The sequence below is a fragment of the Myxococcus sp. MxC21-1 genome (assembly GCF_032612255.1).
In the GTDB taxonomy this organism is placed as follows: Bacteria; Myxococcota; Myxococcia; order Myxococcales; family Myxococcaceae; genus Myxococcus; species Myxococcus virescens.
The window spans coordinates 1,826,131-1,883,801 of record NZ_CP123278.1 but is presented as its reverse complement, the minus strand read 5'-3'; the positions used below and the strand labels follow the sequence as shown (position 1 = coordinate 1,883,801).

Annotated in this window: 42 protein-coding genes and 5 pseudogenes (2 of these 47 only partly in view); 30 read left to right on the top strand and 17 right to left on the bottom strand. The window is 70.6% G+C overall.

The genetic code is table 11. The annotated features are described in order from the left end of the window. The 5 genes and pseudogenes from QEG98_RS08905 to QEG98_RS08885 all read left to right on the top strand — a co-directional run. Positions 1 to 4,945, top strand: the 3' portion of a protein-coding gene (locus QEG98_RS08905) for a non-ribosomal peptide synthetase (RefSeq protein WP_316567854.1). 3,839 nt of this gene lie to the left of the window's left edge; the window shows 4,945 of its 8,784 coding nt (coding positions 3,840-8,784); its start codon lies beyond the left edge, outside the window; the stop codon is at positions 4,943 to 4,945. After that, a pseudogene (locus tag QEG98_RS08900) lies at positions 4,864 to 5,544 on the top strand (condensation domain-containing protein); the annotation flags it as partial. The gene QEG98_RS08905 and the pseudogene QEG98_RS08900, both read left to right, overlap by 82 nt. 122 nt (positions 5,545 to 5,666) lie before the next feature. Next, complete coding sequence (locus tag QEG98_RS08895; RefSeq protein WP_316566398.1) at positions 5,667 to 8,918, top strand: amino acid adenylation domain-containing protein; 3,252 nt, start codon at positions 5,667 to 5,669, stop codon at positions 8,916 to 8,918. 8 nt (positions 8,919 to 8,926) lie between these two features. Then, positions 8,927 to 10,141: a condensation domain-containing protein gene (locus QEG98_RS08890; protein ID WP_316566397.1), complete on the top strand. Its 1,215-nt coding sequence runs from the start codon at positions 8,927 to 8,929 to the stop codon at positions 10,139 to 10,141. Continuing rightward, positions 10,030 to 12,246 carry an AMP-binding protein gene (locus QEG98_RS08885; RefSeq protein WP_316567853.1) on the top strand — a complete coding sequence of 739 codons (2,217 nt, stop codon included), beginning with the start codon at positions 10,030 to 10,032 and terminating at the stop codon, positions 12,244 to 12,246. Before QEG98_RS08890 ends, QEG98_RS08885 begins: the two co-directional genes overlap by 112 nt. Here the strand turns inward: QEG98_RS08885 and QEG98_RS08880 are convergent, their stop codons facing one another. From QEG98_RS08880 to QEG98_RS08855, 6 genes are all read right to left on the bottom strand, one after another. After that, positions 12,247 to 13,026 (bottom strand): outer membrane lipoprotein-sorting protein, encoded by a 780-nt coding sequence (locus tag QEG98_RS08880; RefSeq protein ID WP_316566396.1) that lies wholly within the window; start codon positions 13,024 to 13,026, stop codon positions 12,247 to 12,249. Next, on the bottom strand, positions 13,026 to 14,033 hold the full coding sequence (locus QEG98_RS08875) for an ABC transporter permease (RefSeq protein WP_316566395.1): 1,008 nt from the start codon (positions 14,031 to 14,033) through the stop codon (positions 13,026 to 13,028). Before QEG98_RS08875 ends, QEG98_RS08880 begins: the two co-directional genes overlap by 1 nt. Further along, positions 13,967 to 14,317 carry a hypothetical protein gene (locus QEG98_RS08870; protein ID WP_316566394.1) on the bottom strand — a complete coding sequence of 117 codons (351 nt, stop codon included), beginning with the start codon at positions 14,315 to 14,317 and terminating at the stop codon, positions 13,967 to 13,969. Before QEG98_RS08870 ends, QEG98_RS08875 begins: the two co-directional genes overlap by 67 nt. 93 nt (positions 14,318 to 14,410) lie before the next feature. Then, positions 14,411 to 16,369, bottom strand: a complete 1,959-nt coding sequence (locus QEG98_RS08865; RefSeq protein ID WP_316566393.1) for an FtsX-like permease family protein — start codon at positions 16,367 to 16,369, stop codon at positions 14,411 to 14,413. 93 nt (positions 16,370 to 16,462) lie between these two features. Then, positions 16,463 to 19,636, bottom strand: a complete 3,174-nt coding sequence (locus tag QEG98_RS08860) for an SDR family NAD(P)-dependent oxidoreductase (RefSeq protein WP_316566392.1) — start codon at positions 19,634 to 19,636, stop codon at positions 16,463 to 16,465. Continuing rightward, complete coding sequence (locus QEG98_RS08855) at positions 19,564 to 20,574, bottom strand: AMP-binding protein (RefSeq protein WP_316566391.1); 1,011 nt, start codon at positions 20,572 to 20,574, stop codon at positions 19,564 to 19,566. The genes QEG98_RS08860 and QEG98_RS08855 overlap by 73 nt, the downstream gene beginning before the upstream one ends. An 87-nt stretch (positions 20,575 to 20,661) precedes the next feature. Here QEG98_RS08855 and QEG98_RS08850 point away from each other — a divergent pair, with 87 nt between their 5' ends. Together QEG98_RS08850 and QEG98_RS08845 are read left to right on the top strand one after the other, a co-directional pair. Next, positions 20,662 to 22,164 carry a class I SAM-dependent methyltransferase gene (locus QEG98_RS08850; RefSeq protein ID WP_316566390.1) on the top strand — a complete coding sequence of 501 codons (1,503 nt, stop codon included), beginning with the start codon at positions 20,662 to 20,664 and terminating at the stop codon, positions 22,162 to 22,164. Positions 22,165 to 22,278: 114 nt separating this feature from the next. Further along, positions 22,279 to 23,256 (top strand): fatty acid desaturase, encoded by a 978-nt coding sequence (locus QEG98_RS08845; RefSeq protein WP_316566389.1) that lies wholly within the window; start codon positions 22,279 to 22,281, stop codon positions 23,254 to 23,256. A gap of 9 nt (positions 23,257 to 23,265) precedes the next feature. Here the strand turns inward: QEG98_RS08845 and QEG98_RS08840 are convergent, their stop codons facing one another. Both QEG98_RS08840 and QEG98_RS08835 read right to left on the bottom strand, forming a co-directional pair. Further along, a complete protein-coding gene (locus QEG98_RS08840) occupies positions 23,266 to 24,432 on the bottom strand; it encodes a pyridoxal phosphate-dependent aminotransferase (RefSeq protein ID WP_316566388.1) in 1,167 nt (388 codons plus the stop codon). An 18-nt stretch (positions 24,433 to 24,450) separates the two neighbouring features. Beyond that, positions 24,451 to 25,722 (bottom strand): class I SAM-dependent methyltransferase, encoded by a 1,272-nt coding sequence (locus QEG98_RS08835; protein ID WP_316566387.1) that lies wholly within the window; start codon positions 25,720 to 25,722, stop codon positions 24,451 to 24,453. Between QEG98_RS08835 and QEG98_RS08830 the strand changes: the two genes are divergently transcribed. Beyond that, positions 25,708 to 25,911 (top strand): hypothetical protein, encoded by a 204-nt coding sequence (locus tag QEG98_RS08830; RefSeq protein ID WP_316566386.1) that lies wholly within the window; start codon positions 25,708 to 25,710, stop codon positions 25,909 to 25,911. The two genes, QEG98_RS08835 and QEG98_RS08830, sit on opposite strands and share 15 nt — an antisense overlap. A gap of 52 nt (positions 25,912 to 25,963) precedes the next feature. Here QEG98_RS08830 and QEG98_RS08825 read toward each other — a convergent pair whose 3' ends face one another. After that, positions 25,964 to 26,989, bottom strand: coding sequence for an ABC transporter permease (locus QEG98_RS08825; RefSeq protein WP_316566385.1), 1,026 nt, complete (start codon positions 26,987 to 26,989; stop codon positions 25,964 to 25,966). Positions 26,990 to 27,049: 60 nt separating this feature from the next. Beyond that, the gene (locus QEG98_RS08820) at positions 27,050 to 27,937 is read right to left on the bottom strand and encodes an ABC transporter ATP-binding protein (protein WP_316566384.1); all 888 of its coding nucleotides are present in this window, start codon (positions 27,935 to 27,937) and stop codon (positions 27,050 to 27,052) included. Positions 27,938 to 28,051: 114 nt separating this feature from the next. Between QEG98_RS08820 and QEG98_RS08815 the strand changes: the two genes are divergently transcribed. The 10 genes and pseudogenes from QEG98_RS08815 to QEG98_RS08770 all read left to right on the top strand — a co-directional run bounded on the left by QEG98_RS08815 (position 28,052) and on the right by QEG98_RS08770 (position 40,331). Further along, positions 28,052 to 28,873: a 1-acyl-sn-glycerol-3-phosphate acyltransferase gene (locus QEG98_RS08815; protein WP_316566383.1), complete on the top strand. Its 822-nt coding sequence runs from the start codon at positions 28,052 to 28,054 to the stop codon at positions 28,871 to 28,873. Then, on the top strand, positions 28,870 to 29,817 hold the full coding sequence (locus tag QEG98_RS08810; RefSeq protein WP_090484221.1) for an SDR family oxidoreductase: 948 nt from the start codon (positions 28,870 to 28,872) through the stop codon (positions 29,815 to 29,817). The genes QEG98_RS08815 and QEG98_RS08810 overlap by 4 nt, the downstream gene beginning before the upstream one ends. 39 nt (positions 29,818 to 29,856) lie before the next feature. Further along, a pseudogene (locus tag QEG98_RS08805) lies at positions 29,857 to 30,015 on the top strand (FAD-dependent monooxygenase); the annotation flags it as partial. Between the two features lie 125 nt (positions 30,016 to 30,140). Beyond that, a complete protein-coding gene (locus tag QEG98_RS08800; RefSeq protein WP_316566382.1) occupies positions 30,141 to 31,433 on the top strand; it encodes an FAD-dependent monooxygenase in 1,293 nt (430 codons plus the stop codon). Between the two features lie 203 nt (positions 31,434 to 31,636). After that, on the top strand, positions 31,637 to 32,848 hold the full coding sequence (locus tag QEG98_RS08795) for an endonuclease domain-containing protein (protein ID WP_410477987.1): 1,212 nt from the start codon (positions 31,637 to 31,639) through the stop codon (positions 32,846 to 32,848). Beyond that, a pseudogene (locus QEG98_RS08790) lies at positions 32,835 to 33,834 on the top strand (hypothetical protein). The gene QEG98_RS08795 and the pseudogene QEG98_RS08790 overlap by 14 nt, the downstream one beginning before the upstream one ends. Positions 33,835 to 33,854: 20 nt before the next feature. Beyond that, positions 33,855 to 37,376, top strand: coding sequence for a helicase HerA domain-containing protein (locus QEG98_RS08785; RefSeq protein ID WP_316566380.1), 3,522 nt, complete (start codon positions 33,855 to 33,857; stop codon positions 37,374 to 37,376). A gap of 93 nt (positions 37,377 to 37,469) precedes the next feature. Next, positions 37,470 to 38,924: an anthranilate synthase component I family protein gene (locus QEG98_RS08780; RefSeq protein ID WP_316566379.1), complete on the top strand. Its 1,455-nt coding sequence runs from the start codon at positions 37,470 to 37,472 to the stop codon at positions 38,922 to 38,924. Next, positions 38,921 to 39,490 (top strand): aminodeoxychorismate/anthranilate synthase component II, encoded by a 570-nt coding sequence (locus QEG98_RS08775; RefSeq protein ID WP_316566378.1) that lies wholly within the window; start codon positions 38,921 to 38,923, stop codon positions 39,488 to 39,490. The genes QEG98_RS08780 and QEG98_RS08775 overlap by 4 nt, the downstream gene beginning before the upstream one ends. 55 nt (positions 39,491 to 39,545) lie before the next feature. Continuing rightward, entirely contained in the window at positions 39,546 to 40,331 is a 786-nt protein-coding gene (locus QEG98_RS08770) for an aminotransferase class IV (protein WP_316567852.1), read from the top strand. A gap of 22 nt (positions 40,332 to 40,353) precedes the next feature. Here the strand turns inward: QEG98_RS08770 and QEG98_RS08765 are convergent, their stop codons facing one another. Beyond that, the gene (locus tag QEG98_RS08765) at positions 40,354 to 41,154 is read right to left on the bottom strand and encodes a pseudouridine synthase (protein ID WP_316566377.1); all 801 of its coding nucleotides are present in this window, start codon (positions 41,152 to 41,154) and stop codon (positions 40,354 to 40,356) included. A 184-nt stretch (positions 41,155 to 41,338) separates the two neighbouring features. Between QEG98_RS08765 and QEG98_RS08760 the strand changes: the two genes are divergently transcribed. From QEG98_RS08760 to QEG98_RS08745, 4 genes are all read left to right on the top strand, one after another. Further along, a complete protein-coding gene (locus QEG98_RS08760) occupies positions 41,339 to 41,776 on the top strand; it encodes a hypothetical protein (RefSeq protein ID WP_316566376.1) in 438 nt (145 codons plus the stop codon). 14 nt (positions 41,777 to 41,790) lie between these two features. After that, positions 41,791 to 42,219 (top strand): phage holin family protein, encoded by a 429-nt coding sequence (locus tag QEG98_RS08755; protein WP_316566375.1) that lies wholly within the window; start codon positions 41,791 to 41,793, stop codon positions 42,217 to 42,219. Then, the gene (locus tag QEG98_RS08750) at positions 42,216 to 43,142 is read left to right on the top strand and encodes a hypothetical protein (protein WP_316566374.1); all 927 of its coding nucleotides are present in this window, start codon (positions 42,216 to 42,218) and stop codon (positions 43,140 to 43,142) included. The genes QEG98_RS08755 and QEG98_RS08750 overlap by 4 nt, the downstream gene beginning before the upstream one ends. 138 nt (positions 43,143 to 43,280) lie before the next feature. Next, on the top strand, positions 43,281 to 44,540 hold the full coding sequence (locus QEG98_RS08745; protein WP_316566373.1) for a threonine/serine exporter ThrE family protein: 1,260 nt from the start codon (positions 43,281 to 43,283) through the stop codon (positions 44,538 to 44,540). Position 44,541: 1 nt separating this feature from the next. Here the strand turns inward: QEG98_RS08745 and QEG98_RS08740 are convergent, their stop codons facing one another. Further along, positions 44,542 to 44,958, bottom strand: coding sequence for a DoxX family protein (locus QEG98_RS08740; protein WP_090484245.1), 417 nt, complete (start codon positions 44,956 to 44,958; stop codon positions 44,542 to 44,544). A 121-nt stretch (positions 44,959 to 45,079) separates the two neighbouring features. Here QEG98_RS08740 and QEG98_RS08735 point away from each other — a divergent pair. Both QEG98_RS08735 and QEG98_RS08730 read left to right on the top strand, forming a co-directional pair. Further along, positions 45,080 to 45,604, top strand: a pseudogene (locus QEG98_RS08735) (AI-2E family transporter); the annotation flags it as partial. 29 nt (positions 45,605 to 45,633) lie between these two features. Beyond that, positions 45,634 to 46,050: pseudogene (locus QEG98_RS08730) on the top strand (AI-2E family transporter); the annotation flags it as partial. Between the two features lie 68 nt (positions 46,051 to 46,118). Here the strand turns inward: QEG98_RS08730 and QEG98_RS08725 are convergent. Together QEG98_RS08725 and QEG98_RS08720 are read right to left on the bottom strand one after the other, a co-directional pair. Beyond that, complete coding sequence (locus QEG98_RS08725; RefSeq protein WP_316566372.1) at positions 46,119 to 48,074, bottom strand: lamin tail domain-containing protein; 1,956 nt, start codon at positions 48,072 to 48,074, stop codon at positions 46,119 to 46,121. A gap of 160 nt (positions 48,075 to 48,234) precedes the next feature. Continuing rightward, positions 48,235 to 48,705: a YqaA family protein gene (locus tag QEG98_RS08720; RefSeq protein WP_316567851.1), complete on the bottom strand. Its 471-nt coding sequence runs from the start codon at positions 48,703 to 48,705 to the stop codon at positions 48,235 to 48,237. A 219-nt stretch (positions 48,706 to 48,924) separates the two neighbouring features. Here QEG98_RS08720 and QEG98_RS08715 point away from each other — a divergent pair, with 219 nt between their 5' ends. Both QEG98_RS08715 and QEG98_RS08710 read left to right on the top strand, forming a co-directional pair. Beyond that, positions 48,925 to 50,082: a hypothetical protein gene (locus QEG98_RS08715; RefSeq protein ID WP_090484253.1), complete on the top strand. Its 1,158-nt coding sequence runs from the start codon at positions 48,925 to 48,927 to the stop codon at positions 50,080 to 50,082. 196 nt (positions 50,083 to 50,278) lie between these two features. Beyond that, positions 50,279 to 51,397 (top strand): serine/threonine-protein kinase, encoded by a 1,119-nt coding sequence (locus QEG98_RS08710; RefSeq protein ID WP_316566371.1) that lies wholly within the window; start codon positions 50,279 to 50,281, stop codon positions 51,395 to 51,397. Here QEG98_RS08710 and QEG98_RS08705 read toward each other — a convergent pair. Next, complete coding sequence (locus QEG98_RS08705) at positions 51,324 to 51,650, bottom strand: hypothetical protein (protein ID WP_316566370.1); 327 nt, start codon at positions 51,648 to 51,650, stop codon at positions 51,324 to 51,326. The two genes, QEG98_RS08710 and QEG98_RS08705, sit on opposite strands and share 74 nt — an antisense overlap. After that, a complete protein-coding gene (locus QEG98_RS08700) occupies positions 51,602 to 52,666 on the bottom strand; it encodes an MFS transporter (RefSeq protein WP_316566369.1) in 1,065 nt (354 codons plus the stop codon). Before QEG98_RS08700 ends, QEG98_RS08705 begins: the two co-directional genes overlap by 49 nt. Before the next feature lie 100 nt (positions 52,667 to 52,766). Between QEG98_RS08700 and QEG98_RS08695 the strand changes: the two genes are divergently transcribed. Further along, a complete protein-coding gene (locus tag QEG98_RS08695) occupies positions 52,767 to 53,702 on the top strand; it encodes a LysR family transcriptional regulator (RefSeq protein ID WP_316566368.1) in 936 nt (311 codons plus the stop codon). A gap of 62 nt (positions 53,703 to 53,764) precedes the next feature. Continuing rightward, positions 53,765 to 54,166: a TfoX/Sxy family protein gene (locus QEG98_RS08690; RefSeq protein WP_316566367.1), complete on the top strand. Its 402-nt coding sequence runs from the start codon at positions 53,765 to 53,767 to the stop codon at positions 54,164 to 54,166. Here the strand turns inward: QEG98_RS08690 and QEG98_RS08685 are convergent. Beyond that, the gene (locus QEG98_RS08685; RefSeq protein WP_316566366.1) at positions 54,153 to 55,802 is read right to left on the bottom strand and encodes an AMP-binding protein; all 1,650 of its coding nucleotides are present in this window, start codon (positions 55,800 to 55,802) and stop codon (positions 54,153 to 54,155) included. The genes QEG98_RS08690 and QEG98_RS08685 overlap by 14 nt on opposite strands. A gap of 210 nt (positions 55,803 to 56,012) precedes the next feature. Between QEG98_RS08685 and epsC the strand changes: the two genes are divergently transcribed. Together epsC and cysK are read left to right on the top strand one after the other, a co-directional pair. Next, on the top strand, positions 56,013 to 56,858 hold the full coding sequence (gene epsC, locus QEG98_RS08680) for a serine O-acetyltransferase EpsC (RefSeq protein WP_011551683.1): 846 nt from the start codon (positions 56,013 to 56,015) through the stop codon (positions 56,856 to 56,858). 22 nt (positions 56,859 to 56,880) lie between these two features. Continuing rightward, a protein-coding gene (cysK, locus tag QEG98_RS08675; RefSeq protein ID WP_141594364.1) for a cysteine synthase A crosses the window boundary here: on the top strand, positions 56,881 to 57,671 show its 5' portion. It continues 130 nt past the right edge of the window; the window shows 791 of its 921 coding nt (coding positions 1-791); it begins with the start codon at positions 56,881 to 56,883; its stop codon lies beyond the right edge, outside the window.

Sequence of the window (57,671 nt, the reverse complement as noted above, 5' to 3'; positions counted from 1 at the left end):
GGAGCACTATCAGCGTCTGCTCACCCAGGCGCTGGCCGAACCGAACCTGCCGCTGTCGCGGCTGTCCTTGCTGTCGTCCGACGAGCAGGCGCTGGTGCTTCGCCACGCCCGTCCCGCGCCGCTGGCTTTCGACCTGGACACCTGCCTGCCTGAGCGCATCAGCGCCCATGCGCGCAACACACCCGAACGGCTGGCGCTTGCCTCCGCCGACGCACAGTGGACCTACGCGCAACTGGAGGCCCTGAGTCTTCGCGCCGCGCGCACGCTTCGCGCCCAGGGCGTTGGGCACGAGTCCGTGGTGGCCCTCCTCGGCCGCCGATCCGAGGCCACCGTTCGCGCGCTGCTGTCGCTGCACAAAGCCGGTGCCGCCTACCTCCCGCTGGACGCTCAACTGCCCGCGGCGCGCCTCGCACGGCTGCTGCTGGAGAGCCGCGCGCCCTTCGTCCTTCCCTTGGGCCCTGTCGAGGCGCTGCTCACCGAGGTGCTCGCGGAGATACCGCCCGAGCATCGGCCGCGCGTGCTGTCGATCCAGAACCTGGAGGCCGAATCTGACGCGCCGCTGCCTTCCTTCGCGACGCCGGACTCGCTGGCCTACGTCCTCTTCACCTCCGGCTCCACTGGCACACCCAAGGGCGTCATGGTGGACCACCGCGGCATGCTCAACCACCTGCTGGGCATGCAGCACTCGCTGCAACTTGGCGCGTCCGACGTGCTCGCGCAGACGGCGCCTCTCTCCTTTGACATCTCCATCTGGCAGATGCTGGGAGCGCTGGCCGCCGGAGGGACGACCTCCGTCGTGGATGACGACGTGGTGCGTGAGCCCGCCCGGCTCATCGCGGCCTTGCAGCAAGCGGGTGCCACCACCGTGGAGCTGGTGCCCTCGCTGCTCCAGGCCCTGCTCGAGGAGCCCGGAGAGGCGCCGCTGCCCGCCCTTCGCCAGATGCTCACCATTGGCGAGGCCCTGCCGCCTTCGACCTGCCGTGCGTGGTTCGAACGCCACCCCGGCCTGCCACTGGTCAACGCCTACGGCCCCGCCGAGTGCGCGGACACCGCCACCCTCTGGCGCATGCACGCTCCGCCCGCGAGCGCCAGCACGCCCATCGGCACGCCCAAGGCCAACATGGAGGTGTACGTCCTGGACGACGCGCTCCAGCCGCTGCCTCCGGGTGTCCCGGGTGAGCTCTACATCGGCGGCACGGGCGTCGGTCGTGGCTACGTGGGACGCGCGGACCTCACCGCCGAGCGCTTCATCCCGCATCCCTTCAGCACCACGCCGGGCTCGCGCCTCTACCGGACGGGAGACCGGGGCCGCTGGAATGCCGACGGAACCCTGGGCTTCCTGGGCCGCGTCGACTTCCAGGTGAAGGTGCGCGGCATGCGCATCGAGCTGGGCGAAGTCGAAGCCGCCCTCGCCTCGCTCCCCGGCGTTCGCTCCGCCGCCGTCACCGTCCAGCGACGCGGGCCCTCCGACTCATGGCTCGTCGCCTGGGTCGTCCCCGCTTCTCCCGACGCCGACGTCCACTCCCTTCAGGCCGCCCTCGCTCGTCTCCTCCCGGCCTTCATGCTTCCCTCTCGCTGGGTCCTTCGGGCCCAGCTTCCTCTCACCTCCACCGGCAAGCTCGACCGCAAGGCCCTCGCCGCGCTTCCTCTCGACGAGGCCCCTTCCCTCTCCGAAGGCGGGCCTCCTCGCGGGCCCCTGGAGGAGCTGCTTGCTCAGCTCTTCTGCCAGGTCCTCGGCCTCGAGCGCATCGAGCGGGAGGCCAGCTTCTTCCACCTCGGTGGCCATTCGCTCTCCGCCACCCGGCTGGTGGCTCGCGTCCGCCACTCCCTGGGCGTCCAGCTTCCCCTCTCCGCCCTCTTCACCTCCCCTTCCGTCGCGGGCCTCGCGCTGGAAGTCGCTTCGCTTCAGCGCTCCTCGTCCTCGCTTCCGCCTCCGGCGCCTTCTGACTCGGCGCCTTCGCTCTCCCAGGCTCAGGAGCGGCTCTGGTTCATCCATCAGCTCCAGCCGGACTCCGGTGCTCATGTCGTCGGACAGGCCGCGGAGTGGACGGGCTCGGTGGACGTGGCCGCGCTGGATGCGGCGGCGCGGTGGTTGCTGGAGCGCCATCCGGTGCTGCGCACCACCGTGTCCTCACGACAGGGTCAGCCGCAGGCGAACGTGTCCCCGGTCCCCGCCAGCGTGCTTCAGGTGGAGCCCCTGGCGCCGGGGGCGGACGCCCAGGCCCGTCAGGCTCGGCGCCTGACGGAAGAAGGCAATCGGCCGTTCGATGTGGAGCACGGTCCGCTGTATCGATTCCTGCTGCTCGAAGCCGAGCAAGCGCGGCATGTGCTGGTCGTCGTGTTCCACCACCTGGTGAGCGACGCGCTGTCCGCGGGCCTGCTCATGCGCGAACTGGGCGAGGCGTACGCCGCCTTCCAGCAGGGCCATGCGCCCACGCTCGCCCCGGTGGCGCTGCACTACGCGGACGTGGCCAGTTGGCAGCGCTCCGAGCCTGTCCGCGCTCGCGACACGGCTCAGCTCGACTACTGGAAGCAGCGGCTCGCCGATGCGCCGGAGCTGCTTCAGCTCCCCACCGACAAGCCGCGCCCCGCCGTCCTCACGCACCGGGGCGACAACACCGGCTACCACCCGCTGCCGCCGTCTCTCTCCGAGAGCCTGCGAGCGCTGTGCCGGCAACAGCAGGTCACGCCGTTCATGGTGCTGTACGCCGCGTTCGCCGCGCTGCTGTACCGCTACTCCCAGCAGGACGATTTCTGCGTCGGCACGCCCGTCTCCGGCCGCACCCACCCTTCACTCGAAGGCGTCGTGGGACTGCTCGCCAACACCGTGCCTCTGCGCACGCAGGTGGATGCGTCCACCTCCTTCGCCTCGCTCCTTGCCCAGGTCCGCGCTACCACGCTGGACGCGCTCTCGCATCAGGACGTGCCCTTCGAGCAACTGGTGCGCGCCGTGGGCGTGGAGCGCAGCCCGGGGCACGCGCCGCTCGTGCAGGTGATGTTCGACCTGCATCGCACCGAGCTGTCCGCCGCCAGTGGCTTCCATGCCCTGGGTGCACGGCGCGTCCCCATCGAGACATGGACGTGCGAGGTCGACCTCTTCCTCACCGCCATCGAGGTGGGCGAGGGCTTCGAGGTCTACTTCCAGTACAGCACCGACCTGTTCGAGCCCGGCACCGTGGAGCGACTGCGCAACCACTACGTGCAGCTCCTGGCCCACGCGGTGGCCGCGCCTCGCACGTCCGTGGGTGAGTTGTCCCTGCTCTCCGCCACCGAACGAGAGCAGGTGCTCCAAGGCTTCAACGCCACCGAGCGCCCCTTCGACTCGGAGGGGACCATCGTGTCCCTCATCGAGGCCCAGGTGGCCCGCACGCCGGACGCGCCAGCGGTGGTGGCGCCGGAAGGTACGCTCACGTTCCGGGAGCTGCACACCCGGGCGTCGAGGCTCGCGGCACACCTGACCGCCTCGGGCGCGGGGCCCGAAGCCGTGGTGGGCCTGTGCCTGGAGCGCTCACTGGACGCGGTGGTATCCCTGGTCGCCATCTTCATCAGTGGCGCGGGCTGCCTTCCCCTGGAGGCGTCGCATCCACCCGCTCGCCGCGCGGCGCTGCTGCGCCAGGCCCGTGCACGGCTCGTTGTCAGCCGCCCGGGACTCTTCGCGGGCGTGGAGCCTGGGGTTCCCCTCGTGTCGCCCGACGTGCGTGGAGACGTGGTGGCCGTCCCCCGCCCCCCGCGCGCCGAGCACCTCGCCTATCTGCTCTACACATCCGGCTCCACGGGCGAGCCCAAGGGCGTGGAGCTCACCCACCGCAACGTCGTCCACTGCTTCGCGGCGTTCGACACGTACTACGCCACACAGCCGGGAGACTGCTGGGCGTCGTCGGGAAGCCTGTCCTTCGACATCCACCTGGAGGAGTTGCTCTTCAGCATCACCCGTGGCGCGCGCACCGTGTTGCGCGAAGTGGGCCCTCTGGGCCTGGGCCGCGACATCCTCGGCCACGGCATCACCCATGTCGTCATCACGCCGTCCTCGCTGGCCACCGCGCTGGAGGAGCCCGGTGCGGCGGAGGCGTTCCGCTCGCTCAAGGTGCTCGTGACGGGCGGCGAGGTGCTGCCAGACCCGTTGGTGCGGCAGCTCGCGCTCACCGACACGCGGCTGGTCAACACCTATGGCCCCACGGAGACGAGCATCAACGTCGCGGCGGAAATCACGCTGCCCGACCGTCCCGTGCGCCTGGGCCGTCCGCTGGACCGGTGCCGGCTGTACGTCCTGGATGCGAACGGCGCTCCGGTGCCGCCGGGAGTCCCCGGCGAGCTCTACATCGGCGGTACCTGCCTGGGCCGCGGCTACCGCGACCGGCCGGACCTCACCGCCGAGCGCTTCATCCCAGACGCCTTCTCCGGCAGGGAGGGTGGCCGCCTGTACCGCACGGGTGACCGGGTGCGGTGGAACGGGGATGGCTCGCTCGGCTTCCTGGGGCGCACCGACTTCCAGGTGAAGGTGCGCGGCGTCCGCGTGGAGTTGGAGGAAGTGGAGGCCGCCCTCCTGCGCCAGCCCGGTGTGAGGCAGGCATCGGTAGTGGTGCGCGGCGCTCAGCGAGATGCACGCCTGGAGGCGTTCCTCGTGCTGGAAGACACGGCTGCCGGCGTCGAGTCCCGGCTCCGCGAAGGGCTGTCGCGCGCGCTGCCCGAGGCCCTGGTGCCCTCGCGCTTCACGGTGCTGACCGCCCTGCCGATGACGACCAGTGGCAAGGTGGACCGCAAGGCACTGGCGGCCCTGCCCATCCCGGACATCGCGCCGGAGGCCGCACCCGAAGCGCGTCCCCGTGGCGCCGTCGAGGAGTTGCTCGCCCTGCTGTTCTGCCGGTGCTGGGCCTGCCGCAGGTGCGGCGCGAGGACGACTTCTTCCACATCGGAGGTCACTCGCTGGCCGCCACGCGGCTGGTAGCGCGAGTGCGACAGGCGTTCGACGTGGAGTTCCCACTCCAGGCGTTCTTCACCGAGCCGACCGTCGCGGGCCTCGCGCGCGAGCTGGAGACGCGGCGTGACGGCGCGGCCCCGCTCCCCGCGCCCGTGCCGCGTCCAGCGGACGCCGCGTTGGTCCTGTCTCCCACGCAGGAGCGGCTGTGGTTCGTGCAGCAGCTCCATCCGGGCACCAGCGCCTATCACCTCGCGGAGGCGGTGGAGCTGGACGGTCCTCTGGATGTGGCGGCGATGGAAGACGCCTTGCGCTGGCTGGTGACGAGGCATCCGGTGCTGCGGCTCGCCGTGCCGGCGCGCGACGGCCTTCCGGCGCCCGTGCTGTGCCCCGTGTCTCCACGCGTCTTGGAGGTGGAAGAAGCGCCGTCCGCGGCGCAGTGGGCCCGGGACGCGGTTCACGCATCCTTCGACCTGGCGCGCGGCCCGCTCTATCGATTCCGACTGCTGCGCACGGCGCCGGAGCAGCACGTCCTGCTGCTCGCCTTCCATCACCTCGTGGTGGACGGGCTGTCACTGGACGTCCTGGTGCGCGAGCTGGGCGAAGCCTACGCGGCGTTCCATCAACGCCGCACGCCCACGCTGCCAACGCCCCGGCTGGAGCATGCGGACATCGCCGCGTGGCTGCGCACCCTCCTGCTCGGGAACGGGACGAGGCCCAGCTCGCCTACTGGAAGCAGAAGCTCGAAGGCGTGCCCGGCCTGCTGCGGCTCACCCCGGACAAGCCTCGGCCCGCCTCGCCACTGCTCACGGGCGCCATCACCCAGGGCCACGCCCTGTCCGCCGACACGGTGCGCGCGCTCCAGTCCTTCTGCCGCGAGCACCAGGCAACGCCGTACATGGTGCTGCTGTCCGCATTCTCGGCGCTGCTCCACCGCTACTCCGGCCAGGAGGACTTCTGCGTCGGCACGCCTGTCTCCGGGCGCACGCATCCAGCGCTGGAGGGTGTGGTCGGGCTGATGCTCAACACCGTGGCGCTGCGCACGCCCGTGGCGCCGGATGCGTCCTTCACCTCGCTGGTGGCCGGCGTGCGCGCCACCACGCTGGAAGCGCTGGCGCACCAGGACGTCCCGCTGGACCGGGTCGTCCAGGCGTTGGGCGTGGAGCGCTCCGCCGGGTACTCGCCGCTGTTCCAGGTGATGTTCGACCTGGTGCGCGCGGACCGCACGCTGGCGGACGCCTTCCCGGACCTGCGCGCCCGGCCGCTCCAGCCGGAGCTGCTCACCAGTCCGTTCGACCTGTCGCTGTGGGTCGCTGAATCCCCCACCGGCTACACCCTGGCGCTGCGCTACGGCACCGAGCTGTTCGAGCCCACCACCGCACAGCGACTCATGGGACATTACGTCCGGTTGCTCCAGCACGCGCTGGAAGCGCCGGACACCGCGGTGTCCGCGCTGGAGCTGCTGCCCGCGAGTGAGCGAGAGCACCTGCTCCGGACGTGGAACGACACTGGCGCGGACTTCCCGCGCGAGCACACCGTCCACGCGCTGTTCGAGGCCCAGGCCGCGCGCACGCCAGATGCCCCCGCCGTCCTGCACGACGCGGAGGTGATGACCTACGGCCAACTGGATGCACGCGCCAACCAGCTCGCGCGGTACCTGCGGCGGATGGGCGTCCGGAGCCAGACGCTGGTGGGCCTGTGCCTCCGCCGTTCCGTGGACATGGTCGTGGCGGTGCTCGGCGTGCTGAAGGCGGGAGGCGCCTATGTTCCGATGGATGCGTCCCAGCCTCCCGCCCGGCTGAGCTTCCTGCTGGAGGACACCGGCGCGCCCGTGCTCGTCACCGAGGACGCGGTGGCGGACACGCTGCCCGTCTCGCAGGCGCTCGTGCTGTGCCTGGACTCCGAATGGGAGCGCACCGCCGGGCGTGAGTCGGACGCGACGCTCGAATCCGCCTCTTCGGCGGAGGACCTCGCCTACCTCATCTACACCTCCGGCAGCACCGGACGGCCCAAGGGCGTCATGGTGGAGCACCGGGGCGTGGTGAACTACCTGCACTGGGCCCGGAAGGCGTATGCCGTCGACGACGGCGCGGGCGCCCCCGTTCATTCCTCACTGGCCTTCGACCTCACCGTCACCAGCCTGCTGCTGCCGCTCACCGCGGGCAGGTCCGTGACGCTCGTTCCGGAAGAGGACGGCGTGGAAGGCCTGGCCACCGCGCTCCGCACGAGCGCGGACTTCAGCCTGGTGAAGCTGACGCCTGCCCACCTGCAGATGCTGGCCGCGCAGCTTCCGCCCGAGGCGCGCGCGGGCCGTACCCGCGCCTTCGTCATCGGTGGCGAGGCGCTCACCTCCGCCACTGTGGAGCCCTGGCGGCAGCACGCGCCGGGCACGCGGCTCATCAACGAGTACGGCCCCACGGAGACAGTGGTGGGCTGCTGCGTCCACACCGTGGAGGCAGACACTCCGGTGGAAGGCGCGGTGCCCATTGGCCGTCCCATCGCCAACACGCGCCTCTATGTCCTGGACGCCGCCCTCAGGCCGGTGCCCGCGGGTGTCCCTGGCGAGCTCTACATCGGAGGAGAAGGCGTCGCGCGTGGGTATTGGCACCGGCCCGAGCTCACCGCCGAGCGCTTCGTGCCGGACCCGTTCTCCTCCGTTCCGGGCGCGCGGATGTACCGCACTGGCGACCGGGCGCGTCTGCGTCCGTCGGACGTGCTGGAGTACCTGGGCCGCGTGGACTTCCAGGTGAAGGTGCGTGGCCACCGCATGGAGCCGGGCGAGGTGGAAGCCGCGCTCATCGAGCTGCCGGGTGTCGCTGCCGCGGTGGTGGTCCTCCGTGAGGACGGCACCACGGGCCCCCGGCTGGTCGGCTACGTCACCGGCCACGACGCGGTGCCAGAGACGGAGCCCCTGCGCGCAGCACTGGCACAGCGGCTGCCCGCACACATGGTGCCCTCCGCGCTCGTTGCGCTGGCTCGGCTTCCGCTGACGGCCAATGGCAAGGTGGACCGGGAGGCACTGCCCGCGCCGGAAGCCCCCGCGACTTCGGACGAGGATTTCGTTTCGCCGTCCACGCCCACCGAGCACGCCCTGGCTCAGCTCTGGGAGGAGCTGCTGGGCGTGCAGCGAGTGGGTGCCCGGGACGACTTCTTTGAGCTGGGAGGCCACTCGCTGCTGTCCGTCCAGCTCGCCTCGCGTGTCCGGGAGCGGTTGGGCGTCGAGCTGCCCGTGGCCACGCTGTTCGCCACGCCCACGCTGGCGGCGCTCGCGGCCCGTATCGATGCGTCCCCCAAGGTCTCGGAGCGTGTGGAGTCCATGCCCCAGGCGCGGCCGGAGCGCATCCCCGCGTCGCTGGTGCAGGAGCGCCTCTGGTACGCGATGCAGCTCCCGGAGGCGCCGCCCTTCGTCGTCGTCGCCGCGCTGGTGCTCGACGGCACGCTGGACGTCGCGTGTCTGGAGGCCGGCCTGGAGGCCGTGCTGGAGCGCAACGCCACGCTGCGCACCACCTTCCGACTGGAGCACGGAGCCGTCTTCACCCAGGAGCATCCCATCACCCGGCCGGTGCTCGTCCAGACGGACCTGTCCCACCTGTCCGCCGCCGAGGCCCTGGACGCCGCGCGCGCCATCGCCACCCGGCATGACCGCGAGCCCTTCGCCGTGGACCAGGGCCCGCTGTACCGCTTCGAGCTGGCACGGCTGGACACCCGTGGTGCGCGCCATGTGCTCGTCGTGTCCATGAGCCATCTGGTCAACGACGGCATCGGAATGGGGGCCTTCCTGGAGGAACTCGCCCAGGCCTGGGCCGGAACCACGGCACACGCGCGCACCACGCCGCTGCTGCCTCCGGCGGCGCGGACGTATGCGGACTTCGCGCTCTGGCAGCGGAGCCCCGAGCACCTGCTCGAGGTGGACGCCGCCGTGGCCTCATGGAAGGCCGCGCTGGCACACGCGCCGTCCGTCCTCGACCTGCCGCTGGACTTCCTCGCCGCGCGCCCGCGCTGAACGCGAACATGCGGCCGGAGCCCCTGTCCCTCGACTCCGAGGCGATGTCGGCGCTCCACGCGCTGGCCCGGCGCGAGGGCGTGTCTCCCTTCACCGCGGTGCTCGCGCTGATGCAACTGTGGCTGCACCGCCTCAGCTCGCAGCCGCACGTCGTCGTCGCGTCACCCTTCTCGGGCCGCGTGCTGCCGGGCGCCGAGCGGCAGGTGGGCTACTTCGCCAACGTGCTGCCGCTGTGCACCGAGGTGGCGGGCACGCCGTCCTTCCGCGCGCTCCTGCGCCGCGCCTGGGACGTGGTGGGGCACGCCACGGCGAACCAGGAAGTCCCCTTCAAGCGCATCGCGGACGCGGTGCAGCCGGATGCGCCTCGCACCGCCCCGCCGCTGGCCCAGGCCCTGCTGCTGCTGGACAGCCCCGCGTCGCTGTCCTTCAACGGACTGGGTACCACGTACCTGGACGGCGAGAGCATCTTCCCCGCCTACGACGTGGTGCTGCACCTCATCGAACGGCCCGAGGGCGGGACGCTGGGCTTCCTCGCCACCGACAGCGCCCTCTTCACCTCCGCCACGGCACAGCGCATGGCCCGCGCCTTCGAGCAACTGCTCACCGAGGCCGTGCGCACACCGGACGCGCCTCTGACCCGGCTGTCGCTGCTGTCCTCGCAGCAGCGCGCGCAGGTGCTGGCTACGTTGGATGGTGGCCCGCAGGACATTCCAGAGGGCGCCTGCATCCACACGCTCTTCGAGGCGCAGGTGCGCCGCTCGCCACACGCCCCCGCCGTGGCCCATGGCGATTCGACGTGGAGCTACGCGGAGCTCAACGCCCGCGCCAACGCGCTGGCCGCGCGCCTGCTCTCCCGGGGCATGCAGCCCGAGGAGCGCGTGGGCGTGGTGATGGAGCCCTCCAACCAGGGCATGGCCGCGCTGCTGGGCATCCTCAAGGCGGGCGGCGCCTACGTCCCGCTGGACGCCGGGTGGCCGGAGCCTCGCAAGCGCTCGGTGCTGACGCGCTCAGGGTGCAGCGGCTGTGGGTGGATGCGGAGGCGCTGGAGGCACACGCGGGCCTGGTGCCCGACGTGGAGGTGCCGCCCCAGCCCGCGCACATCGCCGAGGACCTGGAGCCCGGCCCCCGGCACGTCGCGGCCTCGCAAGTGGCGTACATCGTCTTCACGTCCGGCTCCACCGGCGAGCCCAAGGGCGTCATGGTGGAGCACCGCAGCGTGGTGAACCACAACGTCGCCCTGGCCGCGCGCTTCGGCTTGCGCCCGGGCGACAGGATGCTCCAGTTCGCGCCGCTCAGCTTCGACGCGGCGGCGGAGGACCTCTACCCACCGCTCGTGGTGGGCGCCACGGTGGTGATGCGCAGCGGACTGGTGCCCGCGCACGCCATGACGCCGTACCTGGAGGAGACGGACATCACCCTCATCAGCCTGCCCCCCACGTACATCGAGGAGTGGATTCGCCAGATGGAGTCCCACGGCCAGCGAGTGCCCGCGCGGCTTCGCCTGCTGGCGCCCGGTGGCGACGTGCTCAAGCGCGAGACGTATGAAGCCTGGGTGCGCGTGGGCGGTGGCCATGCACCGTGGCTCAACGTCTATGGCCCCACCGAGTGCACGATTACCTCCGCCACCTGTGACATCCCGGGCGCCGAGGGACTGGGCACCGACGCCACCTTCCCCATCGGTCGGCCCATCTCGCGCGTGCGCATCCACCTGCTCGACGAGCACCTGGAGCCGGTGCTGCCAGGGCTGCCCGGACGCGTGTACATCGGCGGCGCGGCGCCGGCCCGGGGCTACCTGGGCGCTCCGGACCTGACGGCCGAGCGCTTCATCCCCGACCCCTTCGCCACCGAGCCCGGCGCGCGCATGTACCACACGGGTGACCTGGCCCGGATGCTGCCGGACGGGCGGCTGCGCTTCCTCGGCCGCGCGGACCATCAAATCAAGATTCGAGGCTTCCGCGTCGAGCTGGCCGAAATCGAGGCCTGCCTGCGCCAGTTCCCAGGCGTCGAGGAAGCCGTGGTGCTGGCGCGCGCCGGCGGCTCCGGACAGACGCAGCTCCAGGCGTTCCTCCAGGCACCGCCCCAGCAGGTGCGCGCGGACGCGCTGCGTGAGCACGTCGCGGCGCGGCTGCCCTCGTACATGGTGCCCGCGGCCCTCGTCGTCCTGGAGGCGCTGCCCATCAACGCCAACGGCAAGGTGGACCGGCAGGCGCTGCCAGACCTGTCCGCGCAGCCCGCAGTGCCGCCCGCGCAGGAGACTCCGGGCGAGCACCTGGAGACGCCCTTCCGCACCACGCTGGAGATGGCGATGGAGCGGCTGTGGCGCGAGGTGCTGGGGCGCACGGACGTCAGCGCGGGTGATGACTTCTTCCAGGTGGGCGGCGACTCCATCCTCGCGATGCGGCTGCTGAGCCGGCTGGAGGAGGAGCTGGGCGTGCCCGTCCCCCTGGCCACGCTCTTCCAGTACCCGGTGTTCCGTGAGACGGCCGATGCCGTGCATGAGCTGCTGGCCGAGGGCCCTCCGCGCTCCAGCGTGGTGTCCCTGTCCGGCAAGCAGACGCCGAAGTCCGCGCCGCCCTTCTTCGTGTTCCACCCCGCCGACGGCGAGCTGCACTACTACCGGAACCTCACCCCACTGCTGGAGCCCGGCCTGCGGTGCTACGGCGTCCAGGCCCCCGAGACGCAGTCGAAGCACGGCCACGCCACCTTCGACGCGCGCATCGCCGCGTACGTGCGGGACATCCAAGAGGTGCAGCCACACGGCCCCTACCGCTTCGCGGGCTACTCGTTCGGCGGCTACCCGGCGTTGGGCGTCGCGGCGGCGCTGGAGGCGCAGGGCGAAACCGTGGAGCTGCTGGCCCTGGTGGATGCCCTGCCCGCGGTGGAAGGGCCTCAGGGCTCGGCGGAGGACCCGGTGCGCTCCATGGCGGAGGAGTTCGGCGTCCTGGACGCTGCGCTGGAGGCGGAACTCGCCCCGCTGGACGACGCCGCGCGCTGGGAGCGGGTGACGGCGCTGGGCCGTGAGCTGGGCATGCTCGCCCCCCACTCTCGCGCCGCCGACCTGCGCCGCATCTGGCACGTGCTGGGCGAGGTGCTGGTGCCGCAGGTGGTGGGCTGGAAGGTACCGTCCGTGCGCGCCCGGGTGCAGCTCTTCACGAGCGCGCCGTCACGGGCCCTGCACGGGGACACGCTGGGATGGGAGCGGCACCTGACGCGCGAGCAGCTCGACGTGGTGCCGCTGGCCAGCTCCCACTTCGGCACGCTCCAGCAGCCCTGTGTCCAGGAGCTGGCGAACCACCTCCTGGAGGTGCTGAAGCGGCAGGGAGGCTAATCAGCGCAGGCGGCTCTCCAGCCACGCCTTGGTGAAGATGTTGGCGTCCAGCGGCGCCAACACCACCTCGTCGTAGCGGACCACCATCTGCGTGCCTTCCTGCTCCTCCGTCTCCAGCACTTCCTTGTAGTGGAGGACATGCTTGCCGGAGAGCGGGTCCTTGATGCGCTGGTAGCTGCGCACGATGTCAGTGCGCAGCGTGCGGCCGGACGCGGTGTAGCCCACCTTCTTGACGATGTTGTTCTGCGGGTCCACCCAGATGCGCATCAGCGGGAACGTCACCTGGTCGTTCTTCGCCGTCAGCAGCAGCTTGCGGTACGCCACGCCGTTGACGGTGTCGTCGCCCTCGTCCTTGCCGGCGTAGTCCTCGGCCAGCCGCGAGCGGTCGAAGTCCGCCTCGCAGGTGAAGGTGTTGAGCAGGTTGGTACGCTGGGTGTTGCGCCGCCACGAGCCCGTCGTCGCCTCGTAGTCCCACAGGTTGCGGCCGATGCGCAGCGTCCCCATGCCCGCGAGGTGCCGCGGCTTGGTGGAGAGGAAGAGCAGGTCGTTGTCGGCCTCGCGCCGGTAGACGTGGACCTCCATGGCCCGCTTGGCGCCGTCCTTGCGCGTCTCATAGAGGCGGATGACGCCCTTGTAGTCGCTGGTGAAGGACATCTTCTCGTCGATGTGGCGCAGCAGGGCATCGGGCGCCAGCTTGGGCTGGGCCTCCGCGAGCGCCACCGCCGGGAGCAGCAGGGTCCAGCCGAGCAACAGGACGGACAGCAGGCGTCGTGCGTTCATCACAAGGACTCCATGGCGGAACGAGGAGGAAGCGAAGCGGCCCGGAAAGCCGGGACGATGGAAGCCAGGCCCGCGCCCAGCGTCACCAGGAGCACCGCGGCCACCACGTGCCCCAGGGTGGGCGCCAGCGGCAACGTGCCGCTGAAGAACAAGGTGGAGAGCGCGTCCGGCACTGGCAGCACGTCACGCAGGAGCACCCCCAGACCCGCCGCCATGCCAGCGCCCACGAGCGAGGCCGCCCACCCCACCAGCAGCCCCTCCAGCATGAAGGCGGCCACCAGCGAGCGGCGCTGCATGCCCATGGCGCGCAGCGTTCCAATCTCCCGCGTGCGCTCGCGGACCGACACGTTGAGCGAGACGAAGAGCCCCACCACCACGACGCCGAACACCACCGCGCCCACCAGCACCAGCAGCAGCCCCAGGCCCTGGCCCACGAAGTCGAGGAAGGCCGCCTCGTCCTCCCAGGTGCTCACGTCCAGCTTCTGGCCCGCCCAGCCCTCGCGCAGCAGGGGCCCCAGCTTGTCGCCGTAGGCCTCGTGCGCGGGCGGCAGCACCTCGTAGCCGGCCTTCTGGAGCGCGCCACGCAGCGTCCCCGCCAGCGGCTCCAGCTCCGTGCCGTCGCCGCAGAGGAGCTGAATCACGCTGGCCGAGTCCGGACGGAAGCCATACAGCTCGCGCAGCATCGCGTTGGACACCAGCAACCCCGCGGACTCGCCCAGGACACCCGCGCGCTCCAGCAGGGCCACCACCTCCACGTCCACCGCGTTGCGCTTGCCGCCCGGCATCTGCACGAAGAGCGTGGCCAGCTCGCCCACCTCCACCTGGAGCCGCTCCGCCAGCGACGTGGACAGCGCCACCGTGCGTGGCTGCGCGAGGGCTTCCAGCGAACCGGTGCGCACCCGGAAGCCCGCGTTGCCCTCGGCCGCGACGTCCAGGCTCATCAGGTACGAGCGCACCCGGTGCCGTCCCGCGCCCGCGGTGGCCGAGCCCCGGCCCCGCTCGCGCACCGGCACTCCGCGGGCACGTGCGGCTGGAGGACGGAGCGGACCCGCGAAGTGTCACCCACCACGGGGAAGATGGAGTCGGGATGCTCCTTGAAGTAGCCCCCGACGTTGAGGTCGCCCGCGAGGAAGGTCCTCACCGCCTCGCGCTGAGCCCGGGCCACGCCCGCGCTCACGGACATCACGCCCACCAGCACGGCACTGGCGCCCGCGAGCACGATGAGCAACAACAGGCCCCGCTCTCGGTGGGCCAGGAGGTTTCGGAAGGCAATCTGGAGAAGTGCGCGCATCGGTTCAGCCCTCGCCCTTCCGCATGGCTTCGATGGGCGCCACCGCGCTGCCTCGCCACGCCGGTACCAGTGTCGCCAGCAGCACCACGGCCGTCACCGCCACCACCACGGCCGCGGTTCCGCCCAGCGACAGCGCTGGACGCAGCACCGGCCCGCCCAGGAAGAACTGCAGGAGCCATCCTCCACCGCCACGCCATCCCCGGTCGCAAGCGACAGCAGCGCCGCGCCCAGCACCGCGCCCAGGACGCTGCCGATACCGCCCAGCAGCGACCCTTCCAGCAGCAGCGAGGTGAAGACCTCGCGACGTTGCATTCCCACCGCGCGCAGCGTGCCGACCTCCGCCACGCGTTCCCGCGCCAGCAGCAGCAGCGTTCCAGCGGCGACCAGCGCGACGAAGGAGGACATCAGCAGCGCGAAGAGCAGCAGCACCGCCTGGAGCATCACCACCAGACCGCCCAGCAGCCCACCCGCCTCCTGCCACCCCACCGTGGCCAGGGCTTCACCACCGGGCAGCGCGCGCATGCGGGCCGCGACGTCCTCGGCGGAGGCGCCGGGCGCCAGCACCACCGCGGCCTGCAACACCGTGCCACGTGAGAGCTCGTCCTCGGAGAAGGTCTCCGGCAGGGCCCGAGCGCGCTCGAAGACCGGGGCTTGTTCGGTGTGCGCCGTCTGCGCCTCCGCGTCCACGATGTCGGGCGGATGGAAGGCGTCCAGGGACTCGGGGGGCGCCATGGCCTCCCCTTCCATGCCAAAGGTCTCGAACAGCGCCCGCGCCTCGTCCTGCTGTGCCTGGGTGAAGCGGCCAGACAGGTGCCGCGCCGTGACGAGGTCCACCACGCTCATGGTGTTGACCCGGCCGTCGTCGCCGCCCAGGCCCCGGAAGCGGAAGGTGCCGAAGACTCGCACCGGTACGGCGGTGCCACTCTCCAGCGGCGTCTTCAGTGACAGCACGTCCCCGGGCTTGAGCCGGTACAGCGGCAGCGAGGGCGCCAGCTCCCCGTAGAACTGTCCGAAGCGGGTGTCGAAGTTGGCGTCGTCCACCGAGAGGAATCGCGCCAGCAGGGCCTCCAGCTCGCCCGTCTCTCCCAGCACGCGGGCCAGTCCGGCCTGGAGCGCCGTGGCGCGCTCGATGTCCAGGCGAGCCACCAGGTCCGGCACCTCCGCGACATTGCGCTCCACCAGCGTGCGCAGTTGCTCGTCCTCCGCCAACGTGAGGCCCCGCTCGCGCTCGCGGCGCAGCGTGTCCATGCGCACGGCGATGGGGTGCTTGAAGTGCTGCTCGTACGTCGCGTGCCCCATGACGAGGCCCCGCGTCCCTGGCGGAGGAAGCTGCCCGGAGACGAGCTCGAAGCGCGGGAAGGCCCGGGCGAAGCGCGCCACGTCCGTGCCCAGGTAGTCCACCGGAAGCTCTTCCCCCTCGCCCGCTTGCCGCGCCACGCGGTTCTCCAACACCTCCAGCAGGCCCTGTGGGTCCTCGGTGAGCCGCTCCCAGAAGGCGGGCTCGGCCGCGTCCCGCAGCACGCGCAGGTCATCCGCGAAGGCGGGCTCTTCCGCGAAGGCCTCGCTCCGGCGATCCGCGTTGCGCGCCACCCGCGCCAGCGTCAGCCGCAGGTCCTCGCCCAGACGGCGCAGCCGTGCGTCCCGTTCCTCGGAGGCCGGCGCCCGCGCCGCCTCGCGCAACACCGCCAGCTTTTCATCCAGGGCGTTGCCACGGAACACGGCGCCCATGCCCAGCTCCAGCGGCACCACCTCCTGGATGCCGGGGAGGTCGCGCAGCCGGGGCTCCAGGGCGCCGTAGTCCGGAATGGGTTGCAGGTCCGGGACGCCCCCGGGCCCCACCACCACCTGGGGCGTTCCCGTGGAGGCGGCGGCGTAGACCTGGAGGTCCCCCGCGCCGCTCTCGATGAGACTTCGCCGCGTGCCGTCATGGATGCTGCCCATCAACGACACGCCCGGCGTCAGCAGCGCCGCCGCGCCTGCCGCCAGCAGCCCCACCACCCAGCTTCGGGGGCGGGCCAGCACACTTTGAACGGTGAGCGACCACAGCGTCACGCAGACTCCTCGGTCCGGTGCCATGCCCGGGCAAGACGTATGCCCGGGTAGGTGGACGCTACAACGGACGGGACGGAGGGACTACCGCCTCGCTCACGTGGGCTCCAACACGCGCAGGAGCAGGTCCACCTGCGCGTCGCTGAGCACCGAGATGTCCAACTGCGTCAGGTCCACCACGCGCCGCACGTGCTCCGCCAGCGCCGTGGCCGTGGGGTGCTCGAACAGGGCCACTTCGCGCAGTTGCAGGCCGGTGCGCTCGTTGATGCGCGCCACCACCCGGGTGGCCTGGAGCGAGCTGCCGCCCAGCGTGAAGAAGTCAGAACCGGCGCCCACGCCCTGGGCTCCGAGGACCTCGTGGAAGGCGTCCATCACCACCGTCTCGAATGGCCCGGCGGCGGCTCCGTCCCCCACCCCGGAGAGGTCGGCGGCCAGGGCATCACGGTCCACCGCGCCGTCCGCGCGGCGGGGCCATTCCGGCAGGGGATGAAGGACCGCGTCGGAGAGTCCCACGGGCAGGACGTCTCCCGGCCGCTGCACCAGGAAGACATGGGCCGTGTCCAGGCGCTGCCCCTCGCCCAATCCCGCCTGACGCCAGGGCCAGGCCGACGCCACCACGCCTGACAGCAGGTGCGCGGGCGCGTGCTCCACCGCCAAGGCCACGGAGGCCAGGGCCTGGGATGGCTCCAGCACCCGGTAGCCCGGCGGCGCGGCCCCCAGTGAGCGCGCGAGCCCCGTCTCCCGCACCTGGCTCAGTGATACCGCCACCGCGTGGCGGCCCTGTGCGGTCAGCCGCTCGGCGAACCGTTCGAGGAAGGCCGTGCCGGCGCAGTAGGCCGCGTGGCGGCCCGCGCCCAGCGTCCCCATCAACGACGCCGCGAAGACGCAGACGGCTTGGGGCCTGTCCTTCAAGACGGTCGCGATGGCCCTCGCGCCCAGTGCATGTGCGGCGGCGCCTTGTACCAGTGTCTCCGGCGTCTCGTGCTCCAACGCGACGGGCGTCAGCGTGCCCGCGAAGTGGAAGGCGCCGTCGAGCGACTGACCGAAGTGCGCCTCCGCGTCGCGCACGGCATTCCGAAGCGCGACCTCGTCCGTGACGTCCACGGAGACATACTTCGAGGTGCCCAGCTCGGACTCCAGCGCCCTCGCCTCGGGCCCATGAGGGCGCCGCCCCACGAGCAGCAGCCGGGCGTCCAGCCCCTGCCGCAGCTGACGTGCCCATTCACGTCCCAGGCCACCGAGCGCGCCTGTGACCAGGTAGAGCCCTCCCCGCTTGAGGCGCTGGGGTGCCGCGAGCGGTGGCGGCGTCCATGGGGTGAAGACGCGCTCCCACCGCGTGCCTTCCCGCCACGCCACCTCGCGCGCGGCATCCTGGGAGGCGAGCTCGCGGGCGACAGCATGGGCGGTGGCGGATACGTCCGGAGGCGTCCATGCCACCCGCACTTCCAGCCCCGGAACCTCCGCCACGGCGCTCCAGAGCAGGCCCGGCGTCAGCAAGGCGGCCAGCGAAGCCGCGTCGTCTCCTCCCGACTCCGGAAGCACCGCGAGCACGCGCACGACCGGAGCGTCCTCGCCTCGGTTGGACAGGGACTGGAGCACATGAAGCAGTGGCGCCATGCGAGACGCCACCGCCGCTTGCGGCACGGCATCCGAGGCCGTGCCCTGGGCAGGTGCGGCCAGATGCGCGGCCGGCGCCGCCTGCATCGCGCCGTCCGAGGCCGTGCCCTGGTCAGGTGCGGCAACGCCCCCGGACACGCCTCTGCCAGGCGCTCTGGAGGCAGCGTCCTGGTGGCGCTCATCCGGAGCCGTCATCTCCTCGCGAAGCAAAGACTCGCGGAGCGCGGGCGTCTCCTGCGCCTCCGGAAGCAGCACCACCACGTCGCCACAGGGCACACGGCGCTCCGCAAGGGCCTCAATGGCACGAACGAGCTCACCGCTCGCCTCCGGCGCCACCCGCACCACCTCGCGGCCATCGGCCTGTTCGCGCAATGCCTCAGTGAAGGCTTCGTCCGCGATGACGACCACGGCACCGCGTGTTCCCGCCCTGGTCGCCAGCGGCCGAGGCACCCACCGGGACACCGCCAGGCACGGCGGCATCGTGGCGGGTCCGCCCAGGACGCTCAGCGCGCGGTGGTACTCGGCCCCCAGCTCGCCCGCCTCGAAACGGCGCCGCAATTCGGTGCGGCCCCGCTTCCCCAGCTCCGTGCGCGGCACCTGCTCGCGCGCCAGGGGCAACAGGTGCGCGACATGGAAGCCGAGCACCCGGCCCACCTTCTCCCGGATGCTCCGCAGCAACTCCGCCAGCGGCGGCGCATCCGGCGTAGGCACGAAGCAGACAGCCAGTTCATCCGTCTGTGCCGTACCGCTCCGCGTCGGGCAGGCCACGGTGTACGACGGCAGCACGCCAGGAACCGACTCCACCACCTCCTCGATGTCCTGCGGGTAGACGTTGTTGCCGTGGAGGATGAGAACCTCCTTCTGGCGCCCCGCGATGGACATCTGCCCGTCCTGAATCACGGCCATGTCCCCGGTGCGAAACCAGCCATCGGCCGTGAAGGAGCGCGCGTTGAGTTCCGCGTCATCCAGGTAGCCGGACAGCACCTGCGCACCCCGGGCCTGCAGGTGGCCGACCTGACCTTCGGGAACCACCGCGTCGGTGTCGTCCACCACACGCAGGGCCGCACCCACCGGAGGCGGTCCCAGCTCCGTCGCCCCTTCCACGGGATGGGTCCGCACGCCCCGCGTCATCGAGAAGAAGGACGAGGTCTCCGCCATGCCCCAGGCCGGGCACACCGCGTCCTCGCGCAGTCCGCTGTCGCGCAGGGGCTCGGAGAAGCGCCGGAGCGTCGCGGGCAACACGGACTCGCCACCAGAGGCCAGCACCCGCACCTGCTCCAGCCGCCACGCGCGGCGCTCCTCGTGCTCCAGCCGGTCCGCCACCAGGCCGTAGGCGAAGTTTGGGGCCCAGCTCATCGTCCCGCCGAACTCCGTGAGCAAATCCAGCCAGCGCAGCACGTCCGCCAGGACGTAGTCGCGCGCCACCAACACATGGGGCGTGCGGGTGCGCAGCGCGAGCAGGTGGGGGTAGCTCGTCCCCGCCACGTGGTCCAAGGGCATCCAGCTCACGCCCACATCCCCAGGCAGGTACCAACCGCCGGCCACCATCCCCTCGCCCATCGCCATCAGGTTGGCGTGCTTCAACACCACGCCCTTGGGACGCCCGGTGCTCCCAGACGTAAAGGAGAGGATGGCGGGCGCCTCCGGGTCCACGGCCGCGAGGGGCCCCGGCTCCGCGCCTGACAGGGATTGCAGCGAAAGGGCGCGCAGCCCCGCCTCCGACAGCGGGGCCGTGGCCCTCGCCTCCGTGAGCAGCCACGGTGTCCCCAGCCGCTCCGACACCGAGATGAGCCGCGCGACGCCGGCTGCGAGCGCTCCAGCGACGCCGGCAGCGCCAGCGGCACCGGCACCACGCCGCCGAGCGTGCAGGCCCAGAAGCCACGCACGAAGTCACCCGGGCGCTCCATCGCGAGCATCACCCTGTCACCCGCCTTCGCGCCCCGCGCCCGCAGACCGCCCCACAGCCGGAGCGCCTCGTCCCAGAGCGCAGCGAACGTCAGCGTCTCCCGTTGCCCCTGGACGTCGATGAAGGTGATGACATGTTCGGGCGCGTGCGCCACGGCCTGCTGGAGCAGCTCGACGAGCGTCCGCGGCGCTCCCGCGGGCATGCTGCGCGGTCCTGAATCGATGAGGGAAGGCCGGCCGCCCGCGTCCATCCGCGCCGCAGCCCGGGCCGAAGACACGGATGCCACGCCCCCTGCCTTCAATCGCAGCGCGGCGGGAAGCAAGGCGTCCAGCGGCGTGTGGACCTCCTCGTCCCGCCGGGTCCCCACGAGCGCCACCGCCTCGATGCCCTGCTGCCGGAGCGCGTCCTCCAGGGCCTGAAGCCTCGCGGGCACGGGCGGCATGCACTGGCGCAGCGCCGCCGCGTCCACGTCGCCGGAATCGAGCCGGGGCAGCGCGTCCACCAGCGCCACGGCGGGCACATCCGGCCCCAGGCGCTCGTGAAGCAGTGCGTCCAGTTCAGCCGCTCGCACCGCGCGCCGAGGCACCACCCAGGCCACTTCGGGCGACACCCAGACGTCACGGACGCGCGCTTCCGCACGCAGGAACTCCTCGACGAGTTGCACCATCGACGCGCGTGATTCCATGTCTCAAGCGTATCAGAGCCGCTCCCGGCCCTGCCGCGAGGGAGCCGGGTTGCACCCGGAGGACGGGTGGGAACAAGCTGAGGGCCCATGGCCGCCCCCCACGAGCCCGTCTCCCTCGCACAGTCACTCCACTTCTGGGCGCGCAACGCCTCCAACGAGTCCGCCCTCTTCCAGACAGCGCTCCGGGTGGGACTCTTCGACGCACTCACCGTGGAGGGCCGTGGCGAACCACTGCCGGTGGAGACGCTGGCGGAGCGGCTCGGCTGTTCCGCGCGAGGACTCCGCTCACTGCTGGAGCTGTTGGTGTGCCTGGACTTCGTCCGCATGGACGACGAGCGCCGCTTCAGCCTCGCGCCCCACACCGCCACCCTCCTGGGCGACGCGGCCTTCCGCCAGCAGCTTCAAGCCGAGCTCCCCTGGTGGGGCCCCATGGGGATGCTGGCCGACGCCGTGAAGTCCGGCGAGCCGGTGGACTTCGAGGGACAGCGCTGGGACGTACTCAGCCACCTGCGCGAGCGACTGGTGGCGCCGACGCCGTTCGCCACTCCCGCGCACGAGGACTTCTTCGACCGCTTCACCCGCAGCGGCCTGCGTACCCAGGTTCTCCTGGCCGCGGGACAGAGCGGGTTGTTGGCGGCGCTCGCCGAGGACGTCCGCACGGAGCAGGCGCTGGGCGAGTCCACGTCCACGCGCGCCCCCGGGGTGCTGCTGGAAGCGCTGACCGTGCTGGGAATGACGCGGCGTCAGGAGGATGGGTGGGTGCTGACACCTGAGGCGAAGGCGCTGCTGGAAGGAAAGGCCCTGGCCTACCTGGTGCGCTCGCTGTCCGTGTCCGCGCGGTACTGGGAGGCCCTCGGACGCCTGGACGAGACGGTGCGCCACGAGCGCTACGTGCTCGACCTGAAGGACCCCGAGGTGAGCGGGCGCTTCTACGCGGACAACTCCCAGCAAATCACCGCCGTGTTCGCCACCCACTTCCAACTCAGCCGCCGCGCCGCGGCCACGCTCGCGGGCGTGCGTCCGCTGGAGGGCGCCGCGGTGCTGGACATCGGCACCGGCTCGGGCGTGTGGGGCGCGGCCTTCGCGCGCGCGTCGTCCTCCACACACGTCACGTACTTCGACCAGGCCATCGTGCTGGAGCAGGTGCGCCGCAACGTCGCGAAGCTGGAGGTCGCGGACCGGGCGCGCTTCTGGCCAGGGAACCTCTTCACTCAGGACTTCGGCGCCTCGGACTTCGACGTCATCATCCTCCCGCAGGTGCTCAACGTGCTGAGCCCGAAGGACGTCCCGGACATCTTCGCACGCGTGGCCCGGGCACTGCGTCCGGACGGCATCCTCGTCATCGCCGAGTACGTGCTCAACGAGCGCCGCGACGGCCCCCTGGACCACCTCTACTTCGGCTTCCGTCGCTTCATGACGAACGAGGGTGACCTGCTGTCCGCGTCCGAGTACGCGAAGCTGCTCGCGGACGTGGGCCTCACCACGTCCGTCTGCATCCCCCTTCCCACCCAGGAACTGGTGTTCGCCGCGCGAGACGGCGTGGCCCTGCCCACCGCGCTGGCCCCACCGCCCCGGCCGCCTTCTGTCTGACACAGCGCGATACATCTGACACAGCGCGATACATCTCCGGCCCCTCGCCTTGCCCGGAGAAGGGTGCCCGGTTAGCGTTCCCCCTGTCCGCCCCCTCGCCCCGAAAGGTCTCCCGTGAGCGCCGCGCCGCAGGAGGACAGCGACGCCCTGCCGTCCCCGGCCGCCCGGCCCGTGCGTGGCGTGCGCCCGACCTCCGTCGCCGCGAGGCTGCGCGCCGAATACGCACGAGAGGTCGCCGCGCTCGGCTACCACGCGCACTCCGTGCCCGGCGCGCTGGCCCATCTGGCGCTGCACCTGGGCCTGGCCGTGGCCATGGCGGCGGCGTTCGAGCTGCTGCTGCCACACGCGCCGCGCGCCGCCTGGCTCATGTACCCGCTGATGGCCTTCCTCATCGCGACGCGCTTTCGCGCGGTGGGCAACATGCTCCACGAGGCGTGTCACGGCATGCTCGTGCGCGGCAAGCGCCACAACCGGAACCTGGGACACCTGCTGGCGGTGCTCGACCTGACGGCCCTGGACCCGTATCGCAGGGACCACTTCAGCCACCATCTCCACCTGGGTGACGCGGAGAAGGACCTGGACTTCCAGCCGCGCCGCCGCTTCGGCTTCGCGGACCCGAACCGGCCCTTCGTGAAGTCCCACCTGCTGCGCCCCCTGCTGCTCATCCACCTGCCCGCCTTCATCCGCCCAGTGTTGTTCCACCGCGAGGACCCGGTCTGGGTGACGCTGCTGCGCTGGAGCTTCATCGGCGGCCTGCTCGCCGTGGCGCACTTCGTCGTGGGCTGGGACGTGTTCCTGCGGGCCTACGTCATCCCCTACTTCGTCGCCTACCAGGTCATCCGCTACTGGTCAGACGCGGTGGACCACGCGGGCATCATCTCCTCCGCGGACGAGTTCCACCGCTCCCGCAATCACGTCTTCGCGTGGGGCTGGCTCAACCGGCTCGTCTTCCCGCGCAACGACGAGTACCACCTCACGCACCACCTCTTCCCCGCGGTGCCCACGCCCTTCCAGGGGCGCGTGCATCAACTGCTGCTGCGCGACGCGGACTATGCCGCGCGCGAGCATGCCTTCTCGTCCCTGACGCGGTAGCGCGGGCGCTCAGCGCGCGGTGGCGCGCTCGATGGCGTCCAGCGCCTCGGAGAAGCGCTCCGGCGCGATGCCCAGTCCCAATCGGAAACCGTGCCCGCGCTCCAGCGGATGCGCTCCGTCCGGCGAGCCCGCCTCCATGGCGCTCAGCGGCAGGACGAACACGCCCGCGTCCGACAGGGCCTTGAGCAGCGTCTCCGCGCTGGCGTCGTCCCGAGCCTCCCGCAGGCCGATGCAGGTGACGAGCCCGCCCTGGGGCGCGACGCCATAGACACCGCGCGAGCGCGCCAGGAAGGCAGAGAGCGTGGCGCGATTGCGGAGCCAGTCCTCCCGAGCGCGGCGCAACGCAGGGCTGTCCAAGTCCCGCAGCACCTCGCGCGCCACCCACTCCGTCACCGGATTCACGGTGTGCGTCGTGTAGTTCTTCTCGTTCTGCATCCGCGACAGCATGGCCGTGTCGCCCACCGTCCAGCCGACGCGCAGCCCTGGGCAGCCCAGGCACTTGATGAAGGAGCCGGTGACGAAGTGCCGCGAGCCCGGCCGGTACACGGACGCGCCCAGCACGGACGTCTCCGAGGACAGGAAGCGGTAGTGCTCGTCCCCCACCACTGTCGCGCCCGTCCGCTCCGCCCAGCGCTCCACCGCCGACAGCAGTTCCGCCGTCAGCACCAGGCCGCTGGGATTGTGCGGGTTGTTGATGATGACGGTGTCGGGCTGCTCGCGCTCCAGCCGCTCCAGCCACAGGTCCGCGTCCACGGCCGGCACGCCGTTCGCGTCCCATGTCACGGGCAACCGCACCACCTCCGCGCCCTGACGCTGGGGCAGCTCGTAGAGGAGCTGGAACGCCGGCCACGCCAGGGCCACCTTGCGCGGGCGGAGCTGGCGGAACAGCAGCAGCAACGCCTCGCTGGTGCCGGTGGTGATGAGGACGTTGTCCCGCGTGGCGCCCGGGTGCATGGCCGCCACCGCGTCGCGCAGGTCCGCGCGGCCCCAGTTGGGGCTGTCATTCAAGGGCGTGGAGAGGAACACCTCGGCGGCGCGCTCGGCGCTGACGCCCGAGCCGAGGAGCAGCTCGCCCACGGTGACGGGGCGTCCACCGGACTCCCCCAGGTTGAAGCGCGCGGTGAAGCGCGAGCCCTCCAGGTAGTCCTCCATGAAGAAGGTGCGCAGCGGTTCCATGATGCTCCCGAAAAGGTATCAGGCGGAAGGGGCGACGTCCGGCCACGCGACGTCCCCCCGATGAGCGATGACGACCTGCTGAATGGGCATGTCGAAGCCGCGGGCGTCCGTGAGGCCCACCGGCCCCAGCAGCGCGCGAAACTCCGGCAGGGACAGCACGTCCCCCTCGTTCGTCACGTACCGGCGCAGCGCGAAGTAGAGCGCGTCCAGCGGGCCGTCGCGCCGGTCCGTCAGCAGGTAGCCGGAGATGAGCAGCAGCCCGCCGGGACGCAGCGCCCGAGCCAGCCGGGCGAAGAAGCTCGGGAGCTCCGAGGGCGGCAACGCGGGGATGATTTGCGGCAGCAGGATGACGTCGTAGCGGGACTCGCCGTAGTCCACCGAGAGGCAGTCCCCCGCCCACAGCTCGGAGCGGGCCTCCAGCTTCAGCTTCGCCAGGTGGGGGCGCACCGCGTCCAGCACGTGCGGCGAATCCAGGTACGTGACGTGCGTGGTGGGGTCCACCAACCCGAAGGCCGCGCCCCACACGCCCGAGCCCGTGCCGACGTCCAACACGCGCGCCTGTGCCAATGGCCGCATCGACTTCACCAGCGTCGCGGCCTGCCGGCTCAGCCGCAGGTGCGAGGCGAAGATGCTGGAGATGCGTGAAGCGTTCTCCTGGTAGATGCGCCGCGCCGTCTCCGGGTCACGCAGGTCCAACCGGAAGCGCTGCTCGCGCACCGCCTCGTCCAGGTGCCCCAGCGCCTCCCAGTAGGCCATGGTCGCCGGCAGCGCCCGCTGGAAGTACGGAAGGCTCTGGGCGTCCAGCGCGCGGCCCGCCGCCTCCGTGAAGCCCCAGCCTGTCTCCCGTGCCTGAACGATGCCCATTGCCGCCAGCGCGCCCAGGAGCACCTCCAGCGCCTCCGCCGACGCGCCCACGTCCCGCGTCAGCGCGTCCAGCGTCACAGGACCGCGCACCAGCTTCACCAGCACGTCCAGCTCCGCGGCCGTCACCAGCGCCAGCGTGCGCGCGGGGTTGCGGGCGAAGCGGTCATGGAAGTCCCGGGCCTCGGCGCTCGGGGTGGATGGCGCGGGCGACAGGAACAGCGCGCGGTACCACCCGAGCACGTCCCACGACGCCCCGCCCCACGCCACGGGGCCGCCACCGCGCACGGCCTGGGGCAGCAGCGCCAGCGGATGCCACCACCGCCGCGCCTCCCGCAGCCCGGCGATGAACGCCTCATCCCGGAGAAAGGCCGCGGTCGACGCAGGCAGCGAATACCCCCGCCCCTCCTCCAGGTGGACGAAGCCCAACGCGACCAGCGGCTCGACGACGGAGCGCGTCCCTCGCCGGTGCCGCCCACCCGCTTCGCGAGCACCTCCAAGGACACCGGCTCGCCCGAGCCCGTCTCCGGAAGGTGGCCGAAGAGGCCGAGCGCGAAGGCGGCCTGGAGCGCCGCCGCTTCGTTGCTGGCGTCTCGCGCATGGAAGTTGAGCTGCTGAACGAAGGCGGGGGACGGCGCGGAAACGGGCTGTGACACGAAGCAGCGCTCCTTTACGTCCAGCGGAACCAACGAAGGGCCAGCAGCAGTGGCACCACGGTCCACGCGGCCAGCACCAACATGGGCGCACCCAGCGAAGCCAGGCTTGCGCCCTCCAGCATGACGGCCCGCAGCGAGTCATTGATGGCCGTGAGCGGCAAGGCGCGGATGACCGGCTGCAACCAAGAGGGGAAGTTCCCGGACGCGAAGAAGACGCCGGAGACGAACATCATCGGCAGCGAGACGAGGTTGACGAGCCCGCCCACCGCCTCCTCCGTCCGCGCCCGGATGGCCACGAGCACGCCGAGCGCGGCGAAGCACAGCGCACCCGCGAGCCCCACGAGCGTCAACGTGAAGTAGCTGCCGAACATCGGCACGCCGAAGAGCCAGCGCGCGAAGGCACAGAAGAAGAGGATTTCCGCCAGCGCGAACCCCATGCGCGCCAGCAGATAGGACAAGAAGAACTGGGAGCGCCGCATGGGCGTCGCGGACAGCCGCTTCAGCAGCTTGCCTCCGCGCATCGCCACCAGCGAGCCCGCCACCACCCACAGGCTGCTGGACATCAACGACAGGCCCAGCAGGCCGGGGATGAGGAAGTCGACGTAGCGGTTTCCCGGCTCCGACACCGGCGTGGCCTTCACCACGGCGGCACGCGCGGTGTCTTCCGGCGCGGCGAGCGCCTGCGCCACCAGCAGCCGCGCAGTGCGGCCCTCCGCCTGGCTGGGGTCCACCAGCGCCTCGGGCACCGCGCCCGGCAGCAGCACCAGGGAGAGCTGCCCGCGCGCCAGCCGCCGCCGGGCGGACGCTTCGTCCGCGACCTCGGCCGACAGCTCCGGCACGCCCTCCAGCTTCGCCATCAGCGCCGGTGCGCCCGGCCCCTCCGCCACGGCCACACGCACCGGGCCCAGGGAGTCATTCCGGAACGCCAGCCCCAGGAACAGCGTGGTGATGACGGGGAAGATGAACGTCCAGAACAGCACCTCCGGCTGCCGCATCAACATGCGCAGCCGCATCAATACCAGCTGGCCCAGGGCGTTCATCAGGCCGCCTTCTCTTCCGCGGACTCGCGCAGGGAGCGGCCCGTCATGTCGATGAAGACATCATCCAGCGTGGGGCGCCGGGTGGACAGGTGCAGCAACTGGCCGCCCCCGCCGCCACCGGCGCAGCACCTCCGGCAGCGCCAGGTGCAGCTCCCGCACCCGCAGGGTGATGCGGCCGGCGTGCCGCTGGGCGGCCACCACCGACGGCAGCGGGCGCAACCGCTCCAAATCCGGCGAGGGCTCCGCCTCCAGTTCGATGACCTGCTCCGCGCCCAGCGTGGTGATGATGTCCCGCGGCGTCCCGCGCGCAATCACCCGGCCCCGGTCGATGATGACCAGCCGGTCGCACAGCACCTCGGCCTCATCCATGTAATGCGTGGTCAACACCACGGTGCGCCCGCGCGCCTTGAGCTGCGCCACCACGTCCCACAAGGCGCGGCGCGACTGGGGGTCCAACCCGGTGGTGGGCTCGTCCAGGAAGAGCACGTCCGGGTCGCCCGCCAGCCCCAGCGCCAGGGCCAGCCGCTGTCTCTGGCCGCCGGACAGCTTGCCCACCCGGGCATGGCGCTTCTCGCCCAGTTGCACCAGCCCGATGAGCGCCTCGACCTCCAGGGGGCGTGGGTAGAAGGAGGTGAACAAACGCACCATCTCCTCCACCGTGAGCTGGTCCACCAGCCGCGTCTCCTGGAGCGTCATGCCAATGCGCTCCCGCAGCACCCGCGCGTCCGTCTCCCAGCGCAACCCCAGGAGCCGCACCTCCCCCGAGGTGGCTGTCTGGAGGCCCTCGAGGATTTCCACGGTCGTCGTCTTGCCCGCGCCGTTGGGGCCCAGGAGGCCCACGCACTCGCCACGGCGGATGTCCAGGTCGATTCCGTCCACGGCGGTGACGTCGCCGAAACGTTTGACCAATCCCTTCACCTCGATGGCGAGCTCGTCCTGGTGTGTCATGGATGGGGGGCTGGGGGGCGCGCGGGCGAGTATCGCTCAACACCCGGCGGGTGCCCAACCAACCCGGTGTGGAAAGCGGCGGGGCCGGGCACGTCGGGGTGGTACGGTGCCCCCGTGGCCCTGACCGACTCATTGGAAGCCCGGGTGGACCGGCTGGAACTGCCTTTCAACGAATACGGCGTCGACCCGTACGGCATCTCCAAGTCTCACGTAAAACATGCGCTGCGCGTCTTTGGCGCCATCTACCGCTACTACTTCCGCGTGCGCTGTTACGGGGTGGAGCACATCCCCCCGCGGGGCCGCGGAATGCTGGTGGGCAACCACTCCGGCGGCGTGGCGGTGGACGGGGCCATGGTGCTGACGTCCACCATGTTGGAGATGGACCCGCCCCGGCTGGCGCAGGGCATGGTGGAGCGCTTCCTCCACAACTTCCCCGTGTCCTCGCTGTGGGCCAGCCGCACCGGCCAGTTCATCGGGCTGCCCGAGCACGCCAAGCGGCTGCTCGAGGATGACCGGCTGCTGATGATCTTCCCCGAGGGCGCGCGCGGCACGGCCAAGCTCTACAACGAGCGCTACTCGCTGGTGGACTTCGGCACCGGCTTCGTCCGCCTGGCGTTGCAGACGCGCTCGCCCATCATCCCCTTCGCGTTCCTGGGTGGCGGCTCGGCCGTCCCCACGGTGTTCAACGCGTACACGCTGGGGAAGCTGCTCGGCGTGCCCTACGTCCCGTTGACGCCCTACCTGTTGCCGCTGCCGTTGCCGGTGCAGTTGGAAATCCATTACGGCGAGCCGCTCGTCTTCCAGGGCACTGGGGACGAAGAGGACCACGTCATCGAGGGTTATGTGGAGAGGGTGAAGCAGCGCATCGCGGGGCTCATCGAGCGCGGCCGCGCGCAGCGGCACAGCCGGCGGATTGGGAGGAACCTGCTGCCATGAGGGTGCTGATTCCAGGCATCTCCGGAGGCATTGCCCGCCAGCTCGCGCTGCACCTGCACGCGCGCGGGCATCAGGTGGCGGGCATCGACACGCGCCCCTGGGCCGAGGCCAAGGAGGCCGGCATCCAGGTCTACCGGGGCGATGTGCGCAAGCGCGCCGCGGAGGACGTCTTCCGCCGCTGGCGTCCCGAAGCCGTGGTGCACATGGCCACCGTCACCGCCTTCACGGTGCCGGGCAAGGAGCGCGGGCGCATCAACCTGGACGGCACCAAGGCGGTGTTCGACCACTGCGCGGCCCATGGCGTGAAGCAGGTGCTCTTCGTGGGGCGGCACACCTTCTACGGCGCGGCGCCGGACTCGCCGCTGTACCACTCCGAGGACGAGCCGCCTCGCGCGCTGGAGGCCATTCCGGAGCTGGCGGACCTGGTGGCCGCCGACCTGTACGCGGCCACCGCGCTGTGGCGCCTGCCGAAGATGACGACGGCCGTGCTGCGGCTGCCCTACACCCTGGGGGCTCCCGGCACCGGCACGCTGTCCTCCTTCCTCAAGGGCCGTCGCGTGCCGCTGGTCCTCGGGTACGACCCCCTGTTCCACGTCCTCCAGGAGGAAGACGTGGTGACGGCGTTGACGCTGGCGCTGGAGAAGCAGGTCCGGGGCCTCTTCAACGTGGCGGGCCCTCCGCCGATTCCGCTGTCCGTCATCGTCCGGGAGACAGGGCGCAGGGCGGTGCCTTTGCCCGCGCCGCTGCTATCGATGCTGCTGGGCCGGGCCGGCCTCCCCCGTCTGTCAATGGGCGCGCTGGACCACCTGCGCTTCCCCATCGTCGTGGACAACCGCCGCTTCCTGGACGCCACGGGCTTCGAATACCGCCACAGCGTGGCGGACTCGCTGCGCATCTTCCGCGAATCCTCGCCCATCCTCCCTGCGGGGGGCCAGGGACGTTAGACTTCTCCCGGCAGCGGACCTGCTTCCGGGGGGAAGTCCATGTCGGCCGACATCGAGGAAGTGGATGTGGTCATCGCGGGAGGCGGGCCGGTGGGTGTGCTCACCGCCAACCTCCTGGGACTCCAGGGTGTGCGCGTGCTCGTCCTCGAACGGGAGGCCGCGCCGCACGGCCAACCCCGGGCCTTCTCCTGTGACGACGAGGCCCTGCGCATCTACCAGGCCGCGGGGCTGCTCGACGCGCTGAAGCCCGACCTGCGCCAGGGCCGCCACGTCACCTTCACCGGCGTGCGCGGCCAACCCATTGCCCAGGTCCAGTTGGGCCGGTGGACCTCGGCTATGGCCACGCGCCCATCTGGTTCTTCCACCAGCCGCTCCTGGAGAAGGCGCTGCGCGAGGGCCTCTCACGCTTCCCCGCCGCCGAGCTGCGCACGGGCACCGAGGTGGAATCACTGGAACAGGACGGCGCGGGCGTCACCGTGCGGTACCACACGTCTGGAGTCCGGCACGGGGTGCGCGCCCGCTACCTGGTGGCCTGTGACGGTGGGCGGAGCACGGTGCGTGCGCTGCTGGGCATCCCCATGGAAGGCCGCGGCGGCCAGGAGCCGTGGATTGCCATCTCCGGCACCGTGGCGGAGGAAGACGCCCCCGCCGAATGCCATGTCGTCTGCGACCCGGTCCGCCCCGGCTTCGTCGGGCGTGGTCCCGTGGGGCGGTTCCGCTGGGAGTTCCGCCTGCGCCTGGGCGAGACGGGCGAGGAGATGACGCAGCCGGGCACGATTCGCCGCCTGATTGGGCCTTATGTGAATCCAGACCGGGTGACGGTGGAGCGAGCGCAGCTCTACAGCTTTCATTCGGTGGTGGCGCAGCGCTGGCGCGTGGGCCGCACCTTCCTGGCGGGAGACGCGGCCCACCTGTTGCCACCCTTCATGGGTCAGGGACTGGTGTCCGGGCTGCGCGACGCGGCGAACCTCGCGTGGAAGCTGGCGTGGGTCCTCCAGGGCCGCGCCCCCGAGGCGCTGCTGGACACCTACGCCGTGGAGCGCCGTCCGCACGTGCGCGCCTTGCTGGAAGCCACCGCGCGGCTGGGCTCCGTGTTCACCGCGCGCAGCACGCCCATGGCCTGGGTACGCGACACCGTGCTCCGGGGCCTCCAGGCCGTTCCGGCCGCGCGCCGCTTCGTGGAGGGATTCCGCTTCAAGCCGGCGCCCGCCATCGAGGAAGGCTGGCTGCTGGGCGGCCGCCGCTCGGGCCGGAAGGCCGCGGAAGGCAGCTACCTTCCCCAACCGCGCGTGCGTCGTGCCTCCGGTCAGGAACACCTGTTGGATGACAGCCTGGGCTCCGGCTTCGCCGTGCTGAGTCGTGGCGGCAGCCCAGGGACGGAGGTGGCCCGGGAGCTGGCCGAATCCCTGGGGGCCCGCGCCGTCACCGTGCGCTCCGCGGGTGTCCCAGGCCTGGGCGACGACAGCGTGGAGGACCACACCGGCAGGCTGTCCGAGTGGTTCCGGGAGCACGGCGCGGACGTGGCCGTGGTGCGGCCGGACCGCTTCGTCTTCGGCGCGGTGCCCCTGGCTCGGATGCCCGAGCTGCGCGCGGCGCTGGGCGTGGAAGAGGCGTGAGCCGTTGCACAGACGACAGACATTGCAAGCACGGGGTCAGGAAGACCTCGGGATGCAATCCCTGACTCGCCCAAGCACAATCACTCCTAGCTGTCCACACCTCCCCAGGGGGTTGCATCGAGGTCCGTGAGAGGAGCAGGCTTCCAACCCTTCGCGAAGGCAGACCATCGCGCGACCTCGGGGGAAATGGCTTGCACCCACCATTGGATGCAGCGCTTCTCGGCTCACTGGACCGGCATGCCCGGAGACGCGCGCAAGGCATTGCAACGCTGAGCACGCTCGTCGGGCCGCCGGAGCGGGCGCTGACCGTCTGGACGGAGTGGATTCAGCGCCGGGGCTCGAGTGTCGTCATCGTGGATGGGGATGACGTGCGCGCCGTCGTCTCCGCGTGGGCGGCGGCGCTCGCCAGGGAACGGGACCTGCTGGGTGACGCGGAGGTGTTCGTCGTTCGCTCCCAGCCTCAGAACCCGGCACGGACGCTCCAGTTCCGAGGCAAGACGGCGCACCAGCGGCGCGTGTTGATGGAAGGCCTGACGCCCCCGCGGGGACAGTCCGCCACCTGGGAGCTGTGCCGGGCCCTGCTGGAGAGCCCGGCCCCGCCGCCGTCCGGTGTGCTTCCAGACGCGGTGAGCCAGGCCATTGCGCGCGCGCCGCTGCCGGCCCTCCAAACGCTGATGGCATTGGTCCCCGCCGGAAGCACGCCGGCCCTGCGCGTGCGGGCCGGCCCCTCTGACTTCCGGGCGCTCCGCACCGCCGCGGCCCTGTGCACCGCGGCCCCCGCGCTCACGACGGGCTGCGTGCTCACCGCCGAGGCACTCGCCGAGCACCTCCGGAGGGAGGAGTCCCACATCCTCGCCATGCTGCGGGAAGGCCGGCTGGACCTGGCCGAGCCGGAGCTCGACGAAGACACCCGCGAGCTGCCCGAGGCCGCGGTGGCGTCCACGCGCGTCCGGCTCCGGCAGGAAGGCTCATCCGAACAGGTCGTCGCGCTCTACGACTCGGCGGTGCGCACCATCGCCTCGGCCTACCGGGACGCCAATGGCCGCGCCCGGAGCGAGGCGGAGAAGTTCCTGCACGCCCGGCTCCAGGACCATGCCTCCACGCGAGGCCTCTTCGTCCTCAATGGCCACGTGGACCCGGTCGGAGGTGGCCGGAGGCTGGAAGTGGACCTGCTCTGCACGGAGCTGAACCTGGCCGTGGAAATCGACGGCTATTTCCACTTCCGCAGCCCCGACGGCTTCCGCCGGGACCGGCGCAAGGACGTTGCGCTCCAGTGCTCGGGCTACTGGGTGGTCCGCTTCCTCGCGGACGACGTGGTGACGCGACTGGAAGAGATTCTTGAAACCCTCGACACGTTGATTGCCACCCGCAGGGGTGAACTCACCGGGAAGGACGCATCGAATGGGAAGCGCTGACCACCGGCTGTCAGGCATTGCCTTATCCTGGCTCATGACGCGCAGCGAGCGGCGAAGTACGCGCAAGGAATTGGAGGATGCGCTCCGGCCCTTCGTGGAGCATCAGCTCAGCCGTGCGGAATGGAAGCTCCGCTTCGAGGCGCTCATGGAGGCGCTGCTGGGCGGAGGAACCGTGGCGGTGCGCGGGCGCAGCGGCTTGGAGCTGACGCCCAAGGGCCGGACGGAGGTGCTGCGCTTCCTCCAGTTGGACCAGCCGCCGCGCGGGCTGACGTGGAAGAAGCTGAAGGCCACGCACCTGGTGGCGCGCAGCCTGGACCTGCGGCCATCGAAGGCGGTGGTGGCGAGGATGAAGGGGCCGACGGCGTGCGCGCCGCCGCGCTTCAGCGCCAGCATGGGCTGGACGCCGAGGAAGGCCTCACCCTGGCGCAGACGCGGGACCGGTTGTTGTGGCGGCAGCTCGGCGTCGAGACGGACCGGCCCTTCACCCTGGGCGCGGTGCAGGCCCACCTGCTCGGGCAGATGCTGGACGCGAAAACGACGGACCCGCGCAAGGGTGTGGAGCAGCTCGCGGCCCGTGCGGCGGGCGCCCCCGCGTGGATGCGGAGGCCGTGCGCCTGTCACTGATGCGACGGTGGGCTGTCGCGCAGGACGACGGCGCCTCCGAGGACGCGCCGGCGGACCGTGCTTCCACGAATCCGGGGGCCCCTCCCGCTCCGGCTGCCTTCGCCGAGCGCGTGCTGTCGGTCGCCCGCGCCCTTCCCACGGGCCGCTTCGGCGAGAACAAGGTCTTCATCTCCCACGTGTGGAAGGCCCTCCAGCCGGAGTGGAGCACCCGTGAGGCCTTCGACGCGGCGCTCCTGGAGGCCAACCGAACCCGCCAGTTGTCCCTGACGCGCGCGGACCTCGTGTCCGCCATGGATCCGAAAGACGTCGCCGAGTCCGAGGTCCGGTCCTTCGGCGCCAGCTTCCACTTCGTCGTCGTCTAGCCCGACCCCAGGAGCGCCCCGTGGCCAACGACCCCCGCCTCGATATCTTCCTTGATGACTCTCGCGAGGTCTTCACCAGCGTCGAACAGGGCCAGCACATCTGGCAGGCGGACCCGTTCGACGTGGAGGCCCTCAACGCGCCGGCTCGCCGCTCCTTCAAGCGGCTGCTCGACAAGGCTTCCTCGGACACGCCCCCGAGCGCCGGCAAGCTGCTGCTCCTGCTCGGCGAATCAGGCAGCGGCAAGACGCATCTGGTGCGCGCCTTCCGCAACCTCGCGCATGGTCAGCGGAAGGGCTTCGTCGGCTACATGCCGATGACCGTCGATGCGACACAGTACGACCGCTACATCCTGTCCAACCTCATCGATTCCCTGGACAAGCCGTTCATTCGGGCGGGAGGCGATGACGACAGCGGGCTGATGCACCTGTCGGACGCGCTCATGGCCCAGTGCAACAGCGCGTTCGTGCTGCACCTGCAGGACGAGAAGATTCTGGAGGATGAGGAGCTGCACGGCACCATCCGGGCCGTGGCGGACGAGCTGCTGCTGGACCCTCGCTTCCGGGAAGTGGAAGTCGACCTGCTGCGCGCCCTCATCTACCTGCATCGAAGAGACCCTCGGCTCAACCGCCGCATCTTCCACTGGCTGCGCTGCGAGGAACTGTCCGAGGCGGACCAGCGCGTCATTGGGAACCTCATCCCGCGGACCGCCGACGATGCGCCGGCGCGGATGGTGGAGCACCTGGGACGGCTGATGGGCGGACTGGGTCAGGCGCTCGTGCTCTGCGTCGACCAGGTCGAGGACGTCAGCGACTTCGAACAGCGCCCACAGATGGAGAACTCCTTCCGGCGCGCGATGAACAGCCTGGCGGCCATCGCGAGCAAGGTGCCTCGCGCGGTCGTGGTCTTCTGCTGCCTCGCCGACTACTGGGCGAAAATGAAGCCCCTGCTCAACCAGGGAACGGTGGATCGCATCGAGAACGACCCCGAGCCCGTGACGCTGGAGCGGACCGTGACGGCCGAAACGGCCAGGGACCTCGCGGCGCGGCGACTTCAAGACCTGTTCGAACAGCGAGGCTTCACGGTCTCCCCGTCGGACCCGACCTGGCCCATTCCAGCGAACGGCTTCGACGCGCTGGGCGGACACCGCGCCCGTGATGTCCTGGATGAGTGCCGCCGCTACCGCGACCGCGCTATCCAGGACGGCAAGCTGCCCGCCAGCTTCCCGCTGCAACGTCCCCAGGGCCCGGACGTGGCGACGCCACCTGTGGCGCAGCAGCCGCAAGCCTCCAAGCTGGATATGGACCAGCTGTGGACGGACTTCCGCGCCACCCTGCGAATTGACCCGCCCGAAGAGCCCGCGCGCGTCGCGGAACTGCTGGCCTGGGCCATTGAAGCCGGCGGCAAGGAGCTCGGAGACACGAAGCGCTTCGACGTCAAGCCCAAGGACAAGGAGATGCTGGACGTCCAGGTCCACCCGGAGGGAAGCAAGCTCCTCGTCGCGCTGTGTGAGCGGGACTCACGTGGCGGCGGCCTCGGCAGGCAGATGACCGAAGCCCTCAAGAAGGCCTCGGGAAAGACACCTGTGGTTGTGCGGACCACCGACTTCCCTCCGGCCCGCCCCGGCGGGGTCGTCGCCGAGCAACTGGGCGCGCTGCTCCGCAAGGGCGGACGCCGGGTCGTCGTCGGAGACACGGAGCTTCGGGACCTCATGGCCCTGCGCACCTTCCGTGAGAGGCATGCGGGTGAAGCCGCCCTCCTGGAATGGAGCCGGACGGCTCGCCCCATCACCCGGCTCAAGTCCGTGAGCGACATCCTGGGGCTGGAGAAGCCGGACGCCACGCCCCCGTCCTCCGGGCCAAAGACGTCCAAGACCCCACCCAGGGGCGGCACGGGTGTCCCGACGGCCAATGTCGGAGCCCGGAGCACCGCAACCAAGGCACAGACGGAGCTGTTCAACAGCCCACCGACGTTGCCGTATGGAACGCCTGTCCCGGCCGAAGTCCTCTCGGGAGCGAAGTCCACCCCTCCTGCTCGTGCCGAAACGAGCGCACTGGAGGCGAGAGGCGTGCGCTCCGCGCGCGAGCCCATCGTCTCCCTGGGGGACAGACAAGGCCGGGCCCAATCCCTTTCGGATGACCCGTTGCAGGACATCACCATCGAATCGCCGATGCTGACGGGCCGCACCATGACACCGCCCCAGGGCATGAAGCCCCCCATCGGCTTCAGGGGCAACGCGAGCCCCTCCGCCCCGCTGCCCTCCCCACGTCCCTCGGAAACACTCACAGGACCACTGCGGATTGGCGCCTCGGAAGGTGTGTTCAGCCAGGTGGTGACCGTGGACCCGTCCGAGCTGACCCGCCACAGCGCCTTCCTGGGCACCACGGGAAGCGGCAAGACGACGCTGGCGCTCAACGTCCTGGAGCAGCTGCTCCTCCGCGGCGTGCCCGCCATCCTCGTCGACCGGAAGGGGGACCTCGCCGCGTACGCGCGGGACCTCTCCTGGGAGGAACATCTGGACGACCCCGCCCTCATCGAGCGCCGCCGCCTGCTGCGCGAGCGCGTCGAGGTCGCGCTCTACACCCCGGGCCGCTCCGACGGACGGCCGCTGGCCATCCCTGTGATTCCACGCGGCCTTGAAAGCCTGTCGCCGGAAGAGCGTGAGCAAGGTGTGCAGCAGGCCGCGGACGCCATCGCGGGCATGCTCGAATACAAGACCAGCCCCAATGACAAGGCAGCCCGGGCGCTGCTCTCGCAGGCCTTGCGCCTGTTGGTCCAGCGGCCTCCGGGCACTGAATTGACTCTGGAGATGGTCCAGAAGTTCGTCGCGGAGCAGGACGAGTCGCTCCGGCAGGAAACGGGGGGCCTGCCAACCAAGACGTTCGCCAAGCTCGCCCAGGACCTCGAAGTGCTCCGGCTCGACCTCCGCCCCCTGCTGGCAACGGGTGGAGAACGTCTGGATATCAGCGAACTGCTGGGGCTCGGCGCCGCGAGTACACCGGGCAAGACGCGCCTGAGCATCATCAGCACCAAGTACCTGGGAGACCTCAGCCGCGTCCGCTTCTGGGTGTCTCAACTGCTGCTGGAGGCGAACCGCTGGACCAGCCAGCACCCCGCATCCAAGCTCCAGGCCGTCATGCTCTTCGACGAAGCCGACATCTATCTGCCCGCGACGAGCAAGCCCGCGACGAAGCAGCCGATGGAGAACCTGCTCAAGCGCGCGCGCTCAGCGGGCGTGGGCGTCATGCTGGGTACGCAGAGCCCGGGAGACCTGGACTACAAGTGCCGGGAGAACGTGCGCACCTGGTTCGTCGGCGGGGTGAAGGAAGACAACGCCCTGAAGAAGCTCAAGCCCATGTTCACCGAGGCCCGCATCGACGCCGAAACCCGCCTCCCCGGCCAGAAGCCGGGCCAGTTCCATGTCCTGCGCGAGGGGAAGGTCCAGCAACTGAAAGCGGACCGTTCCGCGATTCGCACCGACCAGCTCTCCGAGGACGAAATCCTCAAGGAGGCACGCCGCACGCTGGAACGCGGCTCACGCTGAGCGCACGGAACGTTCATTCCACCGGGCCCCCCGCCCGGTGGGCCATGGACGACTCGAACTGGACGGAACGTTCCTGGTATCAAGCGCCTCGACATGAGCCGCCCGCCCTCCCCCACGCGCTTCCCGGACCGGACTTCCTTCGAGACGTTCGTAGCCCAGGGCTACAACCAGGTGCCCGTGGTGCGGCGGCTCCCGCTCGGGGCGCTGCGTCCCGTGGACCTCCTGCGAGCCCTCCCAGCGGAAAGCCGGTTCCTGCTGGAGAGCACCCGGGTCAGCGCCGAGGGGCGCTATTCGTTCCTCGGCGCGAAGCCCTTCCTGCGCTTCACCGCGAAAGAGGGACAGTGCTTCATGGACGGCGCGCTCCAGCAGGGCACGCCGCTGGAGGTACTGCGCTCGCTGCTGCGCCGGTGGCGTGGCGTGCGTCATCCCGGAATGCCGCTCTTCTGCGGCGGCGCGGTGGGCTTCTTCGGCTACGAGGCCGCGCACTGTTTCGAGTCCCTGCCCCGGCACCCACAGGACGACCTGCACCTGCCCGAAATCGACCTGTCATTCATCGATACCTTCCTGACGGTGGACCACCACGAGGGCCAATTGCTCGCGGTGGCCACGGGCTCGGACTGGGAGGACTGTGAGCGCAGGTTGGACGCGTTGGAGGCCCACGTCCGCACCGCGACGCCCACGGCGCCACGCGAGCCACCCGCGATGGACGGGCCCACCTCGGCGTATCGCTCCAACTTCACCCTCGATGCCTACCTGGACGCGGTCGAGCGCGTGCGCGAGTACATCCGCGCCGGTGACACGTATCAGGTCAATCTCTCACAGCGGCTGGAGGTGGACTTTCCCGGTGAGCCGCTCGCGCTCTACGAGACGCTGTCCGCCATCAACCCCGTCCACTTCGCCAGCTATCTCGAAGGGGACGGCTTCCACGTCGTCAGCGCCTCACCCGAGCGGCTGGTGCGCGTGGAGAACGGCCGAGCCACCACGCGGCCCATCGCCGGAACGCGCCGGCGGGGCACGCCCGAAGAGGAAGCGCGCTTCGTCCACGAGCTGCGCACCAACGAGAAGGAGCGCGCCGAGCACGCCATGCTGGTGGACCTGGAGCGCAACGACCTGGGCCGGGTGTGCACCTATGGCTCGGTCGAGGTAACGAAGCTGATGGACATCGTCGAGTACGCCCACGTCCTCCACATTGAATCGGAGGTCGTCGGCCAGCTCGCGCCGGGCGTGGAGCCGCTGGACGTGGTGGGCGCGCTCTTCCCAGGAGGGACGATTACGGGCGTGCCGAAGATACGCACGATGCAAATCATCACCGAGCTGGAGCCACATGCGCGTGGGCTCTATACGGGCTCGCTGGGGTACCTGTCCTTCACGGGTGATTTGGATTTGAACATCGTCATCCGCACGCTGGTGGTGAAGGACGGCCTGGCCTACGCGCAGGTGGGAGGCGGCATCGTCCACGACTCGCAGCCCCGGCAGGAATACAAGGAGACGCTCAACAAGGCGCGCTCGCAGCTCCTGGCCCTGGCATCGGTGGGGACGCCGGGATGATTCTCGTCATCGACAACTTCGATTCCTTCACCTTCAACCTCGTGCAGGCGCTGGGTGCCCAGGGCGCCGAGCTGAAGGTGGTGCGCAATGACGCCATCACGGTCGCGCAGGTCGAAGCGCTCCGGCCCGACCACATCCTCATCTCGCCCGGTCCCTGCACGCCCCACGAGGCGGGCGTGTCCATGGACGTCATCCGGGCCCTGGGCGGGCGGGTGCCCGTGCTCGGAGTGTGCCTGGGGCATCAGTGCCTGGGCCAGGTGTTCGGCGCGAAGGTGGTGCGCGCACCGGTGCCCGTACACGGCAAGACGGCGGCCATCGAGCACTCGGGCCAGGGCGTCTTCCGAGGACTGCCCGCCCCCTTCACCGCGGCCCGTTACCACTCCCTGGTCGTGGACGCGGAGAGCCTGCCGGCGTGCCTGGAAGTGACGGCGTGGCAGGATGGGCTCATCATGGGCCTCAAGCACCGCGAGCTGCCGCGCCTGGAAGGCGTCCAGTTCCACCCCGAATCGTTCCTCACGCCCCAGGGGCCCCAGCTGCTCGCCAACTTCCTGGAGCCGGCGCACTGAGCGCACAGGAGGCCGCCATGTTCTCCACGGTCGCGGTGGACGGAGAGGTACGGCGCTGGGAAGAACTGCACCTGCGGGACTTCGCGCAGGGCTTCTTCTTCGGCGCGGGCTTCTTCACCACCTTCCGCATCGAGGCCGGCCAGCCCTGGTTCCTCGCCCGGCACCGGCGCGGCTGCGCGCGAGCCTGGCCGCCTTCCCCGGCGCCGTCCGCACGCCGCCGTCGGAGCACCTCGCGGAAGCCGCGGTGCGCGAAGCGATTGAGCGCTGCCTGCGAGCCGACGCCGCGATGGGCCCCGCGTTCCGAGGTGTGGGCAAGTTGTCGGCAAGTGATGGCCGGGTGCTGCTCACCTTCCGCGAGCACGCCCCAGACCTGGAGCGGATGCACCGCGAGGGACGAGCCCTGGACAGTCAGGAGCCGGGGGCATACCGCCGGGGCGAGGCCACGCTGAATCACAAAGGCCTCGCCTACTTCCGGCAGTTCAGTGTGATGGAGCGCCGGCCCCTGCTCGGCAATGAGGCCGGCGAGGTCTGCGAGCTGCCCACGGCCAACGTCTTCTTCCAGTGCGACGGGGTACTCGTCACGCCGCCTCGGTCCGCGCCGTGTCTCCCCGGCATCATCCGCGAAGTGCTTCTGGAGGCTGGACATGTGGGGACGCTGCCCATCTTGGAGCGGCCTGTCTCGTTCGCCCAGCTCGCGCAGGTGAGCGCCTGCGTCTTCACCAACTCCGCCCAGGTGGCCACCGGTGTACCGAGCCTCCTCGGCCGGCCGCTCCCCACCAGTCTGGCGCTGGCCCAGGGCATCCGGAGCCTCGTCGAGGCCATCGCGGCACGCGAGCGCTGAGGCCCACGCGGCGGGCGCCCCCTCAGGAGACGGAGAAGGACAACCCCTGAGACACTTCCTCGTCCGTCAGCAATCGCCACGCGCCCTCGGGCACGTCCAGCGTCACGCCGCCCACGGCCTCGCGGTGCAGGGTCCGCACCGGATGTCCCACCGCCGCCAGCATCCGCTTCACCTGGTGGTTGCGGCCTTCCGTCAGGGTGAGCTCCACCACGTCCGGCGCGCGCAGCCGGGCACCCGCGGGCCGCGTCGGGCCGTCCTCCAGCACCAGGCCCTCGCGCAGCCGGCGGAGCGCATCCTCCGGTGGCGGCCCCACCACGCCCGCCACGTAGCGCTTGGGCAGGTGCCGCTCGGGCGACGTCCCGTGTTGGACCAGACGCTCGTCGTTGGTGAAGAGCAGCAACCCCGTGGTGTCCCGGTCCAGACGGCCCACCGCGAGCCACTCATAGTCGCGCAGCGGATGGGTGAGCCGCTCACGCAGACATTCGAACACGGTGCCCACGCCTTCCGCGTCCGAGCCGTGCACCACCAGCCCCGCTGGCTTGTGGAACATCAGCGCCAACACAGGCGCCTCCAGGTGCCGCACCCGCCCGTCCACCCGCACTTCCATCCCCGGACGCACCGGCGCGAAGGGCTCGTGCTCCACCCGCCCATCGAGCGTCACCCGTCCCTCGCGGATGGCCGCTTCCGCCTGGGCGCGAGGCATCACGCCGGCCTTCCCCAGGGCCCTCGCCAACCAATCCGACCTTCCGGAGGCTTGCACGTCCTCCGGCCCCCTCCGCCGTGCCGCTTCCAGCCACCTCGGAGTCCGCTGCTTCCGCGCCATCTCCCCACGTCCTCTCTCATTCCACTCACTTTCGCCCGCGCCCTCCACCGCCCCCCCTGCCGCGTACCAGGCTCCGTCCAAGCCAGCCATGCAGCATGTCTACCTTCTGAGGCGAAGACACGCGGGGACGATGACCTGTGAAGCCCCCGCAACAGTTTCCCCCTCGGGACCTGAAGGAGTCAGCATGGGAAGCGTCATTGACGGCAGCATCCAAGGCAGCGGGTACGGGCAGCGCTCGGAAGAGGGCTCGCGCATCGCCCGTGGCGAGTCCGGTACGTCCGGAATCGGGCAGGCTGGCAAGGAGCAGGCGAAGCAATTGGGCAGCGCCGCGAAGGAGCGCGTCTACCACCAGGTGGAGAGCCGCCGGGGTGACGTGGCCAAGGGAATGCGGGGACTCGTCTCCACGCTGGAGAGCATCTCGGACAGGGACGAGGCGAAAGTGGCGCGGCCGCTGCTCGGCGGCGCGGTGGGACTGCTTCGCCGCACGTCCGAACGGCTGGAGAACGAAACCACCGAAGAGCTGCTCGCGGATGCCCAGACACAGGTCCGCGAGCGGCCCGGACTCTTCATCGCGGGGTGCGTGGCCGCGGGCTTCGTACTCGGCCGGCTCATCAAGTCCTGAGGGGAGCGCCCAGAATGGAACCCACGATTCCCCATCGGGACGGAGACGGCTTCGGAGCGCTCTTCTCCGAGTTCACCGAGCAGGCACGCCGCCTGGTCCGCGCCGAGGTGTCCCTGGCGCGCGCCGAGCTGCGAACGGAGGCAAGGAAGGCATCTGCCGGAGCGGGCCTGCTGGCAGGCGGCAGCGTGGTGCTGCACCTGGGGGGCATCGCCTTTGTCGCCTTCCTGGTGGCGGTGCTGGCGGAGGCCCTGCCTCTCTGGGCCGCCGCCCTCATCGTCGCGGCGGTGCTGCTCGCGGTGGGCGGCGCCATGGCCTGGAGCGGGCGCCAGCGAATGAAGCGGGTCCACGGACCTGAACGAACGATTCAAACCCTCAAGGAGGATGGGCGATGGACGAGCAGGACCGCGCACTCCATGAAATCGCAGATGCACGGGCACGCATGAGCGAACTCGCGGACGAAATGGCCCGGAAGGCGGAACCCGACCGGCTGAAGGAACGTGCCCGTGAGGTCGCCACGCACAAGGCCACCGAGCTCAAGCAGCACGCGAAGGAGGCCGCCGTGGAGAAAGCCACGGAACTCAAGACGCAGGCCAGGGAGACACTGATGCACAAGAGCATGGAATTGAAGGAACGGGCCGACTCGCCCAAGGGCTGGAGCCTGCTCGGCGCCCTCGTGGGAGCGGGCGTTGGCTCGGCCCTGATGCGCAAGGCCTTCACCACACGCGCGGCGCGGCAGGACAGCGAGTTCGCATGGGAGAGAGGCGAACGGTGGCGCTACGACGGCCTGCGCGCCGGCCGAGACGACCTGCGCTCCACCGGGGAAGAGGCCATGGGCACCGGGGCTGGCGGCGATGGCCCTCTCACCGACATGAAGGCCAGCGCCAGCGACAAGGCGCATGAGGTGAAGGACAAGGCGCATGAGGTGAAGGACAAGGCGCTCGACAAGGCCACCGAGATTCGGGAGCGGACCGCGGGCGTCGTGCACAAGGCCCGGGAGCGGGCATCCCATGCGCGCGAGCGGGTGCCCTCGCGCGAAGCCGTCCAGCATCAGGCCGCTGACTGGCTCAACCGCACGGTGGATGAGCAACCCCTGCTCCTGGCCGTGGGCGGCATCACGCTGGGCATGCTGGCGTCCACCCTGCTGCCTGTGACTGGCAAGGAGCGCAAGCTCATCGAACCCGCGAAGCGCCGCGCGACGGAAGGTGTCTCCCAGCTCGGTGGGCAACTCCAGGAAAAGCTCCAGGAAGAGGAACAGCAAGCGCCTGGCGGCCCCGGGAGCTCGAATCAGACAGCGTCCGACACCTCCAGCGTCAGCGCGAGCCACGTCGAAACGACCCGCGTGGAGGATTCAGGAAAAACGCTCTGATGGGCGGAACTCCCAGGAGGAGGCGGACCTGAACCCGCGACGTTGAAGGTGCGAGGCGCCGGGCCCAGGCAGGCGGGCCGCGCCCCTGGAACCAGGGGTGTGCCCCACTGCCGTTTGACTCAGCCTGGAGCCTCTGCCATGTGCGCCGCCGTGGCCGTCCCTCCTGAACTCCGCACCGCCGTCAGTCATCCCCCGCCGCCGGGCCCCGCCGTCGCCTTCACCATCCGGCTGGGCGAGGCGCTGCACCGCTACGGCACGCCCGCACATCGCCTGGAGCTGCTGATGCAGCGGGTGTCGGAGCGCTTCGGACTGGAGGGGCGCTTCTTCTCCACCCCCACGTCCATCTTCTCGTCCTTCGGACCGCCGGAGGCCCTGCGCACCTCGCTCATCCGCGTGGAGCCGGGGGACATGGACCTGGAACGGCTGTCGCTGCTGGACACGCTGGCGGACGAAGTCATCCACGGTCAGGTGCCCCCGACGGAAGGGGCCCAGCGCGTGGACGCCATCCTCGCGCAGCCCGAGCGCTTCGGCCCCGCGCTCCAGCTCCTGTGCTGGACGCTCGCGGGCGGCGCCGCGGGGCGGTTGTTCGGCGGAGGACTCAAGGAGATGGCGGTGGCCGCGTTCAGCAGCCTGCTCATCGGCACCCTGGGCGTACTCACCCGGAAGCAGCCCTCCACGGCCCGGGTGTTGGAGCCGGTGGCCGCCATCCTGTCCTCCGCCGTCGCCGCGCTGGCCGCGAGCCTGATGGGGCCGCTGTCCGCGCAGGTGGCCACGCTGGCGGGCCTCATCGTCCTGCTCCCCGGCCTGTCCCTGACGGTGGCCATCAACGAGCTGGCCACCCGCAACCTCATCTCCGGCACCTCACGGCTCACGGCGGCGGCGCTCGTCTTCCTCCAGTTGGGCTTCGGCGTGGCCCTGGGCAGCCGGCTGTCGGTGGTGCTGCCCGAGCCGCCCGTGGCGCCCCTGCCGCCCGCGCTGCCGGACTGGACGCAGCTGCCCATGCTGCTGGTGGCCATCTTCGCGGTGTGCGTGCTCTTCCGCGCGCGCCCCAGGGACTGGGGCTGGATTGCCGGAGCCTGCACCTTCGCCTTCGCGGGGGCCCGTCTGGGCTCGCTGCTGCTGGGGGCGCAGCTGGGTGCCTTCGTGGGCGCGCTGCTGCTGGCCATGGGCAGCAACGCGCTGGCCCGGCTGCGCAACAAGCCCTCCATCACCACGCTGGTGCCCGGGCTCATGCTGCTGGTGCCCGGCAGTGTGGGCTTCCGCAGCCTGTCATCCCTGCTGGAGCGGGACGTGGTGGCCGGCGTGGACACGGCCTTCTCCATGCTGATGGTGGCCGTGGCGTTGGTGGCCGGACTGCTGTCCGCCAACGCCCTGGTCCCCACGCGCAAGGTGCTCTGACTCAGCCCAGGCGGGTGACGTACACCGCCACCAGCGTCAGCAGGAAGTAGTGCACCAGTCCGCCCGCGCCGGCGTAGTCCTTCGCCATCCGCTGGCCGAAGAAGAGCGCCACCAAAGACACCGCGGAGAGCAGCGCGCCCCAGAAGGCCAGCGTCGCGCTGCCCGTGGCCACCAGCGACACCAGGCCCGCGGCGCTGAGCGCGCCCGCCGCCAGTTCCAGCACGGTGACGGTGGCCAGCATCAGCGGCACCACGCCGCGCAGGGGGCTCTTGGCAAAGTGGCCCGTGAGCCAGCCCAGGTTGCCCTTCCAGTCGATGACCTTGTCGAGGCCGGACTGGAGGAAGAGGATGGCCAGGAAGACGGCGCAGAGCGCCTGGAGCAGCCAGACAGTGAATTGGGTGGATTCGAAGGGCGGCATGGCGCGGCCACTCTAGCCGCCTTGGGGCCGGGCCCAAGCCTTCTTGGCAGGACAGCAGGCGGGCAGGCCAAAGCGTCGCCCGTCCCTACCCATCTGTGATGGCCGCCCTACCTTGACGGGTATGGCAACCGAGCAGACCGCCCGGCGGGTGTTCACTGGCCTCATCATTCTTTCCATCATCCTGCTGGCCCTGGTTGTCCGCCCGTTCGCCAAGGCCTTCTTCCTGGCGGCGGTGCTCGCGGGAACCTTCTACGGCCTCTACTCGCGGCTGAGCCGGAAGCTCCGCGGACACCACAACGTGGCGGCGGGGTTCATCGTCTCGGGAGTCATCCTGGCCCTGCTCCTCCCTCTGGGAGGTCTCACGGCCTTCGTCGTCACCGAGGTGTCGGACGGCGTGAAGTTCGTCTCCGACACGGTGCAGCGGGAAGGGATGGAAGGACTGATTGGCAAGATTCCCAGCCCCGTGCGAGGCCCGGTAGAGAGGCTGCTGGAGCGCATCCCCCTGGAGCAGGCCCAGCTCGACGAGACGCTCCAGCAGCAGGTGAGCACCCAGGGCGGCACAGCGGCGCGGGCCGTCACCGGGGCGGTGGCGGCGACGGGCTCCATCGCGTTCCAGACGGTGATGATGCTCATCGCCCTCTTCTTCCTGCTGACGGAGGGCGCGCGGCTGGTGAGATGGGTGGAGAGCGTCTCGCCACTTCGGCGCGGCCAGACGGGGAAATCCTGCGGGAGTTCCGCAGTGTCTCCGTGGCGGTGCTCGTCTCGTCGGTGGCCACCGCGGGCGTGCAGGCGGCGGCGGCGCTCGTCGGTTTCCTCATCGCCCGCGTCCCCGCGGCGCTCTTCTTCGCGGGCGTGGCGTTCTTCATGGCGCTCATCCCCGCCGTGGGCGCCGCCATCGTGGTGCTGGTCGCCGCGGCGCTGATGTTCTTCAGCGGCCACCCGTGGGCGGCGCTGTTCCTCGCCATCTGGGGCACGGTGGTGGTGGGGCTGGTGGACAACATCGTGAAGCCGCTGCTGGCCAGGCGCGGCATGCACCAGCACGCCGCCATCGTCTTCTTCGCGCTGCTCGGAGGCCTGGCCGCGTTTGGCACGGTGGGCCTGCTGCTAGGGCCCCTCATCGTGGCCTTCTTCCTGGCCCTGCTGCGCATCTACGAGCGCGACTACGGCCGGCCCACGCCGCGCCCCGGAGACCCGGCCACGCCCGGAGGTCCGAGCGGCGACGAAAGCCTCATCATCCGCCCGTCCGTGCTGTCGGCGGAGACGCGCGAGCGCGTGCCCCTGTCGCCCACGCCGCCGGAGAACCACTGAGGCTCCGCTGAAACAACACGGCCCCGCTTCCCGCGCGAACGGGAAGCAGGGCCGCGACACTTCAAGCGGGGAGGCTCAGAACGCCGGCCGGTGACGCGACGACCCGGCGAGGACTGCAGGCTGGACAGGCTGGTGTGCAGCACGAAGGTCGCCGTGGCGCCCAGGTCCGGGCTGCGGTTGGCGGACACGCCATCCGTGCCACTCACACCGGAGGACAGCACTGCGGACTCCACCACCGTGCCGGTGGCCGTCTTCACGGTGACGGTGTCACCGCTGTTGGACAGGCCCAGGGTGCCCGTGGAGGCGGACACCGCGTTGGGCGTGCCGGCCGGGATGCCCGCCGCGCCGCCGAACACCACGATGACGCCGCCCGCCGCCAGCGAGGTGCCACCGGGGAAGGTGTGACGCAGGCTGGCCGCGTCGGACACCGTCCACCCGCTCAGGTCCACCGCCCCCGTGCCCGTGTTCACCAGCTCCACGAACTCGCCCGCGACGTTCGAGCCCGGCTCGTTGACCATCACCTCGTTGATGATGACCTTGCCCGTGCCACCCGTCGGCGCCGTGGTGATGGTGAAGGCCGCGTTGCTGAGGTCGCTGACGCTCGCGTTGGACGCGTCGCTGACGCGGACCCGCGCGGTGGTGGTGGCGCTGGACGGCACCGTCCACGCGTAGCTGCCCGCGGAGGCGGCCGTGCTGGCGGCCAGGGTGCTCCAGGTGCTGCCATTGAGCGTGTACTCCAGCTTCACGTTCGTGACGCTGGTCGACGTCCAGGTGATGTCGCGCACGCTCCCGCCCGCCCAGCTCTCACCGCCGTTGGGCGACGTCACCGTGACGGAGGCATTGTCGCCGGGCGAGCTGTCACCCGGGATGATGAAGTCCTTGATGACGGCCATGTGCTGCATGCCAGAGGCCCCGCTGTCACCGGACAGCGCGGGCGCGATGTCGCTCAGCGGCGAGTAGACGCGCGTATCCACCACCAGGCCGTTGGTGAAGGTGCTGCCACCGATGACGACGGGCGTCTGGTACGCGAACAGGTCGCTGTCCACCAGCACGTGGTCATACGGGGCGTTGCGGCTCGCGTTGGTGTTGGTGTTGCCATTCTTGTCCGCCGGGTGCGGGCCCGCCGTGCGCACCACCTGGGACAGCGTGCTGAAAGCGGACTCGTTGCGGCTGCCGGTGTTCAAGTCTCCGCCGATGACGAGGTAGTCGCCCGCGGGGATGTTGGCCTTGATGCGGCTGACCAGACTGCTGGCCTCCGCGTTGCGGTTGCTGCTGCCCGTGGTGAGGAAGTGCACGCTCACCGCCCAGAGGTCCTTCGGGCCCGGCACGTCGATGCGCGCCCAGGCGAAGTCGCGGTTGGAGACGTACGGGTCATCCCACTCGCCCGAGGCGATGATGGGGTAGCGGCTGATGATGCCGTTGGGAATCTGCGCCCCACCCTCGCGGTAGTAGTGGAACTGCGTGCCGAACGTCGTGTCCACGAAGCCACGGATGTCCGCCGCGGAGTTCGACTTGTAGTTGAACTCCTGAATCATCACCACGTCAGCGTCCGTGCCCTGGAAGATGCGGATGCCGTGGCCCGGGTCGTAGTCCTGCCCGTTGCCGCTGGACGTGTTGGCCGCCAGCAGGCGAAGACGGACCTCGCCCAGCGTGTCCTGCCGCTGCCCGACTTCCGCGCCGTCGAGCTCCACGGACTCCAGCGCCGAGTCCTCGCCACCACACGCCGCGAGCACCGCCAGCAACAGCGCGGCGGCATGTCGCCGCCAGTTCGACTGCACATGGCTTGAAGGAGTTGCGTCGTCACGCATGATGTCCGGTCCTGCCCCCTGACAAGGAGCTGTTGAGTGGTCGGATGAGACATCCGCACGCTACCCGATTCACGGGGAATGCGATGCTCACCCGTCTCCTTTATCGAGCGGAACGCAGACACGTTGCGTGAAACATCGGTGAAACCGTCCGGGATGGGCACTACAGCGCGGCGGCGGCGGACAGGGCGACGGCGAGATAACGAAGGCCCTTGCCGAGCGCGACGAAGAAGACGAAAGGCAGCGGGCGCACCCCCAGCATTCCGCCGGCGATGACGAAGGCGTCACCCACCACGGGCAGCCAGGACATGACGAGCGCGGGCGCGCCCCACTTCCGCGTCCAGGCCTCCACGCGCTGCATGCGAGGCCCTTCCTTCTCACGGCGCCGCGCGTACCAGCGCCCCAAGGCGCCTCCACCACCGCCCGCCACCCACCGGCCCAGCACGTAGAGCGACAGCGCGCCCAGCACGTTGCCCATGGTGGCCACTCCGATGGCGGTGACGGGCGCCGTCCCGCCGTAGACGAGCGCGGCCAGCAGCGCCTCCGACGGCACTGGCACCACGGAGCCCGCAAGCATCGCGATGAGGAACAGCCCCGGGAGGCCCCAGGTGGCGAGTACGGACGGGTCGGGCATCAACGATTCGGAGGTGAGGGCCCCCAAGCCTGCCATGCCCCCCGCCGCGGCGCACGCGCTCAGACGCCCAGGGCGCAAGGTCTGCGCTCCATCCCACCCGCACGCAGGAATTGCGCCCCATCCCCGCCCGCGGACAGGTGTCCCAGGGGAGAGAAGGCCACGGCGCAGCGCTTGCTATGGGGAGGGGCATACACCCGAAAGGGAAGGAACGCCGCGCCCATGAGCAGCACCGTTGCCCCAGTCCCGAGCCCGAGCCAGAGCTCCGACCTCCGCCTCGTGCCGGTGGAGATTGCCCCCGAGACGTTCTGGGTGGGCAAGCGCGAGCCCGGCAACATCTTCTACGCCAACCCCTACCTGCTGCGCTTCCGCGGTACGGACAAGAAGACGCAGCGGCCCACGGAGTTCAACCTCCTCATCGATCCGGGCTCGAGCAGCGACTTCTCCACCATCCACACCAAGGTGACGTCGCTCATTGGTGGCATGGAGCGGCTGTCGGCCATGTTCATCAACCACCAGGACCCGGACGTGGGCTCGTCGGCGAGCATCATCTCCGCGCGCTACGCGCCCCGGGCCGGGCTGCTGTGCTCGGAGGACACCTGGCGGCTCATCGTCCACCAGAACCTGCCGCGCCACCGCTTCATCCCCACGGAGAAGTTCGCGCAGGGCCTCAGCGTGCCCACGGGCCACCGGTTGCTGCCGGTTCCCTCGCCCTTCTGCCACTTCCGCGGCGCCGTCATGCTCTATGACCCGCAGACGCGCGTGCTCTTCACCGGAGACCTCTTCGGCGGGCTCACGGACTCCAACGCCAAGGGCATCTGGGCGGACGAATCCGACTGGGCGGGCATCCGCGCCTTCCATCAAATCTACATGCCGGTGAACTCCGCGCTGCAACGCACGGTGGCGGCCATCCGCAAGCTGGAGCCGGGCGTGGAGATGATTGCGCCGCAGCACGGCCGCATCATCCGGGGACCGCTGGTGCAGCAGTTCCTGGACCGGATGGAGAAGCTCCAGGTGGGCCTGGACATCATGGACGAGGCGCAGGACCGCACGCACCTGCAGGCCTGGAACTCCGTGCTGGACCGGGTGGTGGCGCTGGCGCGCGGCTACCTGGGCGACTCCGTGGAGGCCAAGCTGGCCGCGAGCCACGAGCTGTCGGACACGGCGCAGTACGACGGCACGCGGCTGGTGGTGAGCCGCCTGGGCAAGTGGACGCTGGAGCACGTGGTGGACCTGCTGTGCCACGGCGAGCCGCCGGAGATTGCCGGCCCCATCATCGTCGAGGCCACCAGCGCCGCGGCCGAGTACAACCTGCCCACGCCGCACCTGGACATCGAGGGCGTGGGGGCACCGTCCCACGTTTCGCTGCTCGACCCCTGACAGCGACGACTGCAGACGAGGGAGGCCGAGGTGCACTCGACCGACGACGAAGAAGGCGTGGCGTACCTGGGGGCGCCGCGCCGGAGCCGCAATTGCGGGTGACTCCGCCGCCGGCCATCGTGAAACCGCCGCCCCGCGCCGGCCTCCCCCTGTCCCGCAGCGGACGGAAACCCCTCCCGACGCGACGTTCCATCCGGTGACGCCACCACCGGCCCTGTCGCTCGGGGAGACCCTGCGGCCGGTGACGCCCGTGTCGCCGCACGGCACGCTGCTCCAGGGCATTGTGGTGACCGCGACCTCCAGCGCCGTGCGAGGCCTGGTGCCCGGCCAGACGGTGGCCCAGCGGTACCGCGTGGAGCGCTGGCTGGGCGCCGGGGGCAGCTCCACCGTGTACGAGGCCACCGACCTCCACCAGGACCTGCGCGTGGCCCTCAAGGTCCTCGCGGTGCCCCATGCGGATGCCTCGATGGTGGCGCGCTTCCGCCAGGAGGTGGAGCACGCCCGGGCGCTGGAGCACGTCAACATCCTGCGTGTCTTCGATGTGGGCGTGGACGGCGAGCGGCACTTCCTCACCGTGGAGTTGCTGGATGGCGTGGATTTGCGTCAGCGACTGATGGAGCGGCGCGCCACGTTGGCGGAGGCGCTGCGCTGGCTCACCCACGCGACGGTGGCGCTGGAGCACGCGCACGGCCGGGGCGTGCTCCACCGCGACGTGAAGCCCGCCAACCTCTTCATCACCCGCACCGGCGTGCTCAAGCTGATGGACTTCGGGCTCGCCAAGAGCACGCACGTCATGGGGACGACGGCCCAGGGCGCGGTGCTCGGCACGCCGGAGTACATGGCGCCCGAACAGGTGACGGGCAACCCCGCGGTGTCACCCGCCACGGACCTGTACGCGCTCGGCGTGGTGGCCTACGAGCTGTTCACCGGACAGCTCCCGTTCCGCCACCCGGAGCCCGTGCCGCTGATGTTCCTGCACGTCCAGGAGCGCCCCGTGCCGCCGCGCACGTTGCGACCGGCGCTGCCGGAGCCCTTCGAGCACGTCGTGCTGCGGCTGCTGGAGAAACGCCCCGACGACCGCTACCGGTCCGCGGCCGAGCTCCGCACCGCGCTGGCGAAGCTGTGGCCCCACGCGCTGAATGCAGATGCGTCGGTGACGGCACGAGCGCCGGCGCCGCCCCTCGCGCGCGCCCGAGCGCCGGCCCGGGAGGCGGCACGGGCTGAGCGGAACGTGCCCGCCGTCACGCCCCCGATGCCGCTGGCTCCGTGCTGCCCGGAGCCAACAGCGCCAACCCGAGCGCCGCGACGGCCGTGAGTCCAGCGGCGATGCCGAACTGCAGGGCGAAGTGCCCACTGGCCAGCGCGAGCAACGCCACCGCCAGTGAGCCGCCCAACAGCCGCGTGGCGTAGAGCGCGCTGGTGACGATGCCCCGGTGGTGCCAGGGCGCGCGGGACTGCGGTCCAATCAGCGACGTGCTGGCGGCGGGCCCCAGCCCCAGGCCGAGCACCGCCAGCCCCATCAGCGCCGCGGGCACACCCCAGCCCGTGCGGCGGCCAATGACAGCCACCCGGCCCCCAGCGCCGCCACCGCGAAGCCCACGCCGGCGCTCAGTCGCATGCCTCCGCGCACCAGCAGCTTCACGCCGAAGGTGGAGCCCACGGACCAGCCCAGCAGCATCGGCAGCAGCGCCAGTCCCGCCGCCAGTGGCGTGTGACCGCCCTGCTCCGTCATCCACAACGGCACCCACGCGGCCATGCTGTACAGCAACGAGCCGCCCGCGATGCCGCCCACGATGCCGCTGAGCACCGCGCGATCTCTCAGCAACTCCGCCGGGAGCAACGGAGACACCGTCGTGCGTTGCTGCCGCACCAGCAGCCAGCCCGCGCCCACGGCGGCCAGCGCGCAGGCCCACCGCAGGCTCACGGCCCCCGGCTCCAACGAGAAGAGGAGCAGCGCCGCCGAGGAGCCCGCGAGCACGGGCCCCCACCGGTCCATGCGGACCTCCGGACGGCGAGGCGGGTCGCGGTAGGAGAGGTACAGCAGCGCCGCGGCGAACAGTCCCACCGGCACGTTGACCAGGAACACCCAGCGCCACGAGGCGTGCATCACCAGCCAGCCGCCAATGAGCGGCCCCACGACGTTGCCCGCGCCCCAGGCCCCCGTGAACAGCCCCTGCACGGCGGCGCGCTCACGCAGCGTGTAGAGGTCGGCGGAGATGGTGAGCGTGGTGGGCTGCAACGCCCCCGCGCCCAGGCCCTGGATGACCCGGAAGGCAATGAGCCCCGGCACCGAGTCCGCCAGGCCACACAGCGCGGAGCCCACCAGGAACAACCCCATGCCCGAGAAGAAGACGGGCTTGCGTCCCAGCCGGTCCGCCAGCGTCCCGGAGACGAGCACGCCGACAGTGGAGGCAAAGAGAAAGGCGGAGAACACCCACGAGTAGAGGTGCTGACCTCCCAGCTCCCGGGTGATGGTGGGCATGGCACTCGTCACGACGGTGCCTTCGAACGCGCTGACCACCAGGGCCAGCAACACCGCGCCCGTCGCGGTCCGCCGCGCCACGCCTGGACGCGCGCTGACCATGGGCTCCGCTGTGACGCCGCTTCCGTCCATCACCTCTCTGTACGCCCCAGGCCCCCATGCGGAAACCGCATCTTCCGCATAGGCTTCTTGCGGAATCCGCATGACCTCCGAACAGCTCCGAGCCTTCCTCGAAGTCGCCCGGGCGGGACGCCTGGCCACCGCCGCGCGTGGGCTGGGTCTGTCCCAGTCCGGCCTCTCCCGGCAGCTCCAATCACTCGAAGCCGCCCTGGGCACGCGCTTGCTCGTCCGCACGCCTGGGGGTGCGGTGCTGACAGACGCGGGAGAGCGCTTCCTGCCTCACGCCCAGCGCGCCCTGGACGCACTGACGGCGGGCACCTCGGAGCTGGAGCGGCTGTCGGGGACGCCACACGGCGTGGTGTCGCTCGGCACGCTGCATACCGTGGGGGCGTACCTGCTGCCGGACATCATCCCGGCCTTCGCCCGCCAGTTCCCGGAGGTCCGGCCCCGGCTGAGTGAGGGACTGGCACCGGCCATGGAGGAAGGCGTGGCACGCGGCGCCCTGGACCTGGCCATCCTCTCCCTCCCCGTGCGGCGCGCGGACCTGGTGGCGCAGCGACTGTGGGAGGAGTCCCTGGTGCTCGCCGTCCCGCGTGGACACCGGCTGACGAAGTCAGGCAAGCCCGTGACGATGGACGAGGTCGTGGAAGAGCCCTGGGTCGTCATCCCCGGCATGAGCGGCACCCGGGCGATGGAGGCCGCCTGTGAGGCGCGAGGCGTGACACCCCGCCTGGCGGTGGAGACGGACAACGCGGAGGCCATGCGCCGCATGGTGGAGCGCGGCCTGGGCGTGGCGATAGTGCCGCAGTTGATGGCCCGAGACCACCATGCCCAGGGCTTCGATGTGGTGCCCCTGTCGCGCGCCGGGCTGAAGCGGCAGGTGGCGCTGATACACCGGGGCGAGGGCTACCTCACGGCCGCGGCGCGGGCGCTCAAGTCCTTCATCGTGGAGAGCGTGCGCGCCATGCCCGAACCCTGGGGCACGAGGAAGGCGGCTCCAGGCGCTCGGGTGCGCTAGCGTGCCGCGGCCGGTGGCGCCGTCTTCACGAGGCGAGCCCCATCGAGACACGGAGACGCACCATGGCCCGGACGGACAGCTTCGTTGAGTACACGGTGGAACTGCTGGAGAAGCTGGGGCCCGTGAAGTCCCGGTCGATGTTCGGCGGCTGGGGGCTCTACCTCGGCGGACGGATGTTCGGGCTCATCGGCGGCGGGCAGTTGTTCCTGAAGGTGGATGAGGTCACCAAGCCGGACTTCCAGGCCGCCGGATGTCGGCCGTTCATCTACGAAGGCATGAAGACCCCGGTGGAGATGGGCTATTGGACTCCGCCCGCGGACGCGGAAGATGACGCCTACGCGCTCCTGCCCTGGGCCCGGAAGGCCGTGGACGCGGCGAACCGGGCCGCGTTGAAGAAGGCCCAGAAGCCGGCGCGAAAGAAGGCGCCGGCGAAGAAGCGCACCTCGCGCGTCAAGCCGTCTTGATGGCCGCGGCGTCCTCCAGCCCCAGCTCGACGACGGACGCCTCGCGCATCTTGAACTTCTGCACCTTGCCCGTCACCGTCATCGGGAACGCGTCCACGAACTTGAAGTAGCGGGGAATCTTGAAGGACGCGATGCGGCCCGTGCAGAACCGGGTCAGCTCCTCGGCGGTGAGCGTCGCGCCGGGCTTCACGCGCACCCAGGCCATGACCTCCTCGCCGTACTTCTTGCTCGGCACGCCAATGACTTGCGTCTCGCTGACGCCCGGGTGCGTGTGGAGGAACTCCTCGACCTCGCGCGGAGAGATGTTCTCACCGCCCCGGATGATGGTGTCCTTGATGCGGCCCACCACCTTCACGTAGCCCTCGTCGTCCATCACCGCGAGGTCGCCCGTGTGCATCCACCCGGCGGCGTCCACGGCCGCGGCGGTGGCCTCGGGGTTGGCCCAGTACCCCAGCATGACGCTGTACCCACGCGTGCACAGCTCTCCCGGCGAGCCGCGAGGAACCACCTCACCCGAGCCCGCGTCGATGACCTTGACCTCCAGGTGCGGATGCACGCGCCCCACGGTGGACACGCGCTTGTCCAGCGGCTCGTCCAGCGCGCTCTGCGTGGACACCGGCGACGTCTCCGTCATGCCGTAGCAGATGGTCACCTCGCGCATGTGCATGCGCGACTGCACCTGCTTCATCACCTCCACCGGGCACGGCGAGCCCGCCATGACACCGGTGCGCAGCGTCGACAAATCGAACTCACCGAAGCGCGGATGGTCCAGCTCCGCGATGAACATCGTGGGCACGCCGTACAGCGACGTGCAGCGCTCGGCCTGCACCGTCTGGAGCACCGTCAGCGGGTCGAACGCCTCGGCGGGAATCACCATGGTGGCGCCGTGGCTGGTACAGGCCAGGTTGCCAATCACCATGCCGAAGCAGTGATAGAATGGCACCGGGATGCACACCCGGTCCTCGGGGCCGTAGCGCAGGGCCTCCCCGATGAAGAAGCCGTTGTTCAAGACATTGTGGTGCGACAGCGTGGCGCCCTTCGGGAAGCCTGTCGTTCCCGACGTGTATTGGATGTTGATGGCGTCATCGAACTGGAGCGACGCCTCGCGGGCGGCCAACGCGTCCTCTGAAACATCCGCCGCGCCGTCGAGCAGCCGCTGCCAGTCGTCCTCCAGGACGAGCGCCGCCGCCAGGCTGGCACAGCGCGGCTGGACCTCTTTCACCATGCCCCGGTAGTCCGTCTGCCGGAAGCCCCGTGCGTGGAGCAGCACCTTGGTGCCGGACTGGTTGAGGGCGTACTCCAGCTCCGAGGTGCGGTAGGCCGGGTTGATGTTGACCAGGATGGCGCCGATACGGGCCGTGGCGTACTGGACGGCCACCCATTCGAAGCGGTTGGGTGACCAGAGCCCCACCCGGTCCCCCTTCTGAACGCCCAGGGCCATCAGCCCCCGGGCCACCTGCGAGGTGAGCGCCCAGAGCTGTTGATACGTGGCCCGAAACCCCTGGGACGCCACCACCAGGGCCTCCCGGTCGCCGTGGCGCTCGACGGTGCGGCGCAGGTTCTGGCCAATCGTCTCCCCCAGCAGCGGGGTGGTGCTGGTGCCATGGGCGTAGGAAGGGACCGGGTTTTGGGACATGGCGTCATCGTCCCGCCGAGCCGGACACGCGGCAAGCGCCGCGAACCACCGCTGTCCAGCGCGTGGCAGGGGGGCATGGGGGAAGGCGGCATGCACTGCCAGCGAGGGCCCCCTGGGGGGCCAGTCCCCTCCTGGGAAACGACAGTCAGCCCTGAAATCAGCCATTACGCCGTGCAGCCAGCCCACGCACCGCGTTAGAAACCGGGACTCATGGATGACTCCAACGCCAGGCTGGTCGCGGCCCTGCTGGAAGCCCGGCAGCGACACTGCTTCCCTGCGGACGTACGGCGCGCTGCCCCCGAATTCGTAGGCCAGGTGCTCGGCCTGCTCTTCCCCCACTTCGCCGAGCGCCTGGAGTGTACGGCCGCCGCCGTCCACCGCGACGTCACCACCGTGGAGGCCAGCCTCCACCGCATCCGGGACACGCTGGCGCCCCTGTACCCGGGCATTGAACGGGACTTGCCGGCGCGCTTCATGGAGCGGCTGCCCGGCCTGTACGACTGGCTGCGACAGGACGCGGACGCCATCTTCGAGGCGGACCCGGCCGCGCGCACCGTGGACGAGGTCATCCTCACCTACCCGGGCTTCACCGCCATCGCCATCTACCGGGTGGCCAACGCGCTGCACGCCCTGGGCTTCCCGCTGCTGCCTCGCTTGCTCACGGAGTACGCGCACCAGCGAACCGGCGTGGACATCCACCCGGGGGCCACCATTGGCCGGCGCTTCGTCATCGACCATGGCACCGGCGTCGTCATCGGTGAGACGACGCTCATTGGTGACAACGTCAAAATCTATCAGGGCGTCACCCTGGGCGCGCTCGTCGTGGAGAAGGGGCTGACGGACAAGAAGCGTCACCCCACCATCGAGGACGACGTGGTGGTGTACGCCAACGCCACCATCCTGGGCGGAGAAACCGTGGTGGGCCGGGGCAGCATCATCGCCGGCAACGCCTGGCTCACGCAGAGCATCCCCTCTCAATCCGTGGTTACCCGCCGCAGCGAGGTGCGTCAGCGCGGCGAGAACGGCTCGCTGGACGCACTCGAATTCCACATCTGACCCACCGACGAGGCCCCCCGACATGAAGGTGAACAACATCCTGGAGACCATCGGAAACACGCCGCACGTGCGCATCAACCGGCTGTTTCCGTCCCGCGTGACGGTCCATCTGAAGCTCGAGCGCGCCAACCCGGGCGGCAGCATCAAGGACCGCATCGCCTTGTCCATGATTGAGGACGCGGAGCAGCGCGGCCTGCTCAAGAAGGACAGCGTCATCATCGAGCCGACCAGCGGCAACACCGGCATTGGCCTGGCCATGGTGGCGGCGGTGAAGGGCTACAAGCTGGTGCTCGTCATGCCGGAGTCCATGAGCGTCGAGCGCCGCCGGCTGATGGCCGCCTACGGCGCCACGTTCGAGCTGACCCCACGCGCGCAGGGCATGAAGGGCGCCATCGCTCGCGCCAATGAGCTGCTGTCGCAGGTGCCCAACTCGTGGATGCCGCAGCAGTTCGAGAACGAGGCCAACATCGAGGTCCACCGCCGCACGACGGTGCAGGAAATCCTCAAGGACTTCCCGGAAGGGCTGGACTACCTCATCACCGGCGTGGGCACCGGCGGGCACATCACCGCGTGCGCCGAGGAGCTGAAGAAGGTCTGGCCGAAGCTGAAGGTCTTCGCCGTGGAGCCCACCAAGTCGCCCGTCATCAGCGGCGGCCAGCCGGGCCCGCACCCCATCCAGGGCCTTGGCGCCGGCTTCATCCCGAAGAACCTGCACAAGGACGCGCTGGACGGCGCGATTCAGGTGACCGAGGAGGACGCCTTCGAGTTCACCCGCCGCGCCGCGCGTGAGGAGGGCATCTTCGTGGGCATCTC

Bases quoted from the DNA above. Each gene is read 5' to 3' on its own strand.
- QEG98_RS08890 (WP_316566397.1), top strand. From the start codon at position 8,927: ATGCGGCCGGAGCCCCTGTCCCTCGACTCCGAGGCGATGTCGGCGCTC.
- QEG98_RS08880 (WP_316566396.1), bottom strand. From the start codon at position 13,026: ATGAACGCACGACGCCTGCTGTCCGTCCTGTTGCTCGGCTGGACCCTG.
- QEG98_RS08870 (WP_316566394.1), bottom strand. From the start codon at position 14,317: ATGCGCGCACTTCTCCAGATTGCCTTCCGAAACCTCCTGGCCCACCGA.
- QEG98_RS08855 (WP_316566391.1), bottom strand. From the start codon at position 20,574: ATGGAATCACGCGCGTCGATGGTGCAACTCGTCGAGGAGTTCCTGCGT.
- QEG98_RS08850 (WP_316566390.1), top strand. From the start codon at position 20,662: ATGGCCGCCCCCCACGAGCCCGTCTCCCTCGCACAGTCACTCCACTTC.
- QEG98_RS08840 (WP_316566388.1), bottom strand. From the start codon at position 24,432: ATGGAACCGCTGCGCACCTTCTTCATGGAGGACTACCTGGAGGGCTCG.
- QEG98_RS08825 (WP_316566385.1), bottom strand. From the start codon at position 26,989: ATGAACGCCCTGGGCCAGCTGGTATTGATGCGGCTGCGCATGTTGATG.
- QEG98_RS08820 (WP_316566384.1), bottom strand. From the start codon at position 27,937: ATGACACACCAGGACGAGCTCGCCATCGAGGTGAAGGGATTGGTCAAA.
- QEG98_RS08810 (WP_090484221.1), top strand. From the start codon at position 28,870: ATGAGGGTGCTGATTCCAGGCATCTCCGGAGGCATTGCCCGCCAGCTC.
- QEG98_RS08780 (WP_316566379.1), top strand. From the start codon at position 37,470: ATGAGCCGCCCGCCCTCCCCCACGCGCTTCCCGGACCGGACTTCCTTC.
- QEG98_RS08775 (WP_316566378.1), top strand. From the start codon at position 38,921: ATGATTCTCGTCATCGACAACTTCGATTCCTTCACCTTCAACCTCGTG.
- QEG98_RS08765 (WP_316566377.1), bottom strand. From the start codon at position 41,154: ATGGCGCGGAAGCAGCGGACTCCGAGGTGGCTGGAAGCGGCACGGCGG.
- QEG98_RS08760 (WP_316566376.1), top strand. From the start codon at position 41,339: ATGGGAAGCGTCATTGACGGCAGCATCCAAGGCAGCGGGTACGGGCAG.
- QEG98_RS08755 (WP_316566375.1), top strand. From the start codon at position 41,791: ATGGAACCCACGATTCCCCATCGGGACGGAGACGGCTTCGGAGCGCTC.
- QEG98_RS08750 (WP_316566374.1), top strand. From the start codon at position 42,216: ATGAGCGAACTCGCGGACGAAATGGCCCGGAAGGCGGAACCCGACCGG.
- QEG98_RS08745 (WP_316566373.1), top strand. From the start codon at position 43,281: ATGTGCGCCGCCGTGGCCGTCCCTCCTGAACTCCGCACCGCCGTCAGT.
- QEG98_RS08740 (WP_090484245.1), bottom strand. From the start codon at position 44,958: ATGCCGCCCTTCGAATCCACCCAATTCACTGTCTGGCTGCTCCAGGCG.
- QEG98_RS08725 (WP_316566372.1), bottom strand. From the start codon at position 48,074: ATGCGTGACGACGCAACTCCTTCAAGCCATGTGCAGTCGAACTGGCGG.
- QEG98_RS08720 (WP_316567851.1), bottom strand. From the start codon at position 48,705: ATGCCCGACCCGTCCGTACTCGCCACCTGGGGCCTCCCGGGGCTGTTC.
- QEG98_RS08715 (WP_090484253.1), top strand. From the start codon at position 48,925: ATGAGCAGCACCGTTGCCCCAGTCCCGAGCCCGAGCCAGAGCTCCGAC.
- QEG98_RS08700 (WP_316566369.1), bottom strand. From the start codon at position 52,666: ATGGTCAGCGCGCGTCCAGGCGTGGCGCGGCGGACCGCGACGGGCGCG.
- QEG98_RS08695 (WP_316566368.1), top strand. From the start codon at position 52,767: ATGACCTCCGAACAGCTCCGAGCCTTCCTCGAAGTCGCCCGGGCGGGA.
- QEG98_RS08690 (WP_316566367.1), top strand. From the start codon at position 53,765: ATGGCCCGGACGGACAGCTTCGTTGAGTACACGGTGGAACTGCTGGAG.
- QEG98_RS08685 (WP_316566366.1), bottom strand. From the start codon at position 55,802: ATGTCCCAAAACCCGGTCCCTTCCTACGCCCATGGCACCAGCACCACC.
- epsC (WP_011551683.1), top strand. From the start codon at position 56,013: ATGGATGACTCCAACGCCAGGCTGGTCGCGGCCCTGCTGGAAGCCCGG.